The sequence below is a fragment of the Janthinobacterium lyxosi genome (assembly GCF_051380665.1).
Classification (GTDB): Bacteria; Pseudomonadota; Gammaproteobacteria; order Burkholderiales; family Burkholderiaceae_D; genus Janthinobacterium.
In genome coordinates, this window is the sequence record NZ_JBNYXM010000013.1 from 1 (window position 1) to 57,671 (window position 57,671).

The 57,671-nt window shown below is 63.1% G+C and carries 45 protein-coding genes (1 of these 45 running past the window's edge); 29 read left to right on the plus strand and 16 right to left on the minus strand.

The window, feature by feature from the left end; genetic code table 11:
- The first annotated feature begins 121 nt into the window (after positions 1–121).
- The 6 genes from ACQ4WP_RS15540 to ACQ4WP_RS15565 all read left to right on the plus strand — a co-directional run bounded on the left by ACQ4WP_RS15540 (position 122) and on the right by ACQ4WP_RS15565 (position 5,904).
- Entirely contained in the window at positions 122–574 is a 453-nt protein-coding gene (locus ACQ4WP_RS15540) for a PaaI family thioesterase (protein WP_436522093.1), read from the plus strand.
- On the plus strand, positions 571–996 hold the full coding sequence (locus ACQ4WP_RS15545; protein ID WP_436522095.1) for a GNAT family N-acetyltransferase: 426 nt from the start codon (positions 571–573) through the stop codon (positions 994–996). The genes ACQ4WP_RS15540 and ACQ4WP_RS15545 overlap by 4 nt, the downstream gene beginning before the upstream one ends.
- A gap of 230 nt (positions 997–1,226) precedes the next feature.
- Complete coding sequence (locus tag ACQ4WP_RS15550; RefSeq protein ID WP_436522097.1) at positions 1,227–1,508, plus strand: MerR family DNA-binding protein; 282 nt, start codon at positions 1,227–1,229, stop codon at positions 1,506–1,508.
- Positions 1,509–1,669: 161 nt separating this feature from the next.
- Positions 1,670–2,740, plus strand: a complete 1,071-nt coding sequence (locus tag ACQ4WP_RS15555; protein WP_436522099.1) for an AraC family transcriptional regulator — start codon at positions 1,670–1,672, stop codon at positions 2,738–2,740.
- Between the two features lie 279 nt (positions 2,741–3,019).
- Entirely contained in the window at positions 3,020–4,162 is a 1,143-nt protein-coding gene (locus ACQ4WP_RS15560) for a nuclear transport factor 2 family protein (RefSeq protein ID WP_436522101.1), read from the plus strand.
- A 17-nt stretch (positions 4,163–4,179) separates the two neighbouring features.
- Positions 4,180–5,904 carry a serine hydrolase domain-containing protein gene (locus ACQ4WP_RS15565; protein ID WP_436522103.1) on the plus strand — a complete coding sequence of 575 codons (1,725 nt, stop codon included), beginning with the start codon at positions 4,180–4,182 and terminating at the stop codon, positions 5,902–5,904.
- Between the two features lie 362 nt (positions 5,905–6,266).
- Here ACQ4WP_RS15565 and ACQ4WP_RS15570 read toward each other — a convergent pair whose 3' ends face one another.
- Positions 6,267–7,325, minus strand: a complete 1,059-nt coding sequence (locus ACQ4WP_RS15570) for a tyrosine-type recombinase/integrase (RefSeq protein ID WP_436522105.1) — start codon at positions 7,323–7,325, stop codon at positions 6,267–6,269.
- 182 nt (positions 7,326–7,507) lie between these two features.
- Between ACQ4WP_RS15570 and ACQ4WP_RS15575 the strand changes: the two genes are divergently transcribed.
- Together ACQ4WP_RS15575 and ACQ4WP_RS15580 are read left to right on the plus strand one after the other, a co-directional pair.
- The gene (locus ACQ4WP_RS15575; protein WP_436522107.1) at positions 7,508–8,530 is read left to right on the plus strand and encodes a DNA-binding protein; all 1,023 of its coding nucleotides are present in this window, start codon (positions 7,508–7,510) and stop codon (positions 8,528–8,530) included.
- On the plus strand, positions 8,523–8,660 hold the full coding sequence (locus ACQ4WP_RS15580) for a hypothetical protein (RefSeq protein WP_436522109.1): 138 nt from the start codon (positions 8,523–8,525) through the stop codon (positions 8,658–8,660). Before ACQ4WP_RS15575 ends, ACQ4WP_RS15580 begins: the two co-directional genes overlap by 8 nt.
- Before the next feature lie 246 nt (positions 8,661–8,906).
- Here the strand turns inward: ACQ4WP_RS15580 and ACQ4WP_RS15585 are convergent, their stop codons facing one another.
- Genes ACQ4WP_RS15585 through ACQ4WP_RS15595 form a run of 3 tightly spaced genes read right to left on the minus strand, consistent with a single transcriptional unit; the run spans position 8,907 to position 10,546 of the window.
- The gene (locus ACQ4WP_RS15585; protein ID WP_436522111.1) at positions 8,907–9,464 is read right to left on the minus strand and encodes a hypothetical protein; all 558 of its coding nucleotides are present in this window, start codon (positions 9,462–9,464) and stop codon (positions 8,907–8,909) included.
- 8 nt (positions 9,465–9,472) lie between these two features.
- On the minus strand, positions 9,473–9,907 hold the full coding sequence (locus tag ACQ4WP_RS15590) for a DUF1801 domain-containing protein (RefSeq protein WP_436522113.1): 435 nt from the start codon (positions 9,905–9,907) through the stop codon (positions 9,473–9,475).
- Between the two features lie 30 nt (positions 9,908–9,937).
- Positions 9,938–10,546, minus strand: coding sequence for a hypothetical protein (locus ACQ4WP_RS15595; protein WP_436522115.1), 609 nt, complete (start codon positions 10,544–10,546; stop codon positions 9,938–9,940).
- 189 nt (positions 10,547–10,735) lie between these two features.
- Here ACQ4WP_RS15595 and ACQ4WP_RS15600 point away from each other — a divergent pair, with 189 nt between their 5' ends.
- Genes ACQ4WP_RS15600 through ACQ4WP_RS15610 form a run of 3 tightly spaced genes read left to right on the plus strand, consistent with a single transcriptional unit; the run spans position 10,736 to position 14,213 of the window.
- Positions 10,736–11,689 (plus strand): VirK/YbjX family protein, encoded by a 954-nt coding sequence (locus tag ACQ4WP_RS15600; RefSeq protein ID WP_436522117.1) that lies wholly within the window; start codon positions 10,736–10,738, stop codon positions 11,687–11,689.
- Between the two features lie 36 nt (positions 11,690–11,725).
- Positions 11,726–13,123, plus strand: coding sequence for a serine hydrolase domain-containing protein (locus ACQ4WP_RS15605; RefSeq protein ID WP_436522119.1), 1,398 nt, complete (start codon positions 11,726–11,728; stop codon positions 13,121–13,123).
- A gap of 46 nt (positions 13,124–13,169) precedes the next feature.
- Positions 13,170–14,213 (plus strand): serine hydrolase domain-containing protein, encoded by a 1,044-nt coding sequence (locus tag ACQ4WP_RS15610; RefSeq protein WP_436522121.1) that lies wholly within the window; start codon positions 13,170–13,172, stop codon positions 14,211–14,213.
- Between the two features lie 3 nt (positions 14,214–14,216).
- Here ACQ4WP_RS15610 and ACQ4WP_RS15615 read toward each other — a convergent pair whose 3' ends face one another.
- The 3 genes from ACQ4WP_RS15615 to ACQ4WP_RS15625 all read right to left on the minus strand — a co-directional run bounded on the left by ACQ4WP_RS15615 (position 14,217) and on the right by ACQ4WP_RS15625 (position 17,724).
- Positions 14,217–14,570 (minus strand): hypothetical protein, encoded by a 354-nt coding sequence (locus tag ACQ4WP_RS15615; RefSeq protein ID WP_436522123.1) that lies wholly within the window; start codon positions 14,568–14,570, stop codon positions 14,217–14,219.
- Positions 14,567–16,135, minus strand: coding sequence for an EAL domain-containing protein (locus tag ACQ4WP_RS15620; protein WP_436522125.1), 1,569 nt, complete (start codon positions 16,133–16,135; stop codon positions 14,567–14,569). The genes ACQ4WP_RS15615 and ACQ4WP_RS15620 overlap by 4 nt, the downstream gene beginning before the upstream one ends.
- A gap of 92 nt (positions 16,136–16,227) precedes the next feature.
- Positions 16,228–17,724: an MFS transporter gene (locus ACQ4WP_RS15625; RefSeq protein WP_436522127.1), complete on the minus strand. Its 1,497-nt coding sequence runs from the start codon at positions 17,722–17,724 to the stop codon at positions 16,228–16,230.
- A gap of 63 nt (positions 17,725–17,787) precedes the next feature.
- On the opposite strand from ACQ4WP_RS15625, the gene ACQ4WP_RS15630 reads away from it, so the two are divergent.
- A complete protein-coding gene (locus ACQ4WP_RS15630; RefSeq protein ID WP_436522129.1) occupies positions 17,788–18,684 on the plus strand; it encodes a LysR family transcriptional regulator in 897 nt (298 codons plus the stop codon).
- Between the two features lie 8 nt (positions 18,685–18,692).
- Here ACQ4WP_RS15630 and ACQ4WP_RS15635 read toward each other — a convergent pair whose 3' ends face one another.
- A complete protein-coding gene (locus ACQ4WP_RS15635) occupies positions 18,693–19,262 on the minus strand; it encodes a helix-turn-helix domain-containing protein (RefSeq protein WP_436522131.1) in 570 nt (189 codons plus the stop codon).
- Between the two features lie 91 nt (positions 19,263–19,353).
- Between ACQ4WP_RS15635 and ACQ4WP_RS15640 the strand changes: the two genes are divergently transcribed.
- Positions 19,354–19,884 (plus strand): GNAT family N-acetyltransferase, encoded by a 531-nt coding sequence (locus ACQ4WP_RS15640; protein ID WP_436522133.1) that lies wholly within the window; start codon positions 19,354–19,356, stop codon positions 19,882–19,884.
- Positions 19,885–19,897: 13 nt separating this feature from the next.
- On the opposite strand, the gene ACQ4WP_RS15645 is transcribed toward ACQ4WP_RS15640, so the two are convergent.
- On the minus strand, positions 19,898–21,088 hold the full coding sequence (locus ACQ4WP_RS15645; protein WP_436522135.1) for a low temperature requirement protein A: 1,191 nt from the start codon (positions 21,086–21,088) through the stop codon (positions 19,898–19,900).
- A gap of 168 nt (positions 21,089–21,256) precedes the next feature.
- Here ACQ4WP_RS15645 and ACQ4WP_RS15650 point away from each other — a divergent pair, with 168 nt between their 5' ends.
- The 5 genes from ACQ4WP_RS15650 to ACQ4WP_RS15670 all read left to right on the plus strand — a co-directional run bounded on the left by ACQ4WP_RS15650 (position 21,257) and on the right by ACQ4WP_RS15670 (position 38,493).
- Positions 21,257–21,715, plus strand: a complete 459-nt coding sequence (locus ACQ4WP_RS15650; protein ID WP_436522137.1) for a hypothetical protein — start codon at positions 21,257–21,259, stop codon at positions 21,713–21,715.
- Positions 21,716–22,174: 459 nt separating this feature from the next.
- Positions 22,175–22,552, plus strand: coding sequence for a hypothetical protein (locus ACQ4WP_RS15655; RefSeq protein WP_436522139.1), 378 nt, complete (start codon positions 22,175–22,177; stop codon positions 22,550–22,552).
- A 182-nt stretch (positions 22,553–22,734) separates the two neighbouring features.
- On the plus strand, positions 22,735–26,400 hold the full coding sequence (locus ACQ4WP_RS15660; protein ID WP_436522141.1) for a hypothetical protein: 3,666 nt from the start codon (positions 22,735–22,737) through the stop codon (positions 26,398–26,400).
- Complete coding sequence (locus ACQ4WP_RS15665) at positions 26,397–27,896, plus strand: endonuclease/exonuclease/phosphatase family protein (RefSeq protein ID WP_436522143.1); 1,500 nt, start codon at positions 26,397–26,399, stop codon at positions 27,894–27,896. Before ACQ4WP_RS15660 ends, ACQ4WP_RS15665 begins: the two co-directional genes overlap by 4 nt.
- Before the next feature lie 67 nt (positions 27,897–27,963).
- Positions 27,964–38,493: a LysM peptidoglycan-binding domain-containing protein gene (locus ACQ4WP_RS15670; protein WP_436522145.1), complete on the plus strand. Its 10,530-nt coding sequence runs from the start codon at positions 27,964–27,966 to the stop codon at positions 38,491–38,493.
- A 15-nt stretch (positions 38,494–38,508) separates the two neighbouring features.
- Here the strand turns inward: ACQ4WP_RS15670 and ACQ4WP_RS15675 are convergent, their stop codons facing one another.
- Both ACQ4WP_RS15675 and ACQ4WP_RS15680 read right to left on the minus strand, forming a co-directional pair.
- Positions 38,509–39,459 (minus strand): 2-hydroxyacid dehydrogenase, encoded by a 951-nt coding sequence (locus tag ACQ4WP_RS15675; RefSeq protein ID WP_436522147.1) that lies wholly within the window; start codon positions 39,457–39,459, stop codon positions 38,509–38,511.
- 127 nt (positions 39,460–39,586) lie between these two features.
- Positions 39,587–40,258 (minus strand): hypothetical protein, encoded by a 672-nt coding sequence (locus ACQ4WP_RS15680; RefSeq protein WP_436522149.1) that lies wholly within the window; start codon positions 40,256–40,258, stop codon positions 39,587–39,589.
- Between the two features lie 231 nt (positions 40,259–40,489).
- Here ACQ4WP_RS15680 and ACQ4WP_RS15685 point away from each other — a divergent pair, with 231 nt between their 5' ends.
- From ACQ4WP_RS15685 to ACQ4WP_RS15715, 7 genes are all read left to right on the plus strand, one after another.
- On the plus strand, positions 40,490–42,673 hold the full coding sequence (locus ACQ4WP_RS15685; RefSeq protein ID WP_436522151.1) for a TonB-dependent receptor: 2,184 nt from the start codon (positions 40,490–40,492) through the stop codon (positions 42,671–42,673).
- 80 nt (positions 42,674–42,753) lie between these two features.
- Positions 42,754–43,635, plus strand: a complete 882-nt coding sequence (locus tag ACQ4WP_RS15690) for a hypothetical protein (RefSeq protein ID WP_436522153.1) — start codon at positions 42,754–42,756, stop codon at positions 43,633–43,635.
- A gap of 69 nt (positions 43,636–43,704) precedes the next feature.
- Entirely contained in the window at positions 43,705–44,862 is a 1,158-nt protein-coding gene (locus tag ACQ4WP_RS15695; RefSeq protein ID WP_436522155.1) for a sensor histidine kinase, read from the plus strand.
- A gap of 128 nt (positions 44,863–44,990) precedes the next feature.
- Entirely contained in the window at positions 44,991–46,445 is a 1,455-nt protein-coding gene (locus ACQ4WP_RS15700; protein ID WP_436522156.1) for a circularly permuted type 2 ATP-grasp protein, read from the plus strand.
- The gene (locus ACQ4WP_RS15705; protein ID WP_436522158.1) at positions 46,439–47,392 is read left to right on the plus strand and encodes an alpha-E domain-containing protein; all 954 of its coding nucleotides are present in this window, start codon (positions 46,439–46,441) and stop codon (positions 47,390–47,392) included. The genes ACQ4WP_RS15700 and ACQ4WP_RS15705 overlap by 7 nt, the downstream gene beginning before the upstream one ends.
- Complete coding sequence (locus tag ACQ4WP_RS15710; protein ID WP_436522160.1) at positions 47,392–48,201, plus strand: transglutaminase family protein; 810 nt, start codon at positions 47,392–47,394, stop codon at positions 48,199–48,201. Before ACQ4WP_RS15705 ends, ACQ4WP_RS15710 begins: the two co-directional genes overlap by 1 nt.
- A 92-nt stretch (positions 48,202–48,293) precedes the next feature.
- Entirely contained in the window at positions 48,294–49,172 is an 879-nt protein-coding gene (locus ACQ4WP_RS15715; protein ID WP_436522162.1) for a proteasome-type protease, read from the plus strand.
- Between the two features lie 27 nt (positions 49,173–49,199).
- On the opposite strand, the gene ACQ4WP_RS15720 is transcribed toward ACQ4WP_RS15715, so the two are convergent.
- A complete protein-coding gene (locus ACQ4WP_RS15720) occupies positions 49,200–50,585 on the minus strand; it encodes a hypothetical protein (RefSeq protein ID WP_436522164.1) in 1,386 nt (461 codons plus the stop codon).
- Entirely contained in the window at positions 50,582–50,839 is a 258-nt protein-coding gene (locus ACQ4WP_RS15725) for a hypothetical protein (RefSeq protein WP_436522166.1), read from the minus strand. The genes ACQ4WP_RS15720 and ACQ4WP_RS15725 overlap by 4 nt, the downstream gene beginning before the upstream one ends.
- 226 nt (positions 50,840–51,065) lie before the next feature.
- Here ACQ4WP_RS15725 and ACQ4WP_RS15730 point away from each other — a divergent pair, with 226 nt between their 5' ends.
- Positions 51,066–52,433, plus strand: a complete 1,368-nt coding sequence (locus tag ACQ4WP_RS15730) for an alpha/beta hydrolase (RefSeq protein ID WP_436522168.1) — start codon at positions 51,066–51,068, stop codon at positions 52,431–52,433.
- Between the two features lie 32 nt (positions 52,434–52,465).
- Here ACQ4WP_RS15730 and ACQ4WP_RS15735 read toward each other — a convergent pair whose 3' ends face one another.
- A complete protein-coding gene (locus ACQ4WP_RS15735; protein WP_436522170.1) occupies positions 52,466–53,488 on the minus strand; it encodes an AraC family transcriptional regulator in 1,023 nt (340 codons plus the stop codon).
- Positions 53,489–53,646: 158 nt separating this feature from the next.
- Between ACQ4WP_RS15735 and ACQ4WP_RS15740 the strand changes: the two genes are divergently transcribed.
- The 3 genes from ACQ4WP_RS15740 (at position 53,647) to ACQ4WP_RS15750 (ending at position 57,048) form a co-directional block, all read left to right on the plus strand.
- Entirely contained in the window at positions 53,647–55,125 is a 1,479-nt protein-coding gene (locus ACQ4WP_RS15740) for a parallel beta-helix domain-containing protein (RefSeq protein WP_436522172.1), read from the plus strand.
- A gap of 83 nt (positions 55,126–55,208) precedes the next feature.
- Complete coding sequence (locus ACQ4WP_RS15745; protein ID WP_436522174.1) at positions 55,209–56,420, plus strand: SO2930 family diheme c-type cytochrome; 1,212 nt, start codon at positions 55,209–55,211, stop codon at positions 56,418–56,420.
- 202 nt (positions 56,421–56,622) lie between these two features.
- Positions 56,623–57,048, plus strand: coding sequence for a Fur family transcriptional regulator (locus ACQ4WP_RS15750; RefSeq protein WP_034787417.1), 426 nt, complete (start codon positions 56,623–56,625; stop codon positions 57,046–57,048).
- Positions 57,049–57,060: 12 nt separating this feature from the next.
- On the opposite strand, the gene ACQ4WP_RS15755 is transcribed toward ACQ4WP_RS15750, so the two are convergent.
- Positions 57,061–57,579, minus strand: a complete 519-nt coding sequence (locus tag ACQ4WP_RS15755; RefSeq protein WP_436522176.1) for a GNAT family N-acetyltransferase — start codon at positions 57,577–57,579, stop codon at positions 57,061–57,063.
- 43 nt (positions 57,580–57,622) lie between these two features.
- Positions 57,623–57,671 carry the end of a HoxN/HupN/NixA family nickel/cobalt transporter gene (locus tag ACQ4WP_RS15760; protein ID WP_436522178.1) on the minus strand. 740 nt of this gene lie beyond the right edge of the window, so the window shows 49 of its 789 coding nt (coding positions 741–789); its start codon lies off the right edge, out of view — the gene reads right to left on this strand; its stop codon occupies positions 57,623–57,625.

The window sequence follows — 57,671 nt, forward strand, 5'->3', positions numbered from 1 at the left end:
CGATTTCATCGGGGCCCGCAGAGCAATACAACTGCAACAAGGCCGGATATAGAACTGCAGCCTAGCCTGTCTGAAACACACAAAATCACCTTGCCAAACGGGAGGCGTCCATATAGTTACCATGCACCCCAACGACATGAGCGGCTTGCAACTGATGCAAGCTTTCGCGCAAGGCCTGTTTCCCCGCCCCGGCATTTCCAAGACCATGCCCATGGATGCGCACACGGTGGAGCATGGCCGCGTCATCTTCACGGCGACGGCGAATGAAACGCACACCAATCCCATGGGCGGCGTGCATGGCGGTTTCGCGGCCACCGTGCTCGACACGGTCACGGGCTGCGCCACGCACACGGTCTTGCCGGCCGGCGAAAGCTATGGCACGACAGACCTCAACATCAAGATGTGCCGCCCCCTGCCCTTCAACGTGACGGTCTACGCGGAAGGCAAAGTGATCAATGCGGGCCGCAATCTGGTCATTTCCGAAGGCACGATCCGCGACGAGGCCGGTAAAGTGTACGCGCACGCGACAGCCACCTGCATGATCATCCGCCCCCGGGAGCAAGCCGCCGCATGATACGACCTGGCACCATCGCGGAAGCCTGGCACGTGCTGCAGGCGATTCCCGAGTTCGACCAGCGGCGCAGCCTGGCGCAGTTGCAGGACCGGTTGCCAGCCGGCGCACTGGTGCTCATCGCCGAAGTGGACGGCCAGCCCGTGGGCTGCAAGCTGGGGTATGGCGCCGAGGATGGCACTTTGTATAGCTGGCTGGGCGGCGTGCTGCCTGCGCACCGCAAGACGGGCCTGGCGCAGCAGTTGCTGGATAGCCAGGAAGCCTGGGCCAGAGCACACGGTTTTACATCCATCACGGTGAAATCGATGAACCGCTATCCGGCCATGCTGCGCTTGCTGATCCGCAATGGATACCAGATACGGCTAGTGGAGCAAGTTGGCGACCCGGCCAAGGAACGCATCCATTTCGCCAAGCCGTTATCTTAGCCCCCTCACAAGAGCACTTGTATGTCTCTTGCTTGCCAAAGGAATAACAGCGCCATACAATGATGCACCCCAGCCGTCCGCTATCGGCCAATTCCGGATATTCACGCCCTCCTTCGTCAATTTTTGAAAACTTATGCAAGAACGATTTCACACTGACATGCTAGCTAACTAAAACAACCGCGCTATCATTGACCGTTGGGACGCCTTACCATTTTTTCACGGGTGACTTTATGCTGACCGTCGAGGTGATCCGCGCGGGCCAGGTGCTGGGCTGGTCAATTAAGGACATCGCGGCGCGCGATACAAAGCACCGCGAACAGGTCAATCCTCCTGCGCGCGCCGTGGCCATCCTGCGCGGGCAATTGGAGGAGATTGAAGCGAAAGCTGCCGAGCTGAATTGGATGCGCGCGCAGTTGCGCGACAAGCTCGACTGGATCGAGCAGGGCGCTCACGGCGCGCAGCCGGGATTCGGGCAATATGGCTGCAGGGTCGCGGCGCCGGTCAGCGTATAGTCGAAGGCATCGCGGGGAAGCGTTCTCAGCGATGAGCGACTATGCGATGATGTGCGACGCTTTCGATTTTTTACGGGCCCCGGCCCATAACGCAGTTAAACGTCACCAACCGACCAGTGATCTCAAGCCTACTACTATTTTTCTTTAGCGCCCTGGGCGCCGTGAATGGCGTATTGCTGGCGTTCTACTTTTTCAGCCGCCGATCCCATCGCCTGACGCATGCCATGCTCGGCGCATTGCTGCTGGTGATCGGTTTTCGCACGGTTAAATCGGCGTTTTACTACTTTAATCCCGACCTTGCTGTCGCGTTTATTCAACTGGGCCTGTCGGCGTGCCTGCTGATCGGGCCGCTGACATATCTGTATGTCCATTGCCATCTGGCCGACGTGACAGACAGTGCCGTCAGCAAGCACTGGCGCTCGCATCTTTTTCTGCCCTTATCCTTAATCGGCATCGCCGTGCTATTCCCGTATTCGCGCAATACGGACACTTGGTTCTATGTGATTTGCGGCATCCATGTTTACTGGTTTTCTTGTTTGCTATTGGCTGGCAGGCAGCTATGGCAGGCGCGCGGCGTATTGGGCCGCGTCGATGGCCGATTTTCCCGTCAAACAGCGCTCCTGCTCAGCGTTTATTTCAGTAGTCTCCTGATACTCGTCGCTTACGTTAGCACGCCATTCACGTCTTATATTATAGGCGCGCTCTCGTTTACTTTTTCTATCCACATCACGATCATGACGTATATCGTGAAAAATGAAGCGGTGGACGAGGCAGGCAAGAAGGAAAAATACCAGAATAAGAAAATGAACGACGATGATATCCGCGCATTGCTCAATTCCCTCGATAAGGTAATGCGCGAGCAGCAGTTGTATTTGAATCCGGCCTTGAGCCTGGCGATGCTGGCGAAGAAAGTTGGCAACCTGCAAACGACGGTTTCCCAGGTAATCAATGAAAACCTCAATAAAAGTTTCAACCTTTATATTAATGAATTTCGCATTCAGCACGCCAAAAACCTGTTGATCACGGCATCCCACCTCAATATGGAACTCGTTGCCGAGCGCAGTGGTTTCAATTCCAATTCCACATTTTTTGCCGCGTTCAAGAAGATCACGGGGCAAACGCCTGCCGGCTATCGAGCGGTCTTTGCATCGATGCCGCTCTCGTCCTGTGGCGATGGCGCCGACTGTGCGCCGGCATCGCCGCAACGCCATCGCGTCACCAGCGATTCCTGACATACCGCGTCGCACGCAGCTGCCGACCGTTGGCGCCGGTAAGCCCGGTGTGCTGGCCGCCTGAACTTGGGCTTGCGCTTCGTCGCGACCATCGTTGAAATCCCTCTCGAATTATGGATCCGGAGTCCGAAATTGTGGTTTGCGACCATGGACTTCCCCGTTCGCTCTAACGTGTCATTCGGCAGCTTCGCTTCGTCGCACAGTGTGCGGATCCGATAGCCGCCCGAACAACCGTATTTACCTTCGGCGAATAGGTAATAGTGAAACTTTAGGTAATGTATGAACCAATATATTCTTTTGCGCGCCATTCTCCATGTCTTTCTCTTGTTTTGCATGACCGGGCAGGCGATGGCTGCTACGGCGCCTGCCGTAGCAGGCGCGGACCGTGATCGGATCACAAAAACCTTGACGGACTATATGGAAGGAACGGCTAATGGTGAACCGGCCAAGTTGAAGCAGGCGTTCCATCCTGATTTCAAGTTATACGCAGTAACGGAAGACAATGAATTGCTGATCCGTTCCGGAGAACAGTACATCGCGCAAATCAAATCGGGCGAAAAAATTAGACGCATCGGAAGCATCGTATCGATCGACATCGAAAACAATGCGGCCACCGCGAAGGTAGAAATACTAATGCCCAATTTCAGGCTTTACACCGATTATTTCCTGCTGCTCAAATACGCGGGCTCTTGGAAGATCGTGCAAAAGAGTTACACCTGGAAAGCGGTGCCAAAGCAGCAAAACCGGATCTTGTTCGTCACGTCGAACCAGCATACCTATGGCAATACGAAGATCAGCGCGGCCAACCATTTCGAGGAAATAGTCATTGCCTACGACGTTTTCAGGAAAAATGGCTATGCCGTGGATTTCGTCAGTCCCGATGGCGGTGCAATTCCAGTCGGCTACGTCGATACGTCGAATCCGACGCAAAAGGAACACCTGTATGACGCCAGCTTCATGGCATTGCTCAAGAATACGCTGAAGCCCGAACAAATCAACGCAAGTGAGTACCAAGCCGTCTATTACAGCGGCGGTGGGGCGGCTATGTTTGGCGTTGCAGAAAATGAAAAAATCCAGAATATCGCCAGCACAATCTATGAAAATGGCGGCGTTGTCTCAGCCATCTGCCACGGCACGGCCGGAATTGTCAACCTAAAGAATCGTGATGGCGCGTTCATCTTCGCGAACAAGAAAGTTACCGGATTCCCCGATATTTTCGAAGACACAAAAGCCGAATATTACAAGGCATTTCCGTTTTCCATCGATAAGGAGGTTAGCAAGAACGGCGGGAATTTTGTCTATTCTAAAAGATGGGGTGACAACTTCTTCATCGTCGACGGAAACGTCATCACGGGACAAGATCCGACGGCCACTGTTTCCGTGGCGCAGGAAGTGATCAAGAATCTCCAGCGACACAATTAAATAGACAGGAACTGATAATGAACATCCAAACTTTAAAAGCAGCATATTTAATGCTGGGACTCCTTGTATTGCTTCCGTTTTCGGTAAGCGCGGACGACGGCGCCGAACAAATCCTGATAGAGAAGTTCGACCAGATCGTCAGCGAACTCAATACACCGAACAAACCGGCATTTGCGGTCGCTATCTTCAAGAAGGACAAATTGATATACGAGAAATCTTTCGGAAGCGCTAATCTCGAATACAAGATTCCTGCCACGGTTAATACGAAATTCCAAATCGATACACTTGCCTGGGAATTTATCGCGTACTCCGTCTTGAAGCTCGAAGAGCAGGGCAAGATAAAATTAAATGACAGCATCAGCATGTATGTGTCGGGGTTGCCGGATTTCGGCAAGAAAATCACCGTCAATCATTTGCTGAGCTCGACCGATGGCTTGCATGGATACAAGGTCTTGAAGTCGTTGTCAGGCTGGGAGCCGATAGGGGGCGAACAGCACAATGCCGTCCTAGAACTCGTAAAAAGCCAAAAGAAATTGAACTTCAAACCGGGTGACGTCTTTTCGCCGGGCGGCGACACGCGGCTGATACTGCTGGCGAAGATCGTCGAAGTCGCATCGGGAAAACCGTTTGATGAATATTGCAAAAATAATATCTTTGTGCCGCTCGGCATGACGAACACCGCGTTTCTCTACGGCGACGCGCCGCCTGAAAACACGGCCGTGCCGTACCGCGATGACGGCAAAGGCGCCTATAAAATCGACTATGGCAGCGGAAACGTTCCAGGGCCTGTCAATCTTTACAGCTCGATCAGAGACCTCGCGATCTGGCGCTCCGCCATCTTATCCGACGCGCTCGGCGGAAACGCGCTTGCCACTAAACTAAATGCACCGATCAAGCTTGATGGCGGCGAAATCATCAAGGATATCGCCAGTATTTCGACATACGGACAGCAACACGCCGGCAAGGAACGGGGAATTGCAAAGATTTACCAGATAGGCAGTTTTGGCGGATACGCGAGCTCGATTTTCCATTTTCCCGATCAGGAAATTACTGCTGTCGTACTGAGTTCCGGCCTAGCGTACAACGGAATGTACGGCATGCAGATTGCTTCCACGATATTGAAAGACCATTTCCTCGAGCCTGAAACCATCGATTATTCCAAGATCGAAAGCGTGAAGCTGAGCCGTGCGCAGAGTCAGAAATACGAAGGCGTGTACTGGAGCAGCGAACGGACGCTTGCTGCGAGAGTACACGTTAAAAATGGTGTCTTGTATTACACGCGGACGGAAGCCGATGGCCGCGTACTGATCCCGTTAAGCGATTCGACCTTCCAAATGAAGATTGATGGCGACGATCATTATTTTATTAAATTCGTGGATAAGAAAGGAAAAATGGATATGCACTTCAGCATGGGGGAAAGCGATCCCGTTGTTTTCGAACCGTACAAGGCAGTTTCCTACGCAGAAAATGAACTGGCTCAATTCACGGGAACGTTCTACAGCGAAGCGCTCAATTCCTCTTTCGTTTTCGTGGTAGATAACGGCCAGCTTATGGCCAAAAATGTGCGTGTGGGCTCCGTCACTTTTAAGCCCGTTAAGATGGATGTGTTTTCTGGAAATAAATATTTCATGGGCGGCATTCAATTCAACCGTAATAGCAGAAATAAAATTATCGGATTTCAGGTTGTCGTAGACGAGGTGCGGAATCTGGAATTCAAGAAGATACGCATCGACGGTAGTTGAGTTTGCGGGATTTGACTGGGGTGCGGTTGGGAAAGTATTGATCAATTCAATCTCCAGCGATTTCAAGGCGGGGTAACTGACTCAACAGATCTGCGATTGATAAACTCAAAAAAATGGGGCTGCCCGAGGCTGCCAAGCCGACAGTCTGCAATGGGGCGAAAGCAGACGCACAAATCCATGGCACGAGCACTAGCCTGGCCGTCTTGTTCGCTGCCGGGCGGACGCCATGATGGGGCGTTAAACCAACCCTTGGATGGCTACGCCGATTTCGCAGATTGCCCATCTGCCATGAGACGCGGGCAGACCTTCCGCTCCATTCCCTCACGCATTGGTGGTAGAGCGCAAGGTGTTGTCGGGCGCTCTCAGGCCGCCGGCTTCTTCTTCGCCCTCAATAAACTGCCGGCCGCATTGTCCTCGAAGCGGCCAGCCTCTTCTATATAGCCATGCACGGTGCCGTCGTGGCGCCAGCCGCCCTGGCGCTTGATGGCCTGGAAATCGGCGCCGGCGCGGTGCGCACTGGTGGCCATGCCGCGGCGCAGGCTGTGGCTGGACAATTCCGGCACGTAATCGAGCTCCGTCAGCCTGGCGCAGCCCTCCAGTATCGTATTGATGCTGCTCGCGTGCAGCGCTTTCACGCTCACATGGCCCCACTGATTGACGGGGCGCAAGAGCGGTCCGGAGCGGATGTGCGCCGCGGCCAGCCAGGCGCGCAGGGCCGTGGCCGGGCAGCAGACGCCGTCGCCGAACGGAATCGCCTTGACGATGCCCTCCCCCAGTTGGTCCGTTTTCGAACGGGGCAAGGTGATCAGCATGCCCTGCGGCTCCCAGCTCACGTCTTCCAGCATCAATCCCACCAGTTCGCTGCGCCGGAATCCGCCAAAAAAGCCCAGTTGCAGCAGGGCGCTGTCGCGCAGGGCCTTGACGCTGCCCAGCGCGGCCAGTTTGGCGACGATCACCTCCAGGTCTTCCAGAGGCAAGGCCTTGGCCTTCTTTTTCGGCTTGCCGTGCAGGCGCGCGATGCCGGCCAGGGTCTTGCGCACGGTGGGCGTGGACGCCGGGTCAGCAAAGCCCTGGTACACATGCCATTGCGACAGGGCCGTCAGGCGCAGGGCCAGGGTGCGCGCGTTCAGGCTGTCCGCATGCGCCAGCAGGTAGCGGATGACGGTCGACTCGTCGGCGGGCAGCGCCCCGCCCCAGGCCTGGAAGTGGCGGATGGCAGAACGGTAGGTGCGGCGCGTGTTGTCCGACGTGGCGGCGGCGAGAAACGCCTGGTGGCGCGCGGCCAGCTCCGCATCGATGAGGGCGCCGTGTAACGGTGCAACGGCGATGGCGGCGTTTTTCGAAGGAGTACTACGGCGTTTCGAGAGGGGCAAATCGGGCATGGCGGCAGCGAAATCACGCTTTTGTACTAAGAGGGTCACAGAATAGCATGCCAAACACCCCCATAACACGCGATAAGCGATCTTATCGCAGCTTATATGTTTCAATAATCATTAAAATTTATATCGTAATATTATTCAATATTACGTATCATGTAATACGTTACTAAATTTCGCTCATAGGTGGTTTCATGGCCCGCACAGGCATTTTGTACTCTGATGTTATGAAAGCAGCCCAAATCGTCGCTGCCGATGGGCGCAACCCCACGGTCGACAATGTGCGCGAAGCGCTGGGCAGCACGGGCAGCAAGAGCACCATTGCGCCCCTGCTGAAGCGCTGGAAGGAAGAGTTCCAGGGCGCGGGCGCCGTGAAAACGGAGTCAGGCTTGCCGACCGAGGTAATGGAAGCGATGCGGGGCGTGTATGAGAAGCAGCAGCGCGACGTGGCGCAGCAGCTGGAAACGGGCATGCAGCAGAACCGCGCCGAACGCGATGCGGCGCTGGAAAAGCTGAAAAAGACGGAAATGGATCGGCTAAAACTGACGGAGGCGCGCGCCGCCCTCACCCAGGAGTTGCGCGCCACGCAGCATGCGCTGGCGCAACTGAAGGAAGAACACCATTTTCGCGCCGTCACCCTGGCCACCCTGCACAGCGACAACGCGGGCCTGACGCAGCGCCTGGCTGACCGGGGCGAGGAAATTTCCGCCCTGAACCGCCAGCTGGCGCAGGTGCGCTCGCAGTTCGACCATTACCAGGAGGCGGCCGCCACCCAGCGCAGCGAGGAGCGCGCGCAGGCGCAGCAGCGGATCAGCCGGCTGGAACAGGACAACGCGCAGCTGCAGCAGCGTTTGCAGGGCCAGCAAGCGACCCTGGTGCAGCAAGACATGCGCCTGGCACAGCTGCAAGCGGAGCAAACGCGCTTATCCAGCGAAGCGGCCGCCGACCGCGAAGCCCTGGCCACCGTGCGCCCCGAGCGCGACCAGTTTGAATTTCAATATCAGCAGGCGGCCGCGTCCGCCGACGCCCTGCTGGCCAAGCTGGACACGGCCTTGCTGGCGCTGAACGATGCCAGGGTGGCGCTGGCCGCGCAAGACCGCCAGCTCGACATGCTGGCGGAAAGCGGGAAAATAACGCAGCAGAAAATGGAAGCATTGGCGCAGGAGCGCGATGGCTTGCTGCGCGAGAATGCCGGCATGGCGGCCAGGCTGGGCCTGCTCATGGATAGCAAGGGGAAACGCGATGTTTGAACCTGTTTACATGGTCTGGGATATCGACGATGGCCCCAGGACGGGCCTGGCCAGCTTTCGGGGCTTGCCGCACTATTTCGCCTGCCCGATGACTGCCGATGGGACAAGTATGCGCAGCATTTCACCCTGACGCCGATCGGCGCGCCGCTGCTGGCGCAGGCAAGCGCTGGCGCACCCTGTTACACGGCGCGTTTTGGCGAACTGCCGGGGCAGGAAGCGCCGCCTGTCGGCATGCTACGTGCTTGCGAGTCGCAGTGGTCGGCTTTCCATCTGAAGCGTCACTCTCCCTCTCGGGCACAGGTAGCGCGCGCGTATCGTCCAGTTGCGTTGAGGCTCAGATGGCGCCGAAGCGCGCCACCACGGCGACCAGCAGCTGTTACAGTCGCCGGTTCAGCACGCTGTCGATATCGTGGGTTTTCCGCTCCACATCAACCGTACCGTTTTGCAGCCAGTAACCATCGCCTGCTTGTTTCAGTGCATCCATGTCGAGCGTGCCCAGCGCTGGCGGGATGGCGCCGGCGAGCCAAGCGGCAACCTCGTCCCACGCCGCATAAAACAGTTTCAGATACCAGCCATCGTCGTGAGCAAAGGCAAGAAAGCGGTTCTGCAAGGCGGTCAGTCCCGTGCGCTGCGACGCCGTGGCACGGTGCGCCAGCGCCTCGGCCACGTCCGCATCAAGGGATGCCGACGCCCTGCCCTGATAATTCTGCCAATCGGCCCACGCATGGCTGCCGCAGGCATGCAGGTCTTCATGCGCCAGGGCCGGCAATTGCTGCTGCGCCAAGGTTTGCCAGGCGGCAGGCTTGCGGGCCGTGCCGGCGCTGCCCTTGCGCAGCACGATGCCGCCCGCCTTGCCGAGGGCGGGGATAAAATCCTTGAATTCGATGCCGGAGGCGACCAGCATGCGCTCGGCCGGGTCGTGCCAGATATACAAATAATGTCTCAAATGTTCGTCCGCTTCGGTTTGGGCGCCGTATTTATTGCCACGGCGGCGCGTATCAGCGCCTTGAACGCCGTGGCATCGAGCTGCTCGCCTTCGTGGATATCGATGGCCCGGCGCGTGTTGCCGTCCAGGCTGGAATTGAACAGGCCGGCCGGATCGGGCAAGGCGGCGCCCTTGGCGAAGGTGAGCTTGACGGCCAGTTTATAGGTTTCTCCCGTGCAAATCATGCCCGCATGCGACCAGACGGGCACGCCGCGCCATTTGACTTCTTCGACCACGTCCGGGTCCGCCTGGCGGATCAGCGCGCGCACCGTGGCCAGCGCTTTGCCGCGCCAGTCCGCCAGGGAGGCGATTTTCGCGTCGATCAGGCGGGTAGCGGACTCGCCGCTCGCCGCGCCCTCCCCGGACTGCGTGTCTGGCTCTGTTTTTTTCATGGAAGTAATCTCCTTCAATGTACGCGTACCTTACTGCGCCGGATTAGCCATGCAACTGGCCAGCGCGGCAATGAACTGGTCGCGCAAGGCCTGGTACTGCGCATCCGTCGCGAATTCCCGCCTGTCCGCCGGCTGATTGAGCAGATAAGCGGTGGCGACCGTCCCGCTGGCTGCATGCAGCAGTGTGTATAGACTGATCACGCCGGACGCTTGCGTGATGTTCTGGTTGTTCAATCCTAGCACTTCCACACCCTGGCGCGTGTCCGTTTCCAGCGGCACCAGATGTGGCGGCTTGCTGTTGGCTGACATCTGCTGCATTTGCGCCAGGATGGTTTCGCGGTCGGCGGCAAAGCTGCCTTCGGCGCTGCGTTCGATTTTCAGATTCACGAAGGGCAAGCTGCTCTTGCGGAACAACATCAGCCGATAGCCATCGGCCGTCGATACCCGGCCCTCTCCCGTCGCCAGCTTGACGCTGCGCGTCGTCACGTGCGCGGGCAAGCGGTCCTGCTGCCGGAACTGAAACTCGCTACGGTTGATGCATTGCGCCAACGCTCCCAAGGGATCGGCCGTGCGCTCTTGCGCCTGGGCGCCCAGTGCGGCGACCAGCATGGGAATGACAAGCAAATGGCGGTGATTCATGAACGGCATCAGTCATTGAGTGGAGGTGCCGCGAGCATAACCGTCCATATTGCCAGAAGGCAAATGTTTAGTTGTCATCCTCTAAATGCCCGTGGGAATAGCTTCTTAATATGAAATTCACCTTGCCCACGTAGCATTCAGATTGGCAAGGCTCTCATTGTGCAGCGCCTGCCATTTTCCGGCAGAACCATGAATGACATCGCTTTAACCTTGCGCCACGGCGGCGCCGCGCCGCCATATCGCGCCAACGGCCACCGCCTGAAAGCGGCGCTGGGCGCCCTCTTCTTTCCCCGCCAGCGCACGCGCTGGCAAGCCTTCCTTGGCAGCATGCCTGGCATGACCTCGCTGGCGCAGCTGCATCCCTGCTTGCGCTTCAAGATTTACCGCCCTTACGCCTCGCGCCAGCTGGGCTGCACGGATCGCCTGGCCTTGCTGGAAGGGCATTACCGCTTCCTGTGGCAGGCGGGCGGGCGCGGACTGGTCGAGCGTGCCGCGCGCCAGCCTGTGGTGCTGGCCGCGTTCGAAGGCAAGGACGCGGCGCTGTACCGCTTGCAGCTGACGGCCATCCACGACAGCTACCGCGAAGGCGAACTGTGTCTGCGCCTGACGCGCGACGGCCAGCCCCTGTACCTGGCCAGCTTTTTATTTGTGCCGCGCGCCGATGGCGTCTCCTTGCAGCTGGGTGCGCTGCAAGGCTTGCGCTCGGAAGCGGGTGCGCACGCCGTGAAGGCGGCCACGCGGGCGCTGCACGGTTGCCGTCCGAAAAACCTGATGGTCGCGGCCTTGCGCGATTTCGGCGATTTTTTTGCTTGTAATAACCTTTTTTTGATCAGCAATGACAACCGTATCGCCCTGAATGCACGCCGGCGGCGCCATATCGCCGCCGATTACGACCTGGCCTGGCAGGAATTGCACGCCTTGCGCATGCGCGACGGTAATTATCACTTGCCCTGTGCGCCTTACCGGGCACCGGACCTGGCCGAGCTGCCATCAAAGAAACGCGCCGATGCGCGCCGACGTGGCGAATTGCTGCAAGGCATGGCCGCCGGCATGCGGGCGCAGCTGGCGGGTTTTCTCGATACGCCAGTGACAACACTGGCTGAGATACCTTGCCAAACCAGCCATTATTCAAGGATGCTATGATGCTTTCTTTCTAGCAACTATCACCTGACGGCATCGATGATCCCCACACGCCTGCGCGCCCTGTTTGTGTCTGTTTTATCCCTGTCCACCTGCGGCGCCATGGCCACACCCACGCTCGACGCGTCCATACGCGAACGGGCGGAAACCCTGGTGCGCAACGGCCAGCATGCCAGCCTGGTCATCGCCGTAATCGACAGCAAGGATAGCGCCGTGTATGGCTTCGGCCGTGCACGCGACAACGATAGCTACCAGCCTGATGCCGATACCATCTATGAACTCGGTTTCGTGAGCAAGACATTCACGGCCTTGCTGCTGGCCGACGCTGTTGTGACGGGCAAGGTCAGGCTGGAGCAGCCGGTGTCCGAGTTGCTGCCCGGCTATACAATTCCCGAATTCGGCGACAAGAAAATCACCCTGCGCTCGCTGGCAACGCACTTTTCCGGCCTGCCTGTCCTGCCTGACAACCTGCACTCGGCCAATCCCCTGGATCCGTTTACCGACTATGACGAAGCGCAGCTGCGCACCTTCCTGGCTGGCTACGCGCTGACACGCAAACCCGGCAAGGAGTTTAAATTCTCGATGCTTGGCTACGGCCTGCTGGGAACGGCGCTGGGAACGCAGGCAAAGATGTCGTATGAAGACCTGCTGCGGGCACGCATCACGGGACCACTGGACATGCCATCGACGACCACGATACCTTCACCCGAAATGCGCGAGCGCATGGCGCATGGCCACCTGGACAATGGCGTGCCTGTGCCGATCTGGGACTTCCGGGCACTCGAGGGCGCTGGCGCCGTATTATCAAGCGGACGCGACATGATACGCTATCTGCACTCCTACATGCAGCCTGCTGGCGAGGCGCAAAAGCTGGCCTTGCGGCCACAGCAGGTATTGGGTGGCGAAGGTCATGACCCGCGCGCCAGGACACTCGGCCTGGCGTGGACATTCGAACGCGTCAACGGCCAAAACTACGCATGGCACAACGGCATGTCGGGTGGCTACACCAGTTTTGTCGGCTTTAGTCTCGATGGCAAACGTGGCGTGGTGGTAATGAGCGGCACATCGCGCGAAGTCCAGTCGCTGGGCCAGGCCGTTCTGTGGCAAGGCCAGCTTCCGCCATTGCCGTTGCCAGCGCCATTACCGCGGGAAATAGCCATCGCCCCGGCCGATCTGGTGCAATATGCAGGGCAGTATGCGCTGGGCGCCAGTGTTATCCTCAATGTGCGCCAGGGGCCCAATGGCTTGCTTGCAGGTATCCTGGAGTCGGGTACAACGGAACCGGGTGAAGCGCTCATGTTCGCCAGCGCGCAGGACACGTTCTTCTCCAGGATGACCGGCGGGCACCTGGTGTTCCAACGTGACGCCGAGGGCAGCATTATCGGTCTGGTCTTACACCAGCATGGCATAGCAAAGTTCGCCAGACGGCAGTTCTAGCCCTGTCATTGCTCATTCGACAAGCATGGCGTAAAACTCAGGATTTTTGCCCTGCTATACGGTGCCTGCCTTCGACGGCAAGGCGATCAGCCTGCTCGACCTGGCCACGCACTATTCTTCACTGCCGCGTCTGCCCGATAATTTCGCCCCCAAGGACCCGGCCAACCCGTATGCCGATTACACGGCAGCAAAACAGCGACAGTTTCTCGCCGCCTACCATCTGCCGCGTGCGCCGGGCAGCGCCTTTGACTATTCGAATATCGGCTATGCCGTGCTGGGCACGGCCCTGGCGGCGCGGGAGGGCCGCAGCTATGAAGCGCGGCTGCAAAAGCGCATCGCCGTGCCGCTGGGCATGCGCTCGACCTCGAACCAGCCCACGCACGGCATGCTGGCGCGCCTGGCGCCGGGCCACCTGGTCACGGGCGAGCCCACACAAGCCTGGTACTTGAACGTGGTGGCGTCGGCCGGCGGCGTGTATTCCAGCGCGCGCGACATGCTCGCCTACCTGCAAGCGTACATGTTCAAGCCGCTGCGCCCGTATGCGCTGGCCGTCAAGCCGCAGCGTCCACTGGCGCCCGACAGCAAAACCAGAATCGGCCTGGCCTGGCTGCTGGAGCTGCAACACGGACAAAGCTATGCCTGGCACAGCGGCCAGACGGGCGGCTACACCAGCTATGCGGCCTTCATCACGGACGGCAAGCGGGGCGTGGTGGTGCTGACGAACACGGCGCGTACCATCGATGCCCTGGGCTTGTCCGCTTTGCTGCCCGGCACGCCCTTGCCGCCGCTGAAAAAGCCGCAAGCCGCCATCGAGCTGCCGCGCGCAACATTAGCTGAGTACGTGGCCGAATATGTGCTCGCGCATTCCCCAGGCGAAAATTTCACATTGACGGTGGCGTTGGGCAAGCAGGAGCTGGAAGCGGCCGGCACGGGCGTCGGTTCGGCGCCCCTGTTTGCCAGCGCGAAAGACCAGTTTTTCTTCCGCGCCATCGAGGCCGAACTGACCTTTACGCGCGATGCCGCAGGCAAGATCGCCGGCGCCGTGCTCAAGCAGGGCGGGCAGGACGTGGTCTTGCCGCGCAAGCAATAGCGCTCAGGCGGCAGGGTCTTGCATGAATTGCTCGACCCGCTCGACAAACGCTGCCTTGCTGCGCGTGCGAAATTCGCCCAGGAAGGCGTCGCTGCCCTGAACGATCTTGCCGTGGCGGTCGTATTGCACCTTGCCCATCTCCAGCACGAACTCGCCATCGGGATCATCTTCCGGCTCGAAGTGCGAGTTGAAGCAATAGCCCGTGTCGCGGCAGCTGCCCCATAGCAGCAGCGCGCTGCTGAACCATTGCATGGTATGCGGGCCTGGGTCCACCTGGAACAAGGTGTTGACGGTGATGTGCCAGCCGCCCGGTACGCGCAGCGGCTGCAAGGGATAAGGGAAGTTTGCCTGTTTCATGTGGATGATGGCGTGCGGCGGGTTTCGTAGAAGGCGAGAAATTCGCCGGCCGGCAACGCTTTCGCAAACAGCCAGCCCTGGCCGAATTCGACCTTGCGTTCGCGCAAATAGTCGGCCTGGGCCTGGCTTTCGATGCCTTCGGCCACGATCAGCATGTTCAAGGTGCGCGCCATGGCAATGATGTGCGGCGTGACGCTGCTGGTGGCGGCGTCCGTGCCGATGGTGTCGACGAAGGATTTGTCGATTTTCAGGGCGTCTAGCGGCAGGTTTTGCAGGCTGGAGAGGCTGGAATAGCCCGTGCCGAAGTCGTCGATGGCCACCGCGTGGCCGCGCGCTCTCGCCTTTTCGATGGTGGCGCGCGCCGCTTCCACGTTAATGAAACCCCGCTCCGTGGCTTCCAGCCAGATCTGCTGCGCCTCGATGCCGGTGCCGGCCAAGGCGCGTTCGAGCACGTCGAGCACCCTGCCCGTTTCAATATCGCTGGCGCACAGGTTGATGGCGATGTGCAGTTCGCGGTCGGCCAGCAGCGCGGCGCGCATGTCGGCGATGACGCAATCGATCACCTGGTCGGTAATGGGCAAGATCAGCTCGCTTTCCTCGGCCACGGGGATGAACAGGTCGGGCCGTATCATGCTGCCGTCGGGACGGCGCCAGCGTATCAGCGCCTCGGCGCCCACGCACACGCCCGTATCGAGGGCGATGATGGCTTGATAATGGACAAAGAATTCGCGCCGTTCGATGGCGATCCGCAATTCTCCCATCAGGGACAGGCGCCGGCGCGACAGCCACACGACGATGCCGACGATGAAGGCGGCCATCAGCAAGCCCAGCGGCAAGAGCAGCAGCTGTTCGCGCCGCAGCCTGTCGTTCAGCTTGCTGCGCGGCTCAATCATGACGGCCGTCAAGCCATCGCGGTACAGCATCGCATGGATGCTGCCGTCGTGCGCCGCGCCGCTCGCCGCTGGCTGGCCGGCGAGCAAGCTTTGCACCAGCGCGGGGTCGGGATGGTGCAAGGTGTCGAGCACGCCGCGCTTGCCGATGGCCACGGCCATCTGGATGTCGCTGTCGACGATGACGTCGGAAAAGCGCACGGGATCGATCAGCACTTTATAGGCGCGGTAAGTCAGTCCCACCATGCGCTTGCCGCCGCTGACGACGGGGCGCAGGTTGAAATCGATGCCCATGCCATTGGCCAGGGTGAAGTCGGCGGGCGTGACGGCGATGCGCTCGTCCTCCATGCCCGTGGACGTGCATTTGAGCAAGCCATTTTCGATATAGCCGATATCGTCGATACTGCGCGTGGTGATGGTGATGCGGCGCAGTTGCTGGATATGCGCTTCCGAGCACGGCGCCAGGTCCAGGGCATCGGCGCTGCGCAGGGCGACGCCGGCCGAGGCGATCGAACGGTGGGCGCGCTCGAGCGCGTAGCCGGCCAGCAGGCGCAGGCGTTCTTGCTCGCCCTGCTCGGCGCGCACGGACGACAGGTAAAAGGCCTGGCTCAGGGGAACGGCCACGCCGAGGACTGCGACCAGCACGCTGGTGATGATGATGCGTTTTCTGCGCATGTGATTACCTGCAGTAGTTATATGATTGCCATGTATTGCTCGATGGCATCATATTACAAGCAGAGGCCGTGTACTTAAATATTGCTGAACAGTTACACTTTTTCCAGCGGCCTTGCCAACACGAACACCAGCGCCGCCACCACGGCCGCCAGTCCGCCAGCCAGGTAGAGCACGCTGGCAAAGCCGTCGATGAAGGCGTGCCGGGCCGCTTCCTGCGCCACGGCCTGCATGGCGGGCGGCAGCTGGCCGAAGGCCTCGGCCGCATTGCCGGCGACGATGCGCCCTATCATCTCGGGCGACGCCTTCAAGCCATGCAGCCACGCCAGCTTGTCGAACGAGGCCGCCGTGCGTATGGCCAGCACGGCGCCCAGCGCGCCCACGGCCAGCACGATGCCGACAAAGCGCGTGGTGGTGCTGATGCCGGAACCCATGCCCGTGCGCTCGCGGGGAATGCAGGCGAGGATGGCCTTTTGCGTGGTGCCGTTCAGCAAGCCCGCGCCCGCGCCCGTGACGAGCATGCCGGCCGCCACCAGCCCATACTGCAAACTGGCGGCGGCCAGCGCCGTGGCGACGTTGCCCACGGCAACAATCAGCAGCCCCGTCACCAGGATGCCGCGGTCATCCAGCCAGCGCATGGCGCGTGGCGCCAGCCGGGAAAACACCACCATGGCGACGGCAAACGGCAGCATGGCGCAGCCGGCCAGCACGGCGGAAAAGCCGAAGGCATTCTGCAGGTACAGCGGTAAAAAGGTCATCATCACTTGCGCGGCGATGGCGTAGCCGAACATGCCGAGCACGGCGCCGACGAACACGCGCCGGCCAAACAGGGACAAGTCGACCATCGGCGCGCGCTGGCGCCGTTCCACCAGCACAAACACCAGCAGCAGCGCCGCGCCCGCCAGGAAGCGCAGCAGGGTGGCGTGGCTGGCCCAGCCTGCCACGCTGGCGTCGATCAAGCCCCAGATGATGCAGAACAGGCCGGCGGAAAACAGCGCCGCACCCAGCGGGTCGAAGCTGGCGTTCGAGGCATCCTTCGATTCTTCCACATGCTTGCCTACCAGCCACATCAATATGGCGACGACGGGCAAGTTCAGATAGAAAATCCAGCGCCAGTTGATGGCGCTCGTGATCAGGCCGCCCAGCAGCGGCGCCACCGTCATGGCCACGCCCATGGCTGCGCCCCACACGGACCAGGCGCGTGCCCTCTCCTTTTCTGCATGAAACGTGTGGCCGATGACGGCCAGCGCGGAAGTGAGCAGCAGCGCGGCACCGAGTCCCTTGATGGCGCGCGCCACGTTGAGCACGAACGGCGTCCACGCCAGGCCGCACAGCAGGGAGGCCAGCGCGAAGACGGCGAGGCCATACAGCATCACCCTGCGCCGTCCCAGTCGGTCGGCGATTCTGCCGGCCGGCAGCAAAAACGAGGCGAACGCCAGCATGTAGGCGCTGACCACCCATTCCACGTCGATGAAGCTGGCGTTGAGCGAGCGGACGATCGATGGCAGGGAGACGGCCACTACGTTGGTGTCGAGCATGATCAGCGCGCACACGCCCGAGCACGTATATAAAGTCCAGTTGGTATTCTTCATGCCTCGATTGTAAGCAGGCTGGTATTATTTCCTGTTATAAGATGATCGCCTTATAATTCACTCATGGTGAATATAGTCAAAGACATGGAACTGCGGCACTTCCGCTGCGTGCTGGCCGTGGCGCACAGCCTGCACTTCGCGCAGGCGGCCGCCGAGCTGGGCATTTCGCCGCCCGCGCTGACCAAGCAGGTACAGGAAACGGAACAGCTGCTGGGCACGCGTTTGTTCCAGCGCAGCAAGCGCGCCGTGGCCCTGACGGCCGCCGGCGAGCTGTTCGTGCTGGAAGCGGCGCGTGCGCTGGAGCAACTGGCGCAGGCACAGGAAGTGGCGCGGCGCGCGGGTCGGGGCGAGCTGGGACGGCTGGAAATCGGCTATGTGGCCTCCGCCGCGTATTCCGGCGTGCTGCAAGAACAGTTTGCCCGCTTTCGCGCCAGCCACCCCGGCATTCATATCAGTGCACGCGAACAGGCGATGGATGCCCTGCCCGACTTGCTGGACCAGGGCCGGGTGGACCTGGCGTTCGTGCGCCCGCCCCTGCACTTGCCGGATGGCATAGCCAGCGTGGTCTTGCTGCGTGACCGCTTCGTGCTGGCCGTGCAAGCCGACAGCGCCCTGGCCCGGGTTGACGTGGCGGGGCCGGCCGCGCTGGCGCAGCAGGCGTTCATCGTGCCGGAACAGGAACTGGGGACACTGGAAGTAAGCCGGCGCGGCGGCTTTGCGGCGCAGGTGGTGTCGCGCCCGGGCAGCCTGGTGGCCGTGCTGACGGAAGTGTCGCTGGGCGTGGGCTGCGCCATCGTGCCCCACTCCGTGATGGCCAGCGTGCAATTGCCCGGCGTGTGCTTCCGCGAGCTGGAAGCGCCGCAGATCAGCTCGGAAATCGCCGTGGCCTTCCGCCGCCACGAGCAGGCGCCCGCCGCGCGCGCCTTCATTGCCCAGTTGCGGGCCGCAGCCCTGGTGTAACCTGGCCGTCAGGCGCGTTTCAACACGGCCACGGCGTAGGTGCAAGCGGTGGCCGTTTCATTCCTGAACACGCAGTCGGCCGGCGGCCCCAGCTCCAGGCAGTCGCCTTCGTCCAGCACGTGGCGGGTATCGCCTTCGATGAAGACGAGGCTGCCGCTGAGCGACCATATCAGCTGTCGCCGCGCCACATAGGCTGCGGCTGGCATGGCCACCACGGCGCCCGGCGGCAAGCTGATATGTACGAGGTCGAGCGGCATGTCGGACGCTGGCGACACGTGCCGCCGCACATAACCGCTCTGCGGGTCGATCCACACGGGCTGTTCAGTCTTGCGCAACAAACGCCCTGCGCGCATCTCGGCGCGGGCGATCAGTTCGGACATGCTCAGACCGAAGGCGCCCGACAGCCGCGCCAGCAAGGTGGCCGTGGGGCTGCAATCGCCCCGCTCCACCTTGTGCACCATCGCGCGCGACACGCCCGAACGGGCCGCCAGCTGCGTCAGCGACCAGCCCAGGCTTTCCCGCTCGAGGCGCACCCTGGCGCCGATGCGCTGGTTCAATTCGTCTGGCTTAGTGGACATTTATTGGCTTCCATTCGGATTTTATTGGACAAGTGGCGGGCGGCAATCTATGATTTGTCCATTATAGTAGACGAATAGCCAGGAGATCAACATGCAGATACGCGATGCCCGGATGGGCGACATCGAAGGAATTACGGCCATCTACAACGATGCCGTCAGCAACACCCTGGCTATCTGGAATGAACGCACGGTCGATGCGGCCAACCGCGCCGCCTGGCTGGCCGACCGCGAGCGGGCCGGCTATCCGGTGCTGGTCGCCATCGATGCAGGGCAGAATGTGGCCGGCTACGCCTCGTTTGGCGACTGGCGCCCGTTCGAGGGCTTCCGCCATACGGTCGAGCATTCCGTGTATGTGCGCGCGGACAGTCGCGGCGCCGGCGTCGGCAAGGCCTTGATGGGGGAGCTGATCGCGCGCGCCCGCGGTCTGGGCAAGCACGTGATGGTGGCGGGCATCGAAGCGGGCAATGCCGGTTCGATCGCCCTGCACAAGCAGCTGGGCTTCAAGGAAGTGGGCTTGATGCGGCAGGTGGGCACCAAGTTCGGCGCCTGGCTGGACCTGGCGTTTTTGCAACTGCAGCTCGATACGCGCAGCGATCCGGACGGCATCACGCCGTCCAGTTAATCTCAAGCAAGCATCAGGGATCGATGTCCGGTGGCGGACGGCGCAGCGCCAGATGTTCCCACACGGCCACCAATACCAGTACGCAGCTGGTGATGCAGGCCAGGGTCAAGGGCGAATACAAGCGACCGTAGGCCATCGGGATCAGCGCCAGGATGATCAAGATGCCCAGCAGATGCGACAGCGGCGGCGTGGCGCGGTCGTTGCTGACCCATTTGAACAGCGCATTGCCCAGCAGATACAGAATCGGGCCGCCCAGCAAGGCGCTGATGCCGGCGAAGCTCGCTTCATCCGGATGCACGAGGGCCAGTTCATCGGCCACGGCGCTGACGATCACGCCGCCCACGATCAGCACGTGGATATACGTGTAAGCCTTGCGGGCGATACGGCCCGGGTCCTTCGAGTGGGCGATGCGGTGGTAACCCGCCTCGGCGCCCGTGTCAAAGTAGATCCACCACATGGCGATGCTGCCGGCCAGGGCCGACAGGAAACCCAGCCAGTTGGCGGGAGTCCATGCCAGCCCCGCGAAGGTGGCGCCCGTCACCAGCAGCGATTCACCGAGGGCGATGATGACGAACAGGCCGCAGCGTTCGGCCATGTGGCCGCCATCGACATCCCAGTCGGCGATCGTCGAACGGCCCAGGCCCGGCATGCCGAACTGCATCCATGGACCCGCCAGGTCGATCAGCAGGGCCGCGCCCCACCAGAAGATGCGTTGCTCGGGCGACGCGAGGCCGCCGGCGATCCAGAAGATGCCGGACAGCACGGCCCACAGGGCGATGCGCTGGAAATTGCGGCGCCGCGCCAGCGCTTCATGGCGCACGGCCCACCAGGCAAACAGGGGCCGGCCCACCTGCATGGCGACGTAGGCGAGCGCAAAGCCCAGGCCCCGCGTGCCGAACGCTTCCGGTATCGAGGCCGACATGATCAGGCCGCCCAGCATCAGCGCAAACAGGCTGATGCGCACGGGAATGCGCTCGGGGTCGAGCCAGTTGGTGATCCACGACGTGAAGATCCACACCCACCAGACAGCCATCAGCAACAAGCCCGTCTGCAACCAGCCCATGGCGCTCAGGTGCGCCAGCAAGCCATGCGACAGCTGTGTCACGGCAAACACAAACACGAGGTCGAAGAACAGCTCGATCATGCCCACCTTGCCGCTGTCCTGCCCGCCGCGCGTGCGCAGCAGGGAGATGCGATTATTCATTTTTTTCCTTGCATAAATACCGGACCGGCGCCCGCGGCGGCGGCCAAAACGGCATGATGATAGCAGATGGGGATGGCGGCCATGGCGACGCGCTGCGGTCGGCATGCGTTTGCTCTTCCGGCCGAATTTCGCTACGATGGGCCGCATGCGCGGGATACCACCTCCACCATGTATCAGCTGAATTGGCGCGGCCCCTGGCTGGCTGCCGTGCTGCTGCTATCGCTCGGTGGCGACGCCCCGGCGCTGGCGCGCCAGTTGGCCGAACCGGCTCCCGCGTGCCGGGCGCCGCAAAGCATGGCGCTGACGGTCAACAGCGACGCCATCGCCACGGCCAGCAACGATATCAATGACAACACCCTGGTGGCGCTGCGCGCCAACGGCACCGCGTACTGGACGGTTTTATTGTCGACAGCGAATATCCTGCTGCAGCTGGGCGCCGACCGCGGCGATACCATCGTAACGTTCCAGAAAGGACTGACCCTGCGTTTCCAGGCGCTCGGTCCGCAGCAATATCAAATCCTCATCGATGGCCCCATCCTCGATGACGGCACGCAGTACACGCTGACTGGCAAGGTGGTAGCCGTTTTTGAACGCTGTCCGGTCCTGCCCGCGCAGGCCGCGCAATAAAGCCGCGCCTGCCATCTATTTAAGTCAATAAACCGTTTATATTCAATTGCCTTCCCTATCCGGCTTGCCTGCCGCCGCGAAAAATGGCCGGCGGCGCATTCCCGCGCCGCGTCCGGATGCCGCGCCATTCCTGCCTTTGCGACAATTCGAGAGAATCGCGAAAAAAAATAGGCATAGAATCGCTACTCGTGATGCGCAAGAGCCGGCATGGTTATATTTCGAATAGCCGAAAACCAGTTTTTGAATAAGTAAATAAAAATATATTAATCAATTCCGGATTGATTAATATCAAATGTCTTGTCTTTATTTGAAATTGCGTATTGTCCTGTCATATTTTTATGGCATGGTTGCAAAGCCGTTGCAATACCGTTTTCCACCGACTTACCCAACTGCCCCGGACCTGTTGGCCACGGGGCGCCCACCGCAAGTGCAGGCCGATATCACCTCATGGAGAATGTCATGTCTAACTTACCTCGCGTCGAAGTCACCAACCATACGCTGGCCGCCGGCCAAAGCGTCACCACCAACACCACACCGAACAGCATCGCGCTGTCCATAGCCAGCAGCGACAGCAACAACCAGACCGGCATCGCCTTCCAGTTCCAGGGCCGCACCACGTACTGGAATCCCAGCGTCAGCACCGGTTTCACCACGGCCAAGCTGGCAAGCGACACGGGCAATGGCGTCGTCACGTGGAAAGCCGGCCTGACGGTCTCCTACTCGCCGCAAAGCACGGGGCTGTATAACGTGCTGCTCTCCGGCGACATCGTCGACAGCGGCACAGTGTATGCCTACACGGGCTTCGTGCTGGCCACCTTTACCTCCAACTCGCAGTAAGCGGCGGTTCCGCGCCCGCCTGCGGACGGGCGCCCTGGATGGCCGCCCGCCACAGCATCCAGGCAGCCAGCCTGGCCATCCGACGCCCTTTCCGGGCCTACACGTTGTAAACGATTGCGATGCTGCGCGGCGCGCCATGCCGCCGCATCGCAGCCCGAGTCGCGTCTTGAGTGGAGGTTGTCATGGGTTTCAGCTTCGTCGCCACCGATCCCACCAGCAAGGTCAGCCTATATGAATCGCCGCCGCAGGCGGGCCATGCCTGGGCCGGCTACCTGCTGCCGCCCGTCGCGCCGCCGGCCACGCCCCCGGACAGCATCAGCTATGCCGACAGCCTGTCGCCGCAGCGCATGGGCAGCTACGTGTTTGCCAGCGCCCGTCCGGCGGCGCTGGACGCGGCGCCCGGCCCCTTCATCGCCGCCCTCGCCGCCTATATCGACCGGCAGTCGTCGGCGCCGGGACTGAACCTGAACGCCCTGCTGTGGCTGCGCGACGCCGATGCAGCGCCGGCCGATCCCTTCAAGAACTATGGCTGCAGCTACAGCTATAACCCGCTGACCAAGGGCTTTGCCACCAGCACCAATGTAAATTTCCTGCTGGGACAGGACCTGCTGTTCAACGTGCTGTCCGGCGTCGGCCTGTCCATCGACGCCGCCAGCGGCAGTCTGCGGCTGTCCGCGCCGCTGGCTACGCCGCCGGCGCTGGCCTTCCAGCGCAACGCCAGCGATATCGGCATACGCGTCACGGGCAGCGGCAACACGATCCGCACTTTCGTGCCGCTGGCGGGCGCGAATGCGGGCTGCCTGACGTTTACGGCTACCGTCAACCCTGCCGTCACCTTCGGCCCCGGCGGCCTGGCCGTCGGCTTCCCCCTGAGCGCGCGCGACACGGCCAGCGGCCAGCTGCAGCAGCTGTTCTACCCGGCGCTGAGCACGCCCGCCGCGCTGCCGGCCAACCTGGCCTGGGTCGGCACGGTCGACCCGCTCGATCCCTACAATCAGAAGCTGTCCGCCAAGGCCAGGCTGGAAGGCGTATTGCGCTGCGGCTTGCTGCCGGCCGGCCGGCCCGCCTTGCCGTCCACCTACCGCACGGCGCTGGGCCATGCGACGGCCTTGCTGCCGCTGGGCGCCGCCAGCGGGCAGCCGCCCGTGGTCGGCCTGCAGTCTGGCGCCCTGGCCTTTGGCTGCGCCGCGCGGTCCCCCTCTCAGCCCGCTACCAGCAAGGCCCTGCTGACGCCGGCCGGGCGCTTCGGCCTGAGCGCCAGCGGCCAGGCTGCCGGGACGCAAACAAACTTGTTATGCGGCATCTTCGGCTCGGAACAGCTGAGCATGACCACCTATGATGGCGCCGCGCCGGAGAACGACAGCCTGCTGTTCGTGCCCGCCTCGCCCGCCTACGCGTCCGTCTTCCCGTTCCAGGCCGCGACCCTGGACTTGCCCGATTCCGGTAACGTGGCCACGCCGCTGACGGCCGACTACCTCAGTTGCTGGGCCAGCGTGCTCAAGGGCGGCGCGGCCATGCCGCAATACCATGCGGAGCCGGCGGGCAGTCCCATGTACGGCCTGCCGCCGGCCGCCCGGGCGGCCGCCCTGCTGCGCGCCGTGGCCGCCGATACCGTGCTCGCCTCGACCCCGCCCGCGCTGCCCGTGCCGCAGGGCGCCGCGCACGCCTTTCCCCTGCTACCGTATGGCGGCGCCGTCAGCGGCCGCCCGCTGGATATCAGCGCCTCCCTGCTGTCGAGCTTTGAAAGCAGCATCGTGGCCGCCACGCGCAAGGCCGTCATTTCCAGCGGCGCCAGCGCCACCTGGCAGGCGCGCGCGGCCGCCAGCCGCCGCGTGCGCGGGCTGGCCGCCGGCGAGGCGGTGGCGGAAGCGCCGCACTACCGCACCACGCCGCAGGGAGCCGTCGCCACCGTGTCCAGCCAGGAGCAGGACCAGGACGCCTTCCTGTCGGTGACCCTGGGCCAGACCCTGGGCGGTGGCCAGGTCTTGCCGTTCGGTTTCCGCTTCCCGGACGCTACCTTGCAGGATGCCTTGCAGACCAACCAGCTGTTCCTGGTGGCCGTCAACGCGGCCCACCTGTCGGATGGCGGCGCGCGCTTCGACAATACCGTGGGCATCGCGGGCTGGACCATGCAAGCGCAGGTGGGCGTCGGCGTAACGCCCACGTCCTACCGCAACGTGATGCTGCTCAAGTATTGCAGCGGCAGTGTCAGGGAACGCGTCGCCAATCCGAATGCCTGGTCGGGCGCGCCCGATTTTTCGCTGGCCGCCGACGCCTGCCCCAGCGTCCAGGGCATCGCCTACACGGGGCTGTCGCAGTGGCTGCAGGATGTCATCGAAGCGGCCGAGGTGCTGGCGGCGGACAAGCCCGAATCGCCGTACCGACATTTCCTGGAACTGGTCAGCGATCCCGCCTGGACGGGCGTGCTGGTGCTGCAGGCGGACCTGGATCCGTCCAGTCTGCCGGCTGGCCTGCAGGGCATCGCGGCCGGCCTCGACCTGACGCGCTTTGTCGCCCACCATTTCGGCTTCACGGCCAGCCGCGTGACGGTGCATGGCGACGGCAGCATCACCCTCGACGGCAATTCCAGCACCTTCGGCCTGGTCGACTACCAGGACCCGGCCTTCGCCGCGGGCCAGCGCAACGGCTTGCCGCCCGATACGCCCATCGCCCTGCCCGACACCGACAACTATGCGTTCCGCGTGCTGCAATTGCAGGTGCTGTTCGACAATGCCGTCATCAAGACCTTCAAGAGCTACGTGCAGCTGGCCGTCAACGGCCTGCTCGGCTCGCGCGTGACGGCCACCACCTTCGGCGGCAATGCGATGCCGAACAACGGCGTGGTACTCGACGGCAGCTATATCGACCAGAATGGCACCGGCATCTACATCTTCGAGCAAGCCACGCCGTCGATATTCAGCCTCGACAGCAACCTGCTGCGCCACGTGGCTTTCCAGCGCATCCAGTTCAACTGCCTGGGCACCACCGACGCGGGCGCGACCGTGCTGAACCGTTTTTCCGTGTGGGGCACGCTGGACTTCGCCAGCCTGGACGACCGCACGGGCGCGGTGCTGGACCTGCTGTCGTTCGGCGCGCTGGCGCCGGACCTGCCGCCGGATGGCGAAGGCCTGGCCTTTTCCAACCTGGTGATCGACATGCGCTATCCGCAGACGACGCCGTCGGCCGTGCGCTTCGACGAGGTGACGGCCAACCTGGCCTACGATCTCGACGCCAGCCAGGCCAGGCCGGACAGCCTGTTCAAGGGCTTCGGCCTGGAACTGTCGGGCTTTATCGCCGCCGCCGACGGGCAAAAGCCGGCCGACTTCGGCTTCCTGCCCGTCAGCACGGCGCTGAACCTGGGCACGCTCGACGGGCCCTGGCACGGCGTCGTGTACGACGTCACCATGGGCGGGCCGGGCGCGCTCGTCTCGGCCGCCGGCTTCCATTCGACCCTGCTGCTGGCCTGGTCGCCCGCCAGCACCGCCGGCGACGACGAGCAAGCCGTCTTCGTCGGTCTCTCGCTGCCCGGCGCGGCACCGGGCGCCAGGCTGATCAGCCTGCAAGGCATCTTCAAGCTGGCCATCGACAATATCGGCCTGATGCGGCAAAAAGTGCCCGACGGCGACTCCTACTATTATTGCCTGCGGCTCGACAATATCGCCATCAAGTTCCTCGGCATTGCCAAGCTGCCACCCGACGCGAACATCCAGTTTTTCCTGTTTGGCGACCCGAAGAATACGGGCAGCCTGGGCTGGTATGCAGCGTACATCGCCGATGCGCCCGCCCGGCAGGCGCCGGAACTGGCCGCGCTGCCATTGCCTGCCATTTCATTGGGGAGCGCAGCATGACCAACGTCGTGTACTGGAATATCGAGAACTTCGGCATCAACAAGGTCAACAATCCCAGCCGCAAGCGGCCCCGCTATGGCGAAGGCGGCCGCTGCGGCGGTAACCTGCCGGCCGTGGCTGCGCTGCAGCGCCGCAACCACATCCTGACCATCCTGCGCGCAACGCAGCCCGATATTTTCGTCCTGATCGAGGTGTCGGCCAGCGCGGCCGGCGCCGGCGACCTGGCGCCCGGCACGGGCGGCCTGCAGGGCGCGATCTTCCTGCTGCAGCAGCTGCGCAACGACGCCACCGACCCCAACCGCGATGCCTGGCGCATGGTGCCGCCGCTGAAAGTGGGCACGGGCGGGCGCACGGAATCGGTCGCCGTGCTGTACCGCGGCATATCGGGCACGGCTGGCACGCCCACGGAAGTGCGGCGCTATTTCACGGGGCCGAACGTGTGGACGGGCGGCGGCGTGTCGGCTGTGGCGGCCGGCGCCGTGCCCGCCGCCTACCCGGCCGGGGGCGCCGGCGCGCCCAACATCCAGGATTTGCTCAACCCGCAAGGCCAGCCGGCGCGCACCATCCCGGCCGGCGCGCAGTACAACGGCGGCCTGGCCGAGGGCATGGCGGCGGCGCGCATCGCCTTCGCGCCCGCGCCGGCGCCAGCCGTGCCGCCCGTCGCTGGCGGTCTGGTCAATTTCAACGGCTTGCGCCAGCCCTTCATGGTCAGTTTCGTGGAAACCAACCAGGCCAACGTCATCACGCGCAACCTGACCCTGTTTGCCGTGCATGCGCCGCCCAACCACGGCGGCGCCACCAATTTCATCAATATCCTGCTGCGCGGCGTGCTCGACGTGGCGGCGGCGCCTGCCGCCGCGCCGCACAATGAAATCAAGCTGATCTGCGGCGACTTCAACCTGAACGCCATCTACGCGCAGCCGCCCGGGGCGGGCGGGCGCACCACGGCCTACGACCAGTTGCGCGCGATCAACTACATGCCGCTGCTGAACCCGCCGCTTGCCATGCCGGTGGCACCGAACCTGACGCTGGACGCGTATCAGGGCTACCTGGCCACGCATATCCGCCCCAAGCGCACCAAGCAGCAGTTGACGCAGCAATCGCGCTTCCTGTGGTCCGACAATACGGCCGGCGGCGCGCTGCTGGCGGCGCCGTATCCGGGCTACAACTATATCGGCAGCGATATGGTGAGCAACTTTTTCTCGATCGACAATATGCTCGTCAACCCGCTGGCGCCGGCGAATAATTACCAGTTCACGGTGATGAATCCCGTGTCGGGCACGCCGTTCACGGGGGCGGGCGCCATGCCCCCTGGCGTGCCCATCGGCACGCGCCCGCTGCCCGCGCAATTTACGAACTTGCCTGCCGGCATGGCCTGGCCGCAATCGCCGGCGGCCGTGTATGCCGTAGGCGAGGCGCGCACGCTGAACGGCTGGGCCAATTACGGCTACCTGCGCAGCACCAGCGACCACCTGGCGCTGTTTGCCGTGCTGTAGACAGAGCGTCCGGGCGGGTGCGAGCGTCCGCCCTGGACATCATGACCGATTCAAGGAGCAAGTTCGTATGGCCACCACCGATACCGCGCTGGAAAACCTGCAGCAAGCCATCGTCAACGCCGCCAGCAGCGGCCCGTTCGCCCTCGATGCCGCCTTCCTGGAAGCGGGCCTGGCCGACCCGGACGTCGCGCCGCCCGAAAAATTCGACGCCATCATCAACCAGGCATTCCAGATCGACGCGGCGCAGTTCCTGATCAGCTGCGCGGCAGCCGACGTGGGCGCCGTGAGCGACGGCGTCTTTACGCTCAGCAAGGCGAGCCTGCCTTTCATCGGCGGCCTGCTGCAAACCCCGGCCACGCTGGTGTTTTCCACGCAGCTTGCCGCCGCGCGCACGTCGGGCGACGACGAGGATGACGACGGGGATGACGCGGCCGTGCTGGTAGTGCAGGTGGCCGCTAGTCCCGCCGGCTGGAACTGGGATAGCAGCTTTCCCTTTATGGGCGGCTGGCCGTTCAGCGAGTTGCCGCTGTCGGGCGCGCTGCTGGTGTTTTCCAGCGCCGACGGCGTCTATCCATGGGGGGGCGACGGCGCGCTGTCCGTCACGGGCGGCGCCAAGCAGAACCTCAGCGCCAGTGTGGCCCTGCCCGCCTTCGTGGCGCCATTTCTGGAACTGTTTTCCGACCTGGCGGCGCCGCCGGGCAAGCTGCAAATCGGCGGCTACCTGGACATGGCGCTGTACGACGGCAAGACGTTCGAACTGGGCGGCCTGATGCCCAGCGGCGTGCTGTCGGCCACGCTCAGCGAGCTCGACTGCACGTTCGCCGGCTACCTGCGCGTGGCCGCGCCCAGCCTGACCGTGACGATCCCGCCGCCCGCCGATGCGCCGCCGCCCGACGCCTTGCTGCTCGACGGCGGCATGCAGCAGCTGCTGCGCGGCGACGGCGAACTGGCCGACGAGGAAGCGGCAGACGGCGACCAGGCCGCCACGCTGGCCCTGACAGCCACGCTCAGCGTGGAAGGCGCAGGGGCCACCGACTACACGCTGTCGCTGCTGCTGCAGCCATCGAACGCCAACGGCGACGGCAACTACGCGGTCAGCCTGGAAGCGGGCAGCGACGGGCCGCCCCTCAGTCCCGGCGCCGCCATCAGCCTGATCGGCGGGGGCGCCAGCTATTTCCGCGCCACCCCGGCCGTGTTGCAAGAGTTCCTGACGTCGTTCGGCCTCGGCGGCATGACCATCAGCGGCAGCATCCCGCCCAAGGCGACGCCCACGGTGGACCAGGTCACGCTGCAGCTGCGCACCGTGCGCGGTCTCAGCTGGCAGCCTATCCCGGCGCCCACGCCCGCGCTGAGCTTTACCGTCACCTCGTTCTTCCTCGACTGGACGGCTTACCAGCCGCTGGCGAGCAAGGCCAGCGGAAAGTCGCGCTATGAATACCTGTTCGGCACCACCTTCACCGTGTTGCCCACGGTATTTCGCAACCTCGACGGCACGCCGGGCGGCGAATTCGAGGTGCAGTTCAACTCGGCGCAGCTGTTCCAGGCCAGTTTTCCCGGCAAGGCCACGCTGTCGGACTTCCTGTCCGTCGTCTCGAACGGCCTCGTCAGCCTGCCCGACAGCATCCAGGCCGAGGTGTCGAATATCGCGCTGAGCATAGACGGCGCGGCCCAGTCCTTCGCGTTTTCCAGCGACTACGCCATCAGCCTGTCCTTCCTGACGGTGGGCGGCGCGCCCATCTTGAGCATTTCGGAAGGCCAGATCAGCCTGTCTGGCATCAGCGCCACGGTGGCCGCGGACAAGCAGGAAGGCGCGCTGGCCCTTGTCGATGCCGACAAGGCGGGCGCCGGCACGGCCTGGGCCGGTTCTATTTCCGGCTTGCTGGGCGTCGGCGCCAGCCTGCAGGCGGCCGTCAGCGTGGCCTACAGCAGCCAGGAAACGCCGCCCCGCTGGACCCTCTCCGCCTCCCTCGCGCAAGAACTCGACGTGGGCGAGATGATCAAGCAATTCTTTGCCGCCGGCGGCATCTATGATTTCCCGGTCTTCTTGCCGGGCAACCTGAAGATTTCCGCGTTCGCCATCGAAGCGGTCATTCCGAGCGGCAAGCCCAGCACGGATCTGGCCACCAGCTACACGGTCGACACCACCTTCACCTGGCTGTTCATGCTTGGCCAGCAGCAGATCGGCTTGCAGAAAGCCACGCTCTCGGTGCAGTATGACGGCGCCAAGCCGGCCGCGCAGCAATTCTCGGGCAAGGCCGATGCTGTATGGATCTATACCGCCATCAATCTGAAACTGGGCTTCGGCTATGCGTTCCAGCCGACGGACAAGGGGCCGAACCACACGCTGTACGTGAGCTGGGAAGGCTTCACGGCAACCTATACCAGCGGCAACGAGATGCTCCGCTTCACCCTGGCCGGCTGGTCGCTGGGCAGCCTGATCCAGGCGCTCGTGCGCACGCTGGGCGATCCGTATTTCGTGCTGCCGTCGCCGTGGGACTTGCTGAACCAGGTCACGCTGGACGGCCTGTCCATCAACGTGTCGCTGAAAAGCGGCGAAAAGAACCGCCTCAGCGCCACCTACACGCTCAGTTCACCCCTCAACCTCGGATTCATCGTCATCCGCAGCATCGTCTTCAAGCGCAATACGGACGGCAAGGTGACCTTGGCGCTGGACGCCACCGTGCCGCCTTTGCTCAAAGGCAGCATGGGCGACTTGCTGGACCCGAACAAGGGCCAGGACGTGGAAGAGATGCCCAGCGTGCCGGGCGCCGGTTCCAGCTATTTCAAGGTCTTCCTGCTGATGCTGGGCCAGCGCGTGGCCATCAACGGCGCGTCCGACTTCAGCTCGACCAAGGCTGTCATCGACGCGCTGGCCGGCGTGCCGCCCACCACGGGCAAGAACAATCCCGTCAACCCGGGCAGCGGCGTGCAGGGCCAACCGTACTACCAGCCGGACAGCAACTGGCTGATCGCCGCGCATTTCGGCGTGCTGCAGACAGCCGGCGTGTGGGCCGTCGACGTACAGATCGTCTTCAACGATCCCAACCTGTACGGCTTGCGCCTGACCCTGGGCAGCCCCAAGATGGGCGGCCTGGCCGGCCTGGTGGTCGATATCCTGTACAAGAAAATCAGCGACGACGTGGGCCTGTTCCAGATCGACTTCACCTTCCCCGACAGCATACGCAACCTGAACTTCGGCGCCGTCAGCGTGGTGCTGCCGATGATAGGCATCAAGATCTACACGAATGGCGATTTCCTGATCGACATCGGCTTTCCCTACAATATGGACTTTACGCGCTCGTTCAGCTTTAGCGCCATCGTCTACGGCGTGCCAGTGATGGGCGCGGGCGGCGTGTATTTCGGCAAGCTGTCGAGCGCGACGGCGACGCAGGTGCCGAAAACCGATCTCGGGTATTTCAATCCCGTCATCGTCTTCGGCCTGGGCCTGCAGCTGGGCCTGGGCTACAACTTCGTCAAGGGGCCGCTGAAAGCCGGCTTCGCGCTGACCGTGTTCGGCATCATCGAAGGCGTGATCGCCACCTACCATCCGTACGACCGCAGCAACGCCGTCGCGCTGGCCAACGCCGGCGCCTCCGGCAGCGTACAGGAAAGCAGTTACTTCAAGCTGACGGGCACGTTCGGCGTGATCGGCATGCTGTACGGCGAAGTGGACTTGAAGATCATCAGCGCTTCGCTGCTCGTCAATATCACCGTGTCGGTGCAGATCGGCTACGAATCCTACCGCGCCATCCCCCTGTCCGTGACAGCCTCGGTGCGCATCAGCCTGCGCGTCAAGATCGACCTGGGTATCTTCAGCTTCACCATTTCCGTGGGCTTTTCCGCCACCGTCAGCGCGCAATTCCGCATCGGCAGCGACAGCCGCGCGCCGTGGAATGGCGGCGGCGCGCTGCGCCTGGAAAGCCTGGCGCGCGGCCGCGCGCGCACCTTGCCGATGGAACTGCAGGCCGCCATGCTGCGCGCCGGGCCGCGCCGCCAGCCGCGCCGCGTGCTGCGCACCGATGCCAAGCCGGTGCTGCAACTGGTGGCGGCGCCGCAATTCACGGCGCTGGCGCCGCAGGGCGCCACCGCCAGCAGCGCGCAGCAAGGCGCGTTCGTCTGCCTGTTCGCCATGGATGCGCCGGACCCGGCCGCCGGCGGCGCGGGAACAGGCACGACCTCGTTCGACCTGCTGTGCAAGGCGTATTTCCCGTGGCTGCTCGACGCCTTGCAGCCGGCGACGCGGGCCGACGGCGCGGCGCTGGACCTGGCTGCCGCCGCGACTGCCAGCGTCACGCTGGCGGAGCTGGTGGTGGGCATCCAGGTGCTGGCCGACCCCGCCATGCAACCATTCGGCATGGGCGACCTGCTCCAATTTCTCGCCGACAGCTTCATCGTGAACATCAGCGCGCCGGGAGCCAATATGGACGGCGCCACGCTATTCCCGCTGTTCGACGGGCTGCGGCTGGACGTCCCCGACCCGCAAGGCGGCGCCGGCACGCAAGCGATCGACCTCGAGACCTACGCCACGGCGACGGAACAGTACCGTAGCACGGTGGCCGGCGTGCTGCGCCAGGTGGCCGCCAAGGTGGGCAAGGCGCCCGCCAAGCCCGCGCTGCTGGCGCAGGACGACGCTGGCGCCGAATCGATGGCGGCCTTCATCTTCGTCGACGTCTTCAGCCTGATCGGCCGCGCGCTGCTGCAATCGGCCATCGATGCCTTCGACAATTACAGCTATGCGCTGCAGCCAGACGACAGCATCGCCAGCATCGTCGCCGCCTTCAACCGGGCCGGCAACGCCATCGACGCGGATGACGTGTCGCTGCCGAATGCCACGTATCCGCTGAACGGCGCGCTGCCGCTGCAGGTCGACGGCCTGTCCGCCGTGATCCAGGCCGGCGATACGCTGGCGGCCATCGCCGCCCGCTACACGGATCCGGCCGGCGCCGGTGGGCGCTGGCAAACCACCGCGGCCCAGCTAATCGGCGCGAATGGGGCGCCGCGCGCGTTGCGTACGGGCGTGACGCTGGTCTTCGACTTCGGCGCCGGCGCCGTCAGCCACGTCACCGCGCCCGGCGACAACTTCGGCGCCATCGCCGCCGCGCTGGGCGTGCCGCTGGCCGCCTTGGCGCAGCAGGCATCGCTGTATGCGCGCGCCGACCTGCTGCTGCCGACGGCCATCCTCGCCGTGCCGCCGCTGGCCTATGCATCGGCCGCCGGCGATACCCTGGCCGGCATCGCCAGCCGCTTCGCCGCCACGGCCGCCGCACTGGGGCGCGACAATGCCGGCGTCGCCAATCTGTTCGCCGCGGCCCCGGGCCGGCTGGCCATCGCCCGCCTCGACGCCTTGCCGCTGGAGCAGCTGTGGTGCGGCGTGCAGGCGAGCGGCGCCGTGGCCCAGGCCGCCGGCCAGGTCGCACGCTTCATCACCTATGGCTTGCGCCTGCCGGTGGCGCCGGGCCTGAGCCTGTCGCCGTCCTTTCTGTATAGCAAGACGCAGACCGACTACGCGCTGTACCAGCTGACGGGCCAGCAATTCCCCACGCCCGCCAGCGCCGCCGGCGGCTACCGCATCGGCCTGGGACGCAATGCCATTTCGCATGGCGTCGCCCTCGATTTCATCACCTTCGCCGGCGCGCCCGGCACCAGCCTGCCCATCGACCTGGACGCCGCGTACGGCTTGCTGTCGGGCGTGCTGGCGTATGCGCAGGCGGGCAGCTTCGTGCCGTCGCCAACGCTGCACATCCTGCCGCTGGCTTCCTTGCAGCCGCGGCAGTTCCCTGCGGCAGGCTACGCCGCCTGGATCACCGCCGACCTGGCGCGCCTGACGGCCGTGACGTCAGGGGCCGCTTCAGCGGCGCGCGCTACCGCCAGCCAGGCCACGCCCGCGCCGTATCTGTGGCAATTGCCCGACGCCATGCTGGCCAGCATCACCCAGCGCCAGGATACGCTGCAGGCGCTGTACACCCAGGCGCAATACGCGGACATGCTGGCCCTGATGCCTGCCTATCGTCCCCGCACCGGCAACACGCCGCCCAACAGCAGCAGCACGGTGTTCCAGGACTTGAGCGGCTATGCCTACGCCACGCGCGTGGACTTCCAGATCACGCGCATGCCGGCCGCTATCGTGGCCACCAACGACGCCAGCGGCACCGCGCTGGCCAGCGCCGCCACCCTGGCCCACGTATACGAGCTTGTGGGACCGTCGGCCGCCGATGCCCAGCGCCTGCAATACCTGCTGAGCGGCATGGCCGCCGTGGGCGAAACCCTGGTGGACGGCCTGTTCCTGCTGTATAGCGAAGGCGGAAGCGACCAGGTGGCGCTGACGGGCCAGGCCGATGCCGACTACCTGTGCTTCCTGACGCAAACCAATCTGTCCACGGAAAGCCATCCGCCGGCCAGCCGCATGCTGCTGGACGCGGCGGGGACGGCCTTGCCGCGCGGCATAGCCAACAGCCCCTCGCAATTCATCAAGCTGCTGTGGGAGCAATCGGTGGTGCGCGGAGGCGGCTACTATCTGTATTTCGAGGACATGGTGTCGGGCGCCGGCCTGCCCCCATCCGTCTTCGACGCCACGGGCACGGCCACGCTGACCCTGGTGGTTCCGCTGGCGCGCCAGGCGGCGGGCGCCGTCAACACCGTGCCGAACTTCGTCAACGCCCTGCTGACGACGCAAGCGATCGATCCGCAGCAGGACGTGCTGGTGTTCGAATCGCTGAGCAAGCCGGCCAAGACCCAGCCTTTGGCCCGGGCCGCCACGAGCACCCTGACCGCCCTGGCCGCCACGTATGGCATGGGCGTGGGACAGCTGGCGCGGCAAAACGCCGTGCGGCCGCTGCGCGCCGGCGCCAGCGTGCCCGTGGCCGGCATCCTGCACCAGCTAAACCAGCAAGACATGGCCGCGCCCGCGCAAGCGCTCGAGCAGCTGGCCGCGTATTACTCGGCCGGCGCCACCCCGCTGAGCGTGGCGCAGATCGCCGCCTACAATCCCGGCGTGACGGTGGTGCTGGGCGCGACCATGCGCATTCCGCCGCTCGTCTATCGCGTGCCAGCCACTTCTGACGGTCCCGGAAATACCTTCGCCGCCCTGGCCGCCTACTATGGCTTGTCGGTGGACGCCTTGGCCCTGGGCGCGGCCGCCACCGAAGGCCTGTACGCCGATGGCGCCGTGCTCGACGTCGACAGCCTGGCCCTCGATGCGCAAGCGACCTTGGCGCCGGGCAACCTGTCGTTCCAGCTCAAGCGAACCAACGACGGCGTGCCCGTGCTGCCGCCCGATCCCACGCCGCAGCAACAGCAGCAATATGCGCAAGCGACCCTGTCTGCGCTGTACAACACGCTGTCGGCCGGCCTGGGCGCCAACCCGTATTTCCTGCCCAGTCCCTACAGCCTGCCCTTCGGACCGCAGGACCATGCGAACGACAGCGACGGCGGCGACGATGGCGAAGCCCACCGCCGGCGCTATGCGGCCGCAGCCCTGGCCGACTACGACTACCGCCAGGCACTGGGCTACCTGGGCAACAACAGCCAGGGACGGCCGTTCGCCATGCTTAATGCGGCGCCGGCCAATCCGCCGGCCGGCCTGCCGCCCGCCGCCGACAATCCCTACCTGGGCGTGGGCGGCCATGCGTCGCTGGCCCTGCGCTGGCAAGACCTGTTCGGCAACACCACCGTCACGCCGTTCGAGGCGCCGCCAGCCGGCTACACGGGTGCGCTGGACCAGGCACCCGCCGCGCTGCGCTACACGGATCGCCTGCTGGGCCTATCCGCCTGGCCGAAAGTCCAGGCCAGCTACCTGTATGACACGGATGCGGGTGGCGCGCCCGCGCTGCTGCTGACCTTGCGCATGGATGGCCTGGCCTACCCCACGCCAGCCGACGCGGCGCAAGACTTGCCCATCTACCAGCGCCTGTACTTCCAGCTGCACCAGGACTATACGGGCCTGGGCGTGCTCGGACTGAGCGGAAATGCGGTGAGCATCTCCCTCAGCAACTCCCTGCTGGCCACGCCGCTGCAGCCGCTGGACGAGGCCCAGTCGCGGCAGGTGCGCGACTTCGTCGCCGCCTGCGCCGTCTACTTGCAGGCCCTGGCCGGCGGCGGCAGCGCCACGGCGCCCGCCGCCACGCTGTCGGTGCCGGTGCCGCTGGCGCAGCTGGCCAGCGCCAACCGCATCGCGCTCGACGTGGCACTGGTGCTGACGCGCCAGGCCATCCTGCTCGATCCCGTTCTGGCGGCCCTGCCGGACGGCGCCAGCGTGGTCAGCGCCGTGCTGCCGCAGGCCGACACGAATGGCGGCGCGTCCAGCTACACCACGTTTGCCAAGGCGCTCGAAGCGTGCCTGAAGACGCCGCAATGGTCGATGCGCGCGGGCGCGGGGCTGACGCGCGTGGGCAGCGCCGGCCAGCAGACGCAGCAGTTGTTCGCCGTGCGTTTCAGCGACACGCCCGGCCCGGGCATCCATTTCCGCCTGGGCCAGCAGGCCAGCTACTACGCGCCGCTGCCCGTCGCCAATTCGCTGGAAAGCCGCATGGTCAGCATCGACACCTATCCGACCAATACGCCGCATGCGCTGACGTTCAATAGCGTCGACCTGAACCTGTGGCTGCAAAGCTGTCTCGACGCCATCGACAAGTTCCTCTCGGCCACCTATGCGCCGCCCGCCTACATCGTCGATCGCCTCAACGGCATGGCCGATCCGCTGCAGAGCGGCCAGCTGGGCCTTGTACTCAAGGCGAAACAGACGCTGGCCGACGCCATCAGCGCCACGGTCAGCCCCGTGCTCAGCACCAGCGCTGCGGACGAAGCCACGCGCGTCAGCGCGGCCGCCACCATGCGACAGCAGCTGCTGACCACCCTGGGGCCGGCCTTTGCCGCCGGCGCCGTGGTGGTGTACGGCGTGGACCAGGTCACGGGCGTGGACGGCATCTACGCGGCCGGGCCGCCCGCGCTGTACGGCCAGCCCGCCGGCGCGGGCACTGCAGACGGCGCGGCCGGCGACGGCAACCAGAACTACACCTTGTTCCCGACCCGGCTGCCTTTGCTCGGCACGGCCGCGCCAGACCAGAGCCGGCTGTCTTTCAACTTCATCTCGAAGAATGTCGAAGGCCAGGCCTATGTGCCGCTGAACTTGCGCTATCAGATCACGCACATGGAATTCGACCAGCAATTCGTGCCCGGCATCGAAAACTACGCGCAAAGCCAGTGGCTGCTGTTCATCACCGGTCCGTTCGAGGTACCGCTGGGCAATGGCACGCAATATATCCCCGTGCTGAACCGCGCTCTGCCCGTGCCGCCCACGGTCAACCGGCAGACCGCCACCGCGTCCGCCGCGCCGCAGGCCGGCCGCATGCGCCTGGCCGCCGATGGCTTGCAGCCGGCCCAGCTGGCCCAGTGGGATTACAGCTTCAGCTATACCTATCGCCAGGCGGCGCAGGATGCCGTGCACGTCAGCGTCGTGCTCAACGTGCCGCCGCAGGCGGCCAGACTGTCCGCGGCGGCCGGTCCCGACCTGTTCACGGCGCTGGCCGCCTTCGTCAGCAACTATCCGCTCATCTCGGCTGACCTCGACGAGTTCCTCGCGCCCCTCGATGGCAAGCAGGACACGGCCGATAGTATCGCCAAGGCAACACTGGCGACCACCGCCTTCCAGCAGCTGGTGACACAGGTGGCGGCCAGCTATGGCGAGCATTTCGGCGCGGCGCGGCTGGCGGCGGCGCAAGGCGAGGCCAGCGTGGCCGTGGAATTCGACGCGCGCCTGGAAGACCATGGCGGCGACGCCTGGTATGCGCTGCTCAATGTCACCGTCGGCGGCGCGCCTGCCACCTACGACCCGCTGGCCGGCACCCTGAGCAACGGCGCCGTCAGCGTGCCCGTGCCCGTGCTCGATATCGATGCGCAGCAGTACCGGGCCACGCCAGCCACGCCCACGCCGCCTGATGCGCTGCTGGCCTACCGCTACGCGGCCATCGCCGCCGACGCGCCCGACCTGTCGTTTGCCGCCGCGCTGGCCAATACCGGCCGCGAGGTGCGCATGCCGGGGCTGAACGTGATGGTGTACAAGAACGCCCAGGCCTCGCTGTACGTGCAGCGCAACCGCTACCTGTGCCCGCCCAGCCAGACGCAGGTGTCGACCATGCACGCCTTCCTGTACCAGACGCCGGTCGTCAAGTTCAGCGACCCCATCCTGCCGCGCCTGAGCTGGCAAGGCTATGATTTGCGGCAAGTCGCACCGGTGGGCGGCAGCGACGTGGCGGCTTACATGAGAGGCTTCTTCAACGCCCTCTTCACGGGCGCCTCGGGCAGCGTGCGCATCGCCATGGATGGCAGCTATTCCTATAGCGTGATGCTGGCCGTGGCGGGCTTTCCCCGCACCTCGCTGCCGGTCAGCCTGCTGCCTGCCGTGCTCGCGCCCATCGATGCGGCCCAGCCACCCGCCGCGCCCATGGCGCTGGTGGCCCAGGTGCAGCAATGGTATGACACGCAGCAGCCGACCACGGGTGGCGGCGCCGCCATGGATTTCCGCCTGAACTTCTTTACGGACGGCGCGCCAGAGCAACTGCTGCTGTCGCTCGAAGACGTGCGCTGGGTGGTGCGGCCCTGACGCGGCGGTGCAGCGTCAGGGCACAGGGGTGCGCAGCGGCAGGCCGGCAAAGTGGGCTTGCAGATTATCCAGCACCAGCTGGCCCATGGCGTGCCGCGTTTCCACGGTCAGGCTGCCCACGTGCGGCGTCAGCACCACGTTTGGCAAGGCGCGCAAGGCGGCCGGTACGCGCGGTTCGTCCGCAAACACGTCGAGACCGGCCGCGCCCAGGTGGCCATCCTGCAAGGCGGCGATCAGGGCATCTTCGTCGATCAGCGCGCCACGGGCGATATTGATCAAGGTGCCTTGCGGGCCGAGCGCGTCGAGCACGCTGCGGTCGATGATCTTGTGCGTGGCCGGCGTGCCCGGCGCGCAGACGATCAGGTAATCGCTTTCCTGCGCCAGGGCCAGCAGGGATTCCGCGCGCGGCACGCTAGAGCCGGCAATGGCGCGCGGCTGGAAATAGCGCACCTGGACGCCGAAAACGGCCAGGCGCAGCGCGATGGCCTGGCCGATCCGGCCGAAGCCGAAGATGCCGGCCGTCTTGCCGCGCAGGCTAGATGCGGGAGCGATGGCCTCACGGCGTTCCCAGCCGCCATCGCGCACGAAGCGGTCGAGTGTCACGATATGCCGCGCACTGGCCAGCAGCAAGGCCAGCGCCACGTCGGCCACGTCGTCCGTCAGCACGTTCGGCGTGGTGGTGACGGCGATGCCGCGCTCGCGCGCCAGGTCGAGCGCCACGCCATCGAGACCCACGCCATTCACGGCGACGATTTCCAGCGCGGGCAGCAAGGCCATGTCGGTCGCGTTCAAGCCCAGCGTGCCCGTCGTGACGACGGCGCGGATGGCCGGCGCGCGCTGGGCCAGCCAGGCGTGGCGCTCGTCCGCCGGCACTTGCCAGGCGTGGTGGCAGGTATATTGCTGTTCCAGCTGCGCGTTGACGGCAGCCGAAGGGCTGGGAGCGAGGATGAGGAGTTCGGGGGGCATGGGCGTCCTGGGGCGTATCGACATAAGGAGATGGGAAACAAACGCAGACGCAACTTAGCATATTTGAGACCCAGCCGGGGATGGCAGCCCGGGAATCGCCGTGAAAACCCTGCCGTTGATACGGTATTTAGCCCGGGCAAGGCACGCGTTTGACCTTGCCGCCTGTCTTGAACGGATCGGCGCCCGCGCCCGGGTTTGCATCCATGCCGTAGCACGTGGCACCGCCGGCACTGACGACGCGCGTGGCGGGCCGGCCATCGGCCGTCAGGTATTCCTCCACGCGGATGATCGGGCCGCCGCGCCAGGCGGAAGCGACCAGCTTCTGGAAGGTGCTTTCGCTTTTGAGTTCGGCCGCGGCCAGCCATGGCTTGTCTTGCTTGAGTTCGCTGCGCAGGGCCTTGTCGGCAGCCCCCGCGGCCAGACGGGCGCGCGTGCGCAAGTCTGCGTCAGACGGCGCCGTGGTGGGCGCGGCGGGCAATTCTTCGGCGGGCACGGTAATGGTTTGCGCCGTCACGGCAGGCATGTCAGGAACGGCGGGCGGCGCAGTGGCCCGCGCGCGCGGCAGGGGAGGCGGCATCGGCAGCGGCAAGGCCACCGGTGGCGTCTGCGGCAGCGGCCGGGGCGGCAGCAAGGTCATGAAAGCCACTTCCGTGTATTGCTTGAGTTGCCGCGCCGGCAGCAGCAGGAAATACAGGCCCAGCACGTGCATGGCCAGGATCAGCGCGACAGCCGCGCCTTTCAGGCTCAAGCTCCCCTGCATGCGCCTGGAGGCGTACTGTAGATGGCGGTGCAATGGCATGCGGTTTCCTGTGGGCGCCGGGCGCGATCACCCATTCTAGCGAAGCTGAGCAACAAGCATTGATAAATCCGCAAGGTATCGTCTGGCGCGCCTTTTTCCGCCAGATTCCAGTGCCTGGCGCGCCAGGTGTTGTGCAAATGACGATTTTTTTCAACATTCTCACACTTTCCCACGCATCGTGCCGCGCTGGAATATAATGATAATCATTCTCATTAATATACCAACAACACCATGCGCACCTTCCGCCTCGCCCCTACCCCCTTCGCCCTGGCCGCCTTCCTGCTGACCAGCACCGCCGCCCACGCCCAGAACACGCCTGCAGACAGCGCCGCGCAGACCATGCCCACGGTGGTCGTGAATGCCTCGGCCGATGCATCGGCGGAAGGATTATCCAAGGCGTATGCGGGTGGCCAGGTGGCGCGCGGCGGACGGCTGGGCTTGCTGGGCAACGTGGACATGATGGCCACGCCGTTCAATAGCCTCAATTACACGCAGGCACTGATCCAGGACCAGCAGGCACAAGGCGTGGGCGACGTGCTGCAAAACGATCCGGGCGTGCGCGTCACGCGTGGTTTTGGCAATTTCCAGGAAATGTACATGATCCGCGGCTTCCCCGTGAATTCGGACGACCTCGCATATAACGGCCTGTACGGTCTGCTGCCGCGCCAGTTTGTCGCCTCCGAGCTGCTCGAGCGCGTGGAAGTGTTCCGGGGCGCGAATACCTTCATCAATGGCGCGGCGCCGGGCGGCGGCGGCATTGGCGGCGCCATCAACTTGCTGCCCAAGCGGGCGCCGAATGCGCCGCTGACCCAGGTGACGGTGGGCGTGGAAAGCGGCGGCCAGGCGTACGTGTCCACCGATATCGCGCGCCGCTTCGGCCCCGACAACAATACGGGTATCCGCATCAATGCGGCTCGCCGCGACGGCGATACGGCCATCGACCATGAAAAACGCGAACTGGGCGTCTTTTCCATCGGCGCCGACTACCGTGGCCGCGACTTCCGCCTGTCTGCCGATGCCGGCTACCAGGACCACAGGCTGACGGCCCCGCGCCCCAGCGTGAACGTGGCGCCCGGCTTGGCCATCCCGGCCGCGCCGGACGCCAGCCGCAATTTCGCCCAGAACTGGACGCATTCGAACGAACGCGACACCTTCGGCACCCTGCGCGGCGAATACGATATCGCCAAGGATGTGGTGGCCTGGGCCGCGCTGGGTGCGCGCAGCGGCAATGAATCGAACGTGCTGGCCGTGCCCACGGTCGCCAGCGCGGATGGTAGCGGCACGGCCTACCGTTTCGACAATGAACGCCGCGACACGGTGCGCACGGGCGAGATCGGCGTGCGCGGCAAGGCCGTCACGGGCAGCATCAGCCACAGCCTGAGCGCCACGGCGTCGAGCTTCTGGTCGCAATCGCGCAATGCCTACGGCATGAGCGGCAACTTCAACGCCAGCATCGATGCGCCGTTCAATGCCATGCCGCCGGCCGCCACCCTGTATGTTGGCGGCAAGCTGGACAATCCTCTTGTGACGTCGCGCAGCATCCTGTCCAGCTTTGCCGTGGCCGACACCATGGGCTTCGCCAACGACAGCATGCTGCTGACCGTGGGCTTGCGCCGCCAGACCATCAAGGACGACAGCTACAGCTACGATACGGGCAAGCAGACGGATCCCGGCTACAGCGAAAGCACCACCACGCCGCTGGTCGGCCTCGTGTACCGCCCCAGCAAGGAACTGTCCGTGTATGCCAACTATATAGAAGGCTTGCAGAAAGGCGCCGTGGCAGGCGGCTTCGGCGTGACGAACAATATCGGCCAGATCTTTGCGCCGTACAAATCGAAACAGAAGGAAATCGGCGTGAAGTATGACGGCGGGCGCATCGGCATGAGCGCCGCCCTGTTCACTACCAAGCAGCCGCTGGCGTACGTGGACAATGGCACCTTCGGCGTCTTTGGCGAACAGCGCAACCGGGGCCTGGAATTGTCCGTCTTCGGCAGCCCCGCGCGCGGCTTGCGCCTGCTGGGCGGCCTGACCTTCCTCGATGCGGAACAGATGAATGTGCAAAACCAGGCGAACAACGGCAAGGACGCCATCGGCGTGCCCCGCAAGCAACTCAATGCGGGCGTGGAGTGGGATGTGCCGGGCGTGCACGGCCTGGCGCTGACGGGCCGCGCCCTGTACACCTCGAGCCAGTATCTCGATGCGGCCAACAAGCAGCAGTTGCCGTCGTGGACGCGCCTGGACCTGGGCGCACGCTATACGGCCAGCATCGCCGAACGCGCCGTGACCTTCCGCGCGCGCCTGGACAATGTGACGGACAAGAACTACTGGGCTTCGGCTGGCGGCGCTTCCAACGCCGGCTACCTGGTGCTGGGCGCGCCGCGCACCGTCGTCGTCTCCGCCTCGGTCGATTTCTAAGCGATAGTTCCACGCCGACAGGGGCGCACTGCCGCGTGCGCCCCTGTGCAATCCCTTGCGCTTGGGCGACAATGCGTCGCATGACACTGCGCCCCGCTCTCCTCTCCCTGTTGCTCTTCGCCACCGCCAGCGCCGCCCTTGCCCAAAGGCAGGCCGCCTGCCCGTATGCCGCCTGGAAAAGCGGTTTCAAGGGCGATGCGCGGGCACAAGCCACGTGTTTGCTGCGTCCCGTCAAACTGTATGCGCGCCTGGGCGACAGTGCGCCGCTGCCGGATTTTCTTGCCGCCCACATCGGCCAGCGCACGGGCATCGCCCCGGCCCGCCTGCGCGCCTGGCTGGCTGACCAAGGCATCGTCGAAGCCGACGTGGGCGGCGCCGTCGACGCTCCCCTGTCGCGCGCCGTGGGCCGGCTGGCGGCGCCCATGGCGCGGTATTTCGTCATCCACGACACCAGTTACCCGAATTTCCTGGCGGAATCCATTCCCGCCCACATCAACGATGCCGGCTGGGACTTCAACGACTTTACCTTGCGCAATCCGGCACTGGGTGGTGGTCCGAAAGGCCATGTGTATGTGAACCGCCTGGGCGGCTCGCTGCAAGTGCGCGATTTTGGCACACCCAGCTACGCCAGCAAGCTGGAAAAGGACAAGCCTTCGCTGACGGGCCTGTTCCTGCACGTGGAGTTGGTACAGCCGCGTAACTCCGTACCGGGCGGCGGCAAGGGCAATGACGGCCTGGCGCCCGATCCCGGCTTTACGCCCGCGCAATACGACCGGCTGGCCCTGTTGTATATCGCCGCCAGTGTGCGCAAGGGCACGTGGCTGATCCCTGCCTTCCACGCCGTCCTCGATACGGGCTATGCGAACGGTCATGATGATCCACAGAACTTTTCCCTGGGCGAGTGGTCAGCCTCGCTTTCCCGCCTGCAGGTGGCCCTGCGGCAGCCCGATACTGGACAATAATGCCGTTTCCCTGGCGGCGGATTCGGCGCATACTATTGAAAGCATAGCCATTCCTGTCAGGGAGTTCAGGTGAGTATTGCCACGGATCATCAGGCGGATCGCCAGGCAGGCGCGCGCCATTCACTGCAGCGCGCGCAGCGCATCTTTGCCATGCGCGACGCCGTCCTTAGCGTCTGGGAACAGCGTGTGCGTGCCAACGTGCGCGGCGCGGACGAGTTGCTCACGCCCATCCTCACCAATACCCTGCCCGCCTTTTTCGATAACCTGGCCGAGGCGCTGACTCCGGGCCACCCGCGCGAAAACGCCACCAGCAACAGCAACGTTCCTGCCGTGCATGGCAATGAGCGGGCGCGCATGACCAATTACGGGCCGGAACAGGTGATCCAGGAATACCAGATCTTCCGCGACTGCTTTGCAGCCGTTGCGCATGACAGCGGCCTCACCCTGCGCAGCAAAGATTGGCATGTGCTCAACGAATCGATCGACGTGGGCATCCGCGAATCGATACGCGAATTTACCAGCATGCACGAAGGCTTCCGGCGCCGCATCGCGGCCGGCCTGTCGCACGACATGCGCAATCCCCTGGCCGTCATCAGCACCAGTGCCCAGTTGCTGCTCCGGCAGGCGGACCCGGAACGCGTGGTCTTGCTGGCGCACAAGATTGCAGAGTACAGCAAGCGGCTCGACAGCATGATCGAGGAATTGCTCGATAGCCTCAGCTATCACCGGGGCCAGCGGCTGCCGCTGGCCCTGAGCCAGTTCGATGTGCTGTCCGTGGTGCACGCCGTGGCCGGCCAGGTCAACCTGCAGCGGCCCGGAAAATGCCAGGTCAGCGGGCAAGCTGTCATTGGCTGGTGGTGCGAAAATTCGCTGCGGCGCGCGCTGGAAAACCTGCTCGGCAACGCCATCAAGTACGGCGACGACACCCCCGTCAGCGTGCACGTGGAAGCGACTCACGAACGCCTGATCATCAACGTCCACAATAGCGGCCCCGCCATCGCGCCAGAACAGGCCGAACGTATCTTCGACTACCTGCGCCGCGAAAACGACAGCCCCGCGCCAGGCTGGGGCATCGGCTTGCCCTTCGTGCAAAACGTGGCCGAAAGCCACGGCGGCAGCATCGCCGTCGACAGCGCGCCCGAGACGGGTACCAGCTTCATCTTCGACGTGCCCGTCGATTGCCGGCCCTTCGTCCGGCCCGCCGACGTCCCCAAGAGTGACAACTAGCGCACCAAATCGGTGCGAAGAAGGGTGCGACGCCACAATAGTGGTCATATTTACACCTGTTCGCGGCCACCCTGTTGGCACGCTTCCTGCTGAGCTATACGTAGACACGGCTCAAGGGAAATCACAACATGGCAAATTTTTTCAATGAAATGACTGCGGATGAAGTGGGTACGGACAGCAAGGTACGTGAACACTATCGTGAATTTGACAACTGGCTGGCGCAGCAATCCCCCGAGACCATCGCCCGCAAGCGGGCCGAAGCCGATCTGACGTTTCGCCGCGTCGGCATTACCTTCGCCGTGTATGGCGACGATGCCGGCACGGAGCGCCTGATACCGTTCGACACCATCCCGCGCATCATCCCCGCCGCCGAATGGGCGCAGATGCAGACGGGCCTGGTGCAGCGCGTGCAAGCCTTGAACATGTTCATCCATGATATTTATCATGAGCAAAACATCATCAAGGCGGGCATCATCCCCGCCGAGCAAATCTACAAGAACGCGCAATACCGCCCGGAAATGCAGGGCATTGCCGTCGTCTCCGACATTTACGCGCACATCGCCGGTGTCGATATCGTGCGCGCGGGCCAGGGCGAATTTTATGTACTGGAAGACAATTTAAGGGTGCCGTCGGGCGTGTCCTACATGCTGGAAGACCGCAAGATGATGATGCGATTGTTCCCGGAACTGTTCGCCCGCAACCGCATCGCCCCCGTCGACCATTACCCGGACATGCTGCTCGACAACCTGCGCTCCGTCGCGCCCAGGGGCGTGGATGACCCGACTGTCGTCGTCATGACGCCCGGCATGTACAACTCCGCCTACTTCGAGCACGCTTTTTTGGCCCAGCAAATGGGCGTCGAACTGGTCGAAGGCAAGGATTTGTTTGTCAACGACAACTCCGTCTACATGCGCACCACGCGCGGGCCCAAGCGCGTCGATGTGATCTACCGCCGCGTGGACGACGATTTCCTCGATCCGCTGGCCTTCCGCTCCGATTCCTCGCTGGGCGTGCCGGGCCTGTTGTCCGTGTATCGCGCGGGCCGAGTGACTTTGGCGAACGCCATCGGCACGGGCGTGGCCGACGACAAGTCGATCTACCCCTTCGTGCCCGACATGATCAAGTTTTACCTGTCGCAAGAGCCGATACTCAACAACGTACCGACCTACCAATGCCGCAAGAGCGCCGATTTGTCCTACGTGCTGGCGAATTTGCCCAAGTTGGTGGTCAAGGAAGTGCATGGCGCGGGCGGTTACGGCATGCTGGTGGGACCGGCGTCCAGCCTGGCGCAGATCGAGGACTTCCGCCAGCGCCTGCTGGCCAATCCGGGCGGCTACATCGCCCAGCCGACCCTCGCCCTGTCCGCCTGCCCAACGTATGTCGAGGCCGGCATTGCGCCGCGCCATATCGATCTGCGCCCGTTCGTGCTGTCCGGCAAGACGATTTCCATGGTGCCCGGCGGTCTGACGCGCGTGGCGCTGGGCGAAGGCTCGCTGGTGGTCAATTCTTCGCAAGGGGGCGGCACCAAGGATACCTGGGTACTCGAAGCCACATCCGCTTTTGCAGGAGAGAAAACATGCTGAGCCGCACTGCCGATCATTTGTTCTGGATGGCCCGCTACACGGAGCGGGCGGAAAACACGGCGCGCATGCTCGACGTCAACATGCAGACATCGATGCTGCCCCAGTCCGAGCAGGACGCGGAACAGGGCTGGCGCGCCACCCTGGGCATTTCCGAGCTGCAGAGCGCGTACGACCATCAATATGGCCGCGATGGTCAATTTCACACGCGCGACGTGCTCGACTTCATGGTGCGCGACCCGAACAACCCGTCTTCCATCCTGGCCTGCCTGACGGGCGCGCGCGAAAACGCCCGCGCCGTGCGCGGGACGTTGACGACGGAAGTGTGGGAAATCCAGAATGCCACCTGGCTCGACATGCAGAAGCGCCTGACAAGCAATTTGCTGGAAACGGACCCCAGCCAGTTTTTCGAATGGGTCAAGTACCGCTCGCATCTGTCGCGCGGCGTGACTTTGGGCACCATGCTCAAGGATGAAGCCATCCATTTCATCCGCCTGGGCACCTTCCTGGAGCGGGCCGACAACACGGCGCGCATCCTCGACGTGAAGTTCCACGGCGCGCGCGACACGTCGAAAGACATCACGCAGCGCGATTTCTACTACTGGGCGGCCCTGCTGCGCTCCGTTTCCGGCTTTGAAATCTACCGCAAGGTCTACCGCGACGTGATCACCCCGGCGCGGGTGGCGGAATTGCTGATGCTGCGCGGCGACATGCCGCGTTCCTTGCTGGCCTGCATGGATGACGTGGTGGAAAATTTAAAGCATATCCGCAACGATGTGTCCGCCGATACGGAGCGTTTCGCGGGCAAATTGCATGCGGAGCTGAAATTCGGCCATATCGACGACATCATGAAGGCGGGCTTGCACCTGACCCTGACGGAGTTTCTGGAAAACATCTACGACCTGGGCAACCGGGTCAGCCGCGACTTCCTCGTTCCCTTGGCGGCCTGATGCAGCTCACTATCCGCCACGAAACCCATTACGCCTACAGTGCGCCTCTGGCCTACACCATCCAGCAGCTGCACCTGACACCGCGTATCGAGCCGCAGCAGCGGGCCCTGTCCTGGCAAATCAGCACGCCGGGCCAGTGCCACGCCTATACGGATGCCTACGGCAATCTGTCGCACATGCTGACGATCAACGGCAGCCATCACTCCCTGAGCCTGGTGGCGCACGGCGTGGTGGAGACCATTTATCCGCACAAGGGACGGCTGAACCTGATCGACACCTTGTCGCCGCTATTGTTTACCATGCCCACGCCACTGACGCAGGCCAATCCCGCCATCCTGGATTTGGCGGCCGCCAGCCTGCCGGACCGGCGCGTGACGGCGGGCACGGGCCATTTGCTGCGCCTGGCCGAGCACATTGTCGGCAAGGTCGCGTATGAAAGCGGCGCCACCATGGTCACCACCACGGCTGGCGACGCGCTGGTGCTGGGGCGCGGCGTGTGCCAGGACCATGCGCACCTGTTTCTGGCTTGCTGCCACGCCTGGGGCATCCCGGCCCGCTATGTCTCCGGCTATATCGATCCGGGCACGACGGGCCACGCGGCCAGCCACGCCTGGGTCGACGCCTGGACGGAAGACACGGATTTCTCGGGCTGGGTCAGCATCGACGTCACCCATGCGCGGCTGATGACGGATGCGTATTGCCGCCTGGCCATCGGGCGCGACTACGATTCAGCCGCACCCGTGCGCGGCGTGCGCCAGGGTGGCGGCACGGAAACGTTAAGAGTCGATGTGCAGATCGTGCCCGTGTAAACCGGCAGGAATGAGGCTGGCCGGGCCTTGCCAGCAGGTGGCATGGCCCGGCTGGTGTAGAATGCTCCCCCCTTTTGACTTGATTTACGACGATGACTTATTGCATAGGCATGCGCCTCAACGAAGGCCTGGTCTTCCTGTCCGACTCCCGCACCAACGCCGGCGTGGACCAGGTGGGGACCTTCCGCAAGATGAGCGTGTTCGAGAACCCGGGCGACCGCATGCTGGTCCTGATGACGGGCGGCAATTTGTCGATCTCGCAGGCGATCCGCCAGATCGTCTCCGAACACGTGGATGCGGATGGCCGCAGCATCTGGAACGTGGCCAGCATGTACGACGCGGCGCGCATCGTGGGTGACGCCGTGCGCACCGTGCATCAGCGCGAAGCGAAGGCCCTGGCCGAGTGCGGCATCGATTTCAATGTCAGCATCATCCTGGGTGGCCAGATAGGCGCCGAGCGCTGTCGATTGTTCCAGGTGTATTCGGCCGGCAATTTCATCGAATCGCACGATGAAAACACGTATTTCCAGATCGGCGAAGCGAAATATGGCAAGCCCATCATCGACAGGGTCATCAACCCGACGACGCGCCTGGACGAGGCGGCCAAGTGCGCGCTCATTTCCATGGATTCGACCCTGCGTTCGAACATTTCCGTCGGCTTGCCGCTCGATTTGCTCGTCTACGAGACGGGCAGCCTGGCCGTCACGCGCTTCGTCACCATCGATGAAAAGAACCAGTATTTCCGCATGATCCGCGACACCTGGGGCGAGCAATTGAAACATGTGTTCGAAGGCATCGTCGATCCCGTGTGGAATGCGGCGCCGGAGACCACCACGAACGTGCTGTCCTCAAGCAATATGCACAGCAAGCCCGTGCGCGTGGCCATCCCCGAGCACGTGAGCCGCGGCGGCCTGACGGTAGCGCCCTTGCAATCGCTGGCGCAGCAGTTCAGCGACGACAAGCAACATTGATTCTGCCTCGGCCAGGCGCCGCGGCGCTTAATTTGTCTGCCTGGGCGGCCTGGGCGCCAGATTCCCGCCCAGCAGCATGATGCGCAAGGACTTCGCGGTCTCGGCAGTTAACAAGCTGAAGTTGCCCTCCCCGCCCCCATCATTTTTTGACAGCGACATGCCGACGCGCTGGCCACCGATGGCGTGCAGTGGCTTACCCGGCTTGACGTTGGCAAGGAGCCAGGCACGCAGTGTTGTTGCCGCCTCCACGGATGGCACCAGCACCTCGTCCGTCACCTTGCCCTCGCTCAGATTTTCGATAAACAGGCGTTGACACTCTTCCTTTCCAGCGCGTGACGTGCACGATACCAGGCCGTAGTAATTGACCTCCAGCTCGGACGTGTCGGCTAATGTCAGTGGCGGCCCATTGAAAACATGTGTCTTGACGACAACCGCGTCGTCGCCTTCGCTCAACGTGGCATGATTCAAGCTGACCGTTCTCAGCACCGCCTTGCCACTGATATTGGCAACCAGCTTCGCCTTCGATGCGGGGAAACTGGCATTGCAGTTCACCACCACCACGTCATCTGGCGCGGTCTTGTTGCCATCTTTCATGCTGAACGATTGTACCGGCAGCGGCCCTTCCTTCTTGGCAAGCTTGATGGAAAAAGTGGCCGACGAGCTGCCCAGCAAATTGATATACGGCCCGCCTTCCTGGACCAGCGTTGCCGTATTGTCGTTGAGCGCCCCGCCAACGCTCAGGCGGCGAATGGAATACTTCATGTTTTCCTCAAGCGAGTTGCTTGCCTCGTAGCCTACATCCAGCACCTTGACCGCGCTGCCCGCGTCCGCTGCCAATTTGGCGGTATCGGTGCCGGTCTTTCCCAGGTCCAGTTTTCTGGACTGGGTGTATTTGGCGGAGCCCAGGTCATACGAGCCGTACACCGTGTCAAACCGGTCCCACGAAACGAAGGTGGCGCGTTGCGGTGCCGGATCAGAGGCATCGCCCAGTACCAGGTCAAACTGCAGCTTGTCGATCCTGTCCGCAGGGTGGACAAGATCGCCGAGCACCGTGATGGTTACACGCCGGCTGAGCGACGTGGCGTCAGCCCAGCCACAAGCGGCTGGGGCTGGCGCGGCAGGCGAGACCAGGGCGGACAGCAAGGCATCGCTCTTGCTGCCAGCTGGCAGCGTTGCGGCAACAGAGCGGATGAGCTCAGCCTGGGCGCGCGCCGACAGGCGGGTAATCAGCGGATCCTGTTCCGCTTTTTTAGGCTGCGCCAGAAACATGGACAGTGTCAGGTTCGGCTCCTTCGATGTCGGATCCCCCGCTACCGCGAGCTTTTCCATGCTCTCGTAATGCCGGGTCAGTTTGGGGGACACGCACCCAGCCAGCAGCATCGCGGCGCAAGCGGCCGCACAGGGCCGCTTCATGGCCGGCTCCGCAGCAAAAAAACCCCCATGAAGACATTCGTGCTGCCTGCCAGGGCGACTTCCCACGCGTCGCGCCCCTCTACCCGTTCGGCGTCGTAGCGGCTTCTGGCTGCCAGGGCGGGCGCGCTGTTAAACACACTGTCCGTCGTGGTAATGGATGCAGGGTCCGCACTGTGTTTATGGATGCGGTGGAAGTCTGGATCATTCTCGTCGATACGCCGCAGTATGTAGCGTCCATTCCACGTAAAAGACATAATGGGCACCTTTCGCAAAGCAGCTTGATTGCAAAACAATCATTTGTTTTTTAATATCAAACTGAGGCTATCAGCCCTGCGAAAAAAAAGCAATGCCTATTCCCTGCGGCGTAGTTGATCTGCCTCGTGCCACGTATGTGCGCCGCTGGACAAGTCGCTTTGCGCGTGCTTTTATGGCAATATGGGTTAACATTTAATCCAGATTGACATGAAAGGCAGGTGGCGCATGGACTTGATCACTTCCGCCGTCGTGGCGGCCATCGGATATGGCGCACCCGGCCATGCGCCCGAGGCCGTCGCCAGCCATTATCAACGTCTCAAGCTGGCCATCGCCAAGTTCGACAGCGCCGCCGCCATCCTGGCCGCTATCGCCGCGCTGGAAGCCGAGCCTGACCAACCCCAGCTGCAACTGGCCCTGTCGGCCGCCCTGTCCACGGCAAAGGTGCCGGACGACATGGAAACCCTGTTTGCCGCGCAAGGCTTGCTCGATGCGCTGCAGCGGCCTTTTCCCCAGCTCCCCGCAGTGGAAAGCGTCCCCGCCCCGGCCGATAAAAGCGCCGTCGTCTCGAATTATGCGGTGGTAAAAGTGTATTTCGCCACGGACCGCCAGCGCGACGTGGGCAAGCCGCCGGCCCAGCGCTTCAGCGGTGAACGCAGCAAAGGAGTGAGCAACGGCAATGGTGGCAATGGCGGCGGCGATGGCCCGCTCAGCTATGGCAGCTGTGACATCAGCATCCCCCGCGACCACCGCATGGGCCAGCTGGAATCGCCATCGCTGTGGCGCCTGGAATTTCGCGACGACCCGGCCAAGCATGTGGTGCTGCTCAATACCGAGGTGCAAGACCGCGACAACTTCTTTGCCGCATTAAAGACGCAAATCCGCGCCTCGGCCGCCAAGAGCGCCTTTGTCTTCGTGCACGGCTATAACGTGAGTTTCGAGGATGCGGCGCGGCGCACGGGGCAAATGGCCTACGACCTGGGCTTTGACGGCGCGCCCGTCTTCTACAGCTGGCCAACACGCGGCGACCTGGCCGGCTACACCATCGATGAAAACAATATCGAGTGGAGCACGCCCCATATCACGGCCTTCCTGGCCGACTTTCTCGCCAGCACCGAGGCGGCGCAAGTGTATCTGGTGGGACACAGCATGGGCAGCCGCGGGCTGGCGCGCGCCGTGGCCGGCTTGCTGGCCGCGCAGCCGCAGCTGGCGCAAAAAATCACGGAAATCATCCTGTCCGCACCCGACATCGACGCGGCCGTCTTCAAGCACGATATCGCGCCGAAACTGGCCGGCGCGCGCAACCCCGTCACTTTGTATGCCTCTTCGCAAGACCTGGCCCTGGCTGCCTCGAAAGCCGTGCACGGCTATCCGCGCGCGGGCGACAGCGGCGCCGGCATGCTGATCGTGGCGGGCGTGGAAACCATCGACGCCACCGGGGTGGACACCAGCTTCATGAAACACGCGTATTTTGCGGAAAAGCGCTCGGCCCTGTCCGACATGTTTTATCTGATACGCAACCAGGCGCGCGCCGACCAGCGCTTTCTCGCCCCCGTCGATACGCTCGCCGGCCGCTATTGGACATTCAAACCCTAAGATACGGCCAGTGCAGGCGTGCACCACGCAGTTCAATTGAGCTTTTCGCTGCCCCCAAGACGGCGGTAAACGCCCGGGGCGCTGCCTGTCCATAGCTTGAATGCCCGGCTGAACGTGGTGGGATCATCGAAGCCCAAGCTCTGCCCTATCGCCGCGATCGTCAAATCACTCTTAATCAGCTGCAAAATCGCCATGTCGCGCCGCAACTCATCCTTTACCGTCTGAAACGAGCTTCCTTCTTCGGCCAGGCGCCGCGACAGCGTGCGGACGGAAAAATGCAGCGCCTTCGCACAAGAACCTATCGTCGTCACATCGGCCAGGCGGGAAGCCAGGTAGTCGCGCAGACGATGCGTCAAGATCTTGTCATTCAATGGCACGTACAGCCAATCGGCAGGCGCATTGCGCAAGAACTGGTTGAGCGCACTCTTGTCCTGACGCAGTGGCGCGCCCAGATGCTCGGAGCCTATGTACAGCGCAGTCTGGGCCTGCTCGAAATATATGGGGCCAGGAAATAAATACACGTATTCAGCCGCCCGCGCCGGCCGGGGAAACGCGAAATCGGCCCGCGCCAGCGGTATCTCGCGCCCTATCATCCATGAAGCGAGTCCATGCACCAATTTCAGCATCAGCTCATGTACGAGCACCCGCTCTCCTTTTGGTGGCACATATTCGATCAGGGCAATACGGGTCAGTTGATTGTCGTGCGTGACATCAAAGCCCATGTCATCGAGCAGCAAACGGAAATAGCGGACGAAACGATGCAGTGCAATATCCAGATTGGGTGCATCGAGCATCCCCAGGCAGAGAAATTTCAGCGTGCCATTGCGCAAGGGACGGGAAAAAAACCGCGGTGTTTCGTCGTCAAGCAAGAGCGCTGTCTGGCGCAGCAAGGTGGAAAACTGCTCTATCGTAATGCGCCCCCCTTGCTCCAGCAATAATTCGGGCGCGATCTTGGCGCGCGCCAGGACGGTCCTGACCAGGTCCGAATCGGGATCGAGTCCTTCCAGCAAATCGGTCGCCAGGCTCACCGAAATGGTCGCGCTCTGGTGGCTCATTAAATAATGCAATGCAACATTTTATCTCCCGAAATTTGGCATGAAATGCACATATTTAGGCCAATTCTGTCACTAATGAAACACAAACGCAGAACTATAATCATCGCATAAATATGGATAAAAAGATAAAAACCGCCATAAAACAAGGGAGACATTGCATGAACAAACTACCGCGCTTCAAACACTTTCAACCCCTGTCATACGCGACTGCCATGCTCATGCTGGCCAGTTGCGGCGGCAGTTCCAGCGTGCCCGTTGTCGAGGTCGTGGCGCCCCCGATCCTGGACGTCGTCGTCACGGCAGCGCAGATGAATGACAGCGACATGAGTAATCTGCTGTTTCGTCTCAAGGAAGGCTCCACCGTCATGCTTCCGGCCGGCAAATTCCACTTTGACCGTCCCTTGATCATGAACACCAGCGGCGTCACGATTATCGGCAAAGGCAATGGCAGCAATCCGGCGACCGATACCATTTTGTCCTTCAAGGACGCCAGCAGCCGCAACGGCTTGCAGGTCAGCAATGTCAAGACCATTACGCTGAAAAATTTCGCGGTAGAAGATGCGGCCGGCAATGCCGTGTTTGTTTCAGCGTCGAGCAATGTGACCATGGATGGCTTGCGCGCAGAGTGGACCACCGATCCAACCAAAACGTCCAAAATGGCGTATGGCCTCTACCCGGTCAATTCCGACAATATCATCGTCAAGAACAGCAAGGTGATCGGTTCGGAGGATGCGGGTATCTATGTCGGACAATCGCAAAATATCCGTGTCAGCAACAATGAAGTGTATTTGAACGTGGCAGGAGTGGAGATAGAAAATTCGCTCAATGCCATCGTGGAGAACAATGATTTGCATGACAACACGGGCGGCGTGCTGGTGTTCTCCCTGCCTGGCACCTATCGCTTTAAAAAAGGTTCCGGGGTTTTGATACAAAACAACAATATCCACGATAACAATACGCCGGTCGCCGACAATGCCACGGGCTTTGTCACATCGGTGCCGGTCGGTACCGGCATCATGGTGCTGGCGGCGGACAATACTGAAATCAAAAACAATGTCATCAAGAACCATAAGACCACCAGCATACTGGCGCTGAGCTATCAGGCTACCGGTTTCGCCATCAACGACCCGGACTACAATCCATTCATCCATGGCCTGTATGCCTACGGCAATACCATCTCGCTATCGGGCTATGCGCCGGACGGCGCATTCAAGACGGAGCTCAAACCCCTGGTCGATGGCCTGTTTGCGCAGCTGGCATCGAATGGCTTGCCGACGCTGCTGCCGTACGGCGTGTGGGACGGCATACTCGATCCGGCAAAAAGTAGCGGCCTGATCCCCTTGCCCGGCATGGGCGGCGTGGGCGTCGGTGGCGTGGCCAGCGATGACAGCCGCATTTGCATCAAGAACAATACCTCGCTCGATACGCCCGTCATCGACACCGTGATTTCCTATGAGACGCTGGATATCAATCTTATCGGGCTGAAGCTGGGCGCGTCGGTCGCGGCGGGAGAAACACCGCCGGAAGCGATTGCCGGTATACCTGCCGAGCTATTACAGCCAAGCTTTCCTTTCGCGCCGCGCATGAACTGTCAATTGACGCTGCCAGCCATTCCAGCCTTTCCGATCATTAAGTAAGCAAACCAGGGCGGCAGCGCGTGCCCACGCCACAGGGCACAGTGTGCTTGTCATCCATTTTTTGCTCGTCAGGAGTCCATGATATGAAGACCAGATTGCCATTTTTTGCCGCACTTTTCCCCCTCATGTTCGCCATGAGCTTGCTAAGCGCCTGCGGCGGCGGCAAGACCGCCGAGGGCGATAGTTTTGCGTCCGAGGTGAAGCTCTTTGAACGCACCACCGCACCGGACAAATTATCCAGCTGGAATTTGCTGCAGAGCGACGGCAAGATGATGCGGCTCAATGCCGCTACCGTGGCGTATGATTTGAACAGCCCCCTGTTTTCCGACTATTCCAGCAAGTTGCGCGCCATTTATCTCCCCAAGGGTAGCAAAATTACCTATAACGGCAATGGCGACCATCCCTTTGTTTTTCCCAATGGCGCAGTCATCGTCAAGACTTTTTATTACCCGAAGGCCACAGGCAGCGATGCCAGCTACATCGGGGTACAGGCAGTCAGCCATCAAACAGTGCAGGGCAACTCCATCGACTTGAGCAAGAACCATCTGATAGAAACCCGCTTGCTGGTCAAGCAAGCCGATGGCAGCTGGCTGGGCCTGCCCTATGTGTGGGATGACGATCAGAAAGACGCATCCCTGAAAATTGGCGGCGACGTCAAACGCGTAGAGCTGGTCAGCGACAATGCATCGCGTCAGAAAATCAGCTATAAAGTACCCAGCGCACAGCAATGCCAGCAATGCCACGCCACCACCTCGGCTGGTGGGGGCGAGCTGCTGCCGATTGGCACAAAGGCACATAATCTCAACAAGACTTATCTGTATGGCGCCGGAGCAAAAAACCAGCTCGACAATCTCAACGACCTTGGTTTGCTGAGCGGCTATATCAGTTCTGCAGCCGCGCCCAAGGCGGCCGATTGGAGCGATGCCTCGCAAACGCTGGATGCCCGCGCCAAAGGCTATCTGGAAGCAAACTGCGCGCACTGTCATTCCACCACTGGCCAAGCCCAGCAAAGCGGACTATTGCTTGGCTTTAACCAGACAGCCAATCCTCTGATCGACTCGATCAAGCGCGGCATCTGTAAAAAGCCGCTGGCCTACGGTGGCCCAGGACTGCCTTACCAGTACGATATCGTACCGGGCTCGCCTGAGACATCCATTTTGCTGTACCGCACCAGCCATACCGATTCAGAATCGGTGATGCCGGTGATCGGGCGCGCCGCCAATCACGCGGAAGCGAACGCCATGTTGAGCGCATGGATCGCTGGCATGGCCAAGGCCGAATGTTCGTTGCCCTGAGCCATGGCGTGATACGCGTCCCGCGCTCGCTGGCACTGCCCGCTACCCCGGGCATGCCAGCGACGCCGGCATGCTGAATTGGAGGTTCAAAGCATGACGTGGCTTCATGCTTGTGAGCACGCATGCTAAGATACGGCCAAGAGGGTGGCAACGGGCACGGCGATGACGCCGCCAGCCGATCCCCCCGCAAGCAGGCCATATCATGTTGACATCATCTTCTACACCGCAAGCCGAATCGCTGATCCGCAACACCAACGCCCGCGTCACCAAGACGCGCGTGAAGGTGCTCGACTTTTTAATGGCGCAAAGCCGTTCGCTGACCCACCATGAAATCCAGCAGGCGCTGTCGCAGGACAGCGATATCGATTCCGTCACCCTGTACCGGGTGCTGGAATGGCTGACGGAAAATGAACTGGTGCACCGCATCGCGGGCGCCGACCAGGTATGGCGCTTCAGCGCGGGCGCCGGCCACCAGGCGCACGAGCACGCGCACTTCCAGTGCACCAAATGCGCGAACGTCACCTGCTTCAATGAAGTCAAGCTGCCCCCGCCCGTGCTCTTGCCGGAAGGCTTCAGCGGCGGCGAAGTCGATTATTTGATCAAGGGCCTGTGCCCGCGCTGCAAGTAAGGCCTTCTGACATCACCTGAGCAGCAAGGCCAGGTGATGCTCGTCATAGAACAGCTCGCCCACGCGCATCGAGCGCGGCTCCGTGCCATACGCGATAAATCCCAGCGATTCATATAGTTGTCGTGCGGCATTATTTTCCGCATTCACACTTAAATGCACTTGCATGATGGCAGGATCCGTCTCGGCCTGTTCGATGCAGGCGTTCACGAGCCGCCGCGCCACACCCTTGCCCCGCTGAGGCGCATCGACGAAGACGCCCCACAACAAGGCCTTGTGCCACAGCTGGCGCAAGGGTTCGCGCCGCAAGCCGGCAAAGCCCACCAGCCGTGCGCCATCGAAAGCGCCAAAGCCCCTTTGCTGCGCGCCGCCGGCGATGCGCTGCGCGTGTTCTGCGGGCGTGCGCGCCAGTTCATCCTCGCGCGACGATGAAAACGAGCTGGGCGAGTCAGCGATGGCGCGCAGGCGCAGCGCGCAAAAGGCGGCGGTGTCTGCTGGCGTCAGCAGGCGGATGACGATATCGGATGCGGGCATGGGAGGACTCGGCAGTTTTTTCCATTATACCCACGCCCTTCCCTCACGCACGCACGCGGCGCAAGCCATGCAAAGTCCAGCCGTACAGGGCC

Excerpts from the sequence above, each read along its gene's own strand:
- ACQ4WP_RS15540 (WP_436522093.1), top strand. The coding sequence starts at position 122 with ATGCACCCCAACGACATGAGCGGCTTGCAACTGATGCAAGCTTTCGCG.
- ACQ4WP_RS15545 (WP_436522095.1), top strand. The coding sequence starts at position 571 with ATGATACGACCTGGCACCATCGCGGAAGCCTGGCACGTGCTGCAGGCG.
- ACQ4WP_RS15550 (WP_436522097.1), top strand. The coding sequence starts at position 1,227 with ATGCTGACCGTCGAGGTGATCCGCGCGGGCCAGGTGCTGGGCTGGTCA.
- ACQ4WP_RS15560 (WP_436522101.1), top strand. The coding sequence starts at position 3,020 with ATGAACCAATATATTCTTTTGCGCGCCATTCTCCATGTCTTTCTCTTG.
- ACQ4WP_RS15565 (WP_436522103.1), top strand. The coding sequence starts at position 4,180 with ATGAACATCCAAACTTTAAAAGCAGCATATTTAATGCTGGGACTCCTT.
- ACQ4WP_RS15575 (WP_436522107.1), top strand. The coding sequence starts at position 7,508 with ATGAAAGCAGCCCAAATCGTCGCTGCCGATGGGCGCAACCCCACGGTC.
- ACQ4WP_RS15580 (WP_436522109.1), top strand. The coding sequence starts at position 8,523 with ATGTTTGAACCTGTTTACATGGTCTGGGATATCGACGATGGCCCCAGG.
- ACQ4WP_RS15590 (WP_436522113.1), bottom strand. The coding sequence starts at position 9,907 with ATGAAAAAAACAGAGCCAGACACGCAGTCCGGGGAGGGCGCGGCGAGC.
- ACQ4WP_RS15595 (WP_436522115.1), bottom strand. The coding sequence starts at position 10,546 with ATGAATCACCGCCATTTGCTTGTCATTCCCATGCTGGTCGCCGCACTG.
- ACQ4WP_RS15600 (WP_436522117.1), top strand. The coding sequence starts at position 10,736 with ATGAATGACATCGCTTTAACCTTGCGCCACGGCGGCGCCGCGCCGCCA.
- ACQ4WP_RS15605 (WP_436522119.1), top strand. The coding sequence starts at position 11,726 with ATGATCCCCACACGCCTGCGCGCCCTGTTTGTGTCTGTTTTATCCCTG.
- ACQ4WP_RS15615 (WP_436522123.1), bottom strand. The coding sequence starts at position 14,570 with ATGAAACAGGCAAACTTCCCTTATCCCTTGCAGCCGCTGCGCGTACCG.
- ACQ4WP_RS15620 (WP_436522125.1), bottom strand. The coding sequence starts at position 16,135 with ATGCGCAGAAAACGCATCATCATCACCAGCGTGCTGGTCGCAGTCCTC.
- ACQ4WP_RS15625 (WP_436522127.1), bottom strand. The coding sequence starts at position 17,724 with ATGAAGAATACCAACTGGACTTTATATACGTGCTCGGGCGTGTGCGCG.
- ACQ4WP_RS15630 (WP_436522129.1), top strand. The coding sequence starts at position 17,788 with ATGGTGAATATAGTCAAAGACATGGAACTGCGGCACTTCCGCTGCGTG.
- ACQ4WP_RS15635 (WP_436522131.1), bottom strand. The coding sequence starts at position 19,262 with ATGTCCACTAAGCCAGACGAATTGAACCAGCGCATCGGCGCCAGGGTG.
- ACQ4WP_RS15640 (WP_436522133.1), top strand. The coding sequence starts at position 19,354 with ATGCAGATACGCGATGCCCGGATGGGCGACATCGAAGGAATTACGGCC.
- ACQ4WP_RS15645 (WP_436522135.1), bottom strand. The coding sequence starts at position 21,088 with ATGAATAATCGCATCTCCCTGCTGCGCACGCGCGGCGGGCAGGACAGC.
- ACQ4WP_RS15650 (WP_436522137.1), top strand. The coding sequence starts at position 21,257 with ATGTATCAGCTGAATTGGCGCGGCCCCTGGCTGGCTGCCGTGCTGCTG.
- ACQ4WP_RS15655 (WP_436522139.1), top strand. The coding sequence starts at position 22,175 with ATGTCTAACTTACCTCGCGTCGAAGTCACCAACCATACGCTGGCCGCC.
- ACQ4WP_RS15660 (WP_436522141.1), top strand. The coding sequence starts at position 22,735 with ATGGGTTTCAGCTTCGTCGCCACCGATCCCACCAGCAAGGTCAGCCTA.
- ACQ4WP_RS15665 (WP_436522143.1), top strand. The coding sequence starts at position 26,397 with ATGACCAACGTCGTGTACTGGAATATCGAGAACTTCGGCATCAACAAG.
- ACQ4WP_RS15670 (WP_436522145.1), top strand. The coding sequence starts at position 27,964 with ATGGCCACCACCGATACCGCGCTGGAAAACCTGCAGCAAGCCATCGTC.
- ACQ4WP_RS15675 (WP_436522147.1), bottom strand. The coding sequence starts at position 39,459 with ATGCCCCCCGAACTCCTCATCCTCGCTCCCAGCCCTTCGGCTGCCGTC.
- ACQ4WP_RS15680 (WP_436522149.1), bottom strand. The coding sequence starts at position 40,258 with ATGCCATTGCACCGCCATCTACAGTACGCCTCCAGGCGCATGCAGGGG.
- ACQ4WP_RS15685 (WP_436522151.1), top strand. The coding sequence starts at position 40,490 with ATGCGCACCTTCCGCCTCGCCCCTACCCCCTTCGCCCTGGCCGCCTTC.
- ACQ4WP_RS15690 (WP_436522153.1), top strand. The coding sequence starts at position 42,754 with ATGACACTGCGCCCCGCTCTCCTCTCCCTGTTGCTCTTCGCCACCGCC.
- ACQ4WP_RS15700 (WP_436522156.1), top strand. The coding sequence starts at position 44,991 with ATGGCAAATTTTTTCAATGAAATGACTGCGGATGAAGTGGGTACGGAC.
- ACQ4WP_RS15705 (WP_436522158.1), top strand. The coding sequence starts at position 46,439 with ATGCTGAGCCGCACTGCCGATCATTTGTTCTGGATGGCCCGCTACACG.
- ACQ4WP_RS15710 (WP_436522160.1), top strand. The coding sequence starts at position 47,392 with ATGCAGCTCACTATCCGCCACGAAACCCATTACGCCTACAGTGCGCCT.
- ACQ4WP_RS15715 (WP_436522162.1), top strand. The coding sequence starts at position 48,294 with ATGACTTATTGCATAGGCATGCGCCTCAACGAAGGCCTGGTCTTCCTG.
- ACQ4WP_RS15720 (WP_436522164.1), bottom strand. The coding sequence starts at position 50,585 with ATGAAGCGGCCCTGTGCGGCCGCTTGCGCCGCGATGCTGCTGGCTGGG.
- ACQ4WP_RS15725 (WP_436522166.1), bottom strand. The coding sequence starts at position 50,839 with ATGTCTTTTACGTGGAATGGACGCTACATACTGCGGCGTATCGACGAG.
- ACQ4WP_RS15730 (WP_436522168.1), top strand. The coding sequence starts at position 51,066 with ATGGACTTGATCACTTCCGCCGTCGTGGCGGCCATCGGATATGGCGCA.
- ACQ4WP_RS15735 (WP_436522170.1), bottom strand. The coding sequence starts at position 53,488 with ATGAGCCACCAGAGCGCGACCATTTCGGTGAGCCTGGCGACCGATTTG.
- ACQ4WP_RS15740 (WP_436522172.1), top strand. The coding sequence starts at position 53,647 with ATGAACAAACTACCGCGCTTCAAACACTTTCAACCCCTGTCATACGCG.
- ACQ4WP_RS15745 (WP_436522174.1), top strand. The coding sequence starts at position 55,209 with ATGAAGACCAGATTGCCATTTTTTGCCGCACTTTTCCCCCTCATGTTC.
- ACQ4WP_RS15750 (WP_034787417.1), top strand. The coding sequence starts at position 56,623 with ATGTTGACATCATCTTCTACACCGCAAGCCGAATCGCTGATCCGCAAC.
- ACQ4WP_RS15755 (WP_436522176.1), bottom strand. The coding sequence starts at position 57,579 with ATGCCCGCATCCGATATCGTCATCCGCCTGCTGACGCCAGCAGACACC.